At 64.4% G+C, this 57,671-nt stretch carries 52 protein-coding genes (1 of these 52 running past the window's edge); 27 read left to right on the top strand and 25 right to left on the bottom strand.

All coding sequences use genetic code 11. The features are described 5' to 3' along the window. Positions 1–4 precede the first annotated feature (4 nt). From M2267_RS25275 to M2267_RS25220, 12 genes are all read right to left on the bottom strand, one after another. Positions 5–2,188 carry a cellulose synthase gene (locus tag M2267_RS25275; protein ID WP_429118302.1) on the bottom strand — a complete coding sequence of 728 codons (2,184 nt, stop codon included), beginning with the start codon at positions 2,186–2,188 and terminating at the stop codon, positions 5–7. Continuing rightward, positions 2,185–3,234 carry a glycosyl hydrolase family 8 gene (locus M2267_RS25270; protein WP_429118300.1) on the bottom strand — a complete coding sequence of 350 codons (1,050 nt, stop codon included), beginning with the start codon at positions 3,232–3,234 and terminating at the stop codon, positions 2,185–2,187. Before M2267_RS25270 ends, M2267_RS25275 begins: the two co-directional genes overlap by 4 nt. Then, complete coding sequence (locus M2267_RS25265) at positions 3,231–5,558, bottom strand: cellulose biosynthesis cyclic di-GMP-binding regulatory protein BcsB (RefSeq protein WP_429118297.1); 2,328 nt, start codon at positions 5,556–5,558, stop codon at positions 3,231–3,233. The genes M2267_RS25270 and M2267_RS25265 overlap by 4 nt, the downstream gene beginning before the upstream one ends. Next, the gene (gene bcsA, locus M2267_RS25260; protein ID WP_429118295.1) at positions 5,558–7,735 is read right to left on the bottom strand and encodes a UDP-forming cellulose synthase catalytic subunit; all 2,178 of its coding nucleotides are present in this window, start codon (positions 7,733–7,735) and stop codon (positions 5,558–5,560) included. The genes M2267_RS25265 and bcsA overlap by 1 nt, the downstream gene beginning before the upstream one ends. Positions 7,736–7,844: 109 nt before the next feature. Continuing rightward, a complete protein-coding gene (bcsN, locus tag M2267_RS25255; protein WP_429118293.1) occupies positions 7,845–8,783 on the bottom strand; it encodes a cellulose biosynthesis protein BcsN in 939 nt (312 codons plus the stop codon). Between the two features lie 222 nt (positions 8,784–9,005). After that, a complete protein-coding gene (locus M2267_RS25250) occupies positions 9,006–9,701 on the bottom strand; it encodes a class II aldolase/adducin family protein (protein ID WP_429118291.1) in 696 nt (231 codons plus the stop codon). Next, positions 9,698–11,167: an FGGY family carbohydrate kinase gene (locus tag M2267_RS25245; protein ID WP_429118288.1), complete on the bottom strand. Its 1,470-nt coding sequence runs from the start codon at positions 11,165–11,167 to the stop codon at positions 9,698–9,700. The genes M2267_RS25250 and M2267_RS25245 overlap by 4 nt, the downstream gene beginning before the upstream one ends. A 47-nt stretch (positions 11,168–11,214) precedes the next feature. After that, positions 11,215–12,063, bottom strand: a complete 849-nt coding sequence (locus M2267_RS25240; protein ID WP_043614988.1) for a sugar phosphate isomerase/epimerase family protein — start codon at positions 12,061–12,063, stop codon at positions 11,215–11,217. A gap of 2 nt (positions 12,064–12,065) precedes the next feature. After that, positions 12,066–13,064 (bottom strand): ABC transporter permease, encoded by a 999-nt coding sequence (locus M2267_RS25235; RefSeq protein ID WP_043614985.1) that lies wholly within the window; start codon positions 13,062–13,064, stop codon positions 12,066–12,068. After that, positions 13,061–14,062, bottom strand: coding sequence for an ABC transporter permease (locus M2267_RS25230; RefSeq protein ID WP_060529116.1), 1,002 nt, complete (start codon positions 14,060–14,062; stop codon positions 13,061–13,063). Before M2267_RS25230 ends, M2267_RS25235 begins: the two co-directional genes overlap by 4 nt. After that, positions 14,055–15,569: a sugar ABC transporter ATP-binding protein gene (locus M2267_RS25225; RefSeq protein WP_429118283.1), complete on the bottom strand. Its 1,515-nt coding sequence runs from the start codon at positions 15,567–15,569 to the stop codon at positions 14,055–14,057. Before M2267_RS25225 ends, M2267_RS25230 begins: the two co-directional genes overlap by 8 nt. A gap of 146 nt (positions 15,570–15,715) precedes the next feature. Further along, a complete protein-coding gene (locus M2267_RS25220; protein ID WP_429118280.1) occupies positions 15,716–16,708 on the bottom strand; it encodes an autoinducer 2 ABC transporter substrate-binding protein in 993 nt (330 codons plus the stop codon). Between the two features lie 244 nt (positions 16,709–16,952). On the opposite strand from M2267_RS25220, the gene M2267_RS25215 reads away from it, so the two are divergent. The 3 genes from M2267_RS25215 (at position 16,953) to M2267_RS25205 (ending at position 19,269) form a co-directional block, all read left to right on the top strand. Then, a complete protein-coding gene (locus M2267_RS25215) occupies positions 16,953–18,011 on the top strand; it encodes a LacI family DNA-binding transcriptional regulator (protein ID WP_043614977.1) in 1,059 nt (352 codons plus the stop codon). 88 nt (positions 18,012–18,099) lie between these two features. Next, complete coding sequence (locus tag M2267_RS25210; protein ID WP_429118277.1) at positions 18,100–18,549, top strand: Lrp/AsnC family transcriptional regulator; 450 nt, start codon at positions 18,100–18,102, stop codon at positions 18,547–18,549. 96 nt (positions 18,550–18,645) lie between these two features. Next, positions 18,646–19,269 carry a LysE family translocator gene (locus M2267_RS25205; RefSeq protein ID WP_402321583.1) on the top strand — a complete coding sequence of 208 codons (624 nt, stop codon included), beginning with the start codon at positions 18,646–18,648 and terminating at the stop codon, positions 19,267–19,269. A 56-nt stretch (positions 19,270–19,325) separates the two neighbouring features. On the opposite strand, the gene M2267_RS25200 is transcribed toward M2267_RS25205, so the two are convergent. After that, positions 19,326–19,739, bottom strand: a complete 414-nt coding sequence (locus tag M2267_RS25200; protein WP_429118273.1) for a GFA family protein — start codon at positions 19,737–19,739, stop codon at positions 19,326–19,328. Positions 19,740–19,806: 67 nt separating this feature from the next. Between M2267_RS25200 and M2267_RS25195 the strand changes: the two genes are divergently transcribed. Continuing rightward, positions 19,807–19,965 carry a hypothetical protein gene (locus M2267_RS25195; protein ID WP_156134039.1) on the top strand — a complete coding sequence of 53 codons (159 nt, stop codon included), beginning with the start codon at positions 19,807–19,809 and terminating at the stop codon, positions 19,963–19,965. A gap of 28 nt (positions 19,966–19,993) precedes the next feature. On the opposite strand, the gene M2267_RS25190 is transcribed toward M2267_RS25195, so the two are convergent. The 3 genes from M2267_RS25190 to M2267_RS25180 all read right to left on the bottom strand — a co-directional run bounded on the left by M2267_RS25190 (position 19,994) and on the right by M2267_RS25180 (position 23,055). After that, on the bottom strand, positions 19,994–20,989 hold the full coding sequence (locus M2267_RS25190; RefSeq protein WP_429118270.1) for a DUF535 family protein: 996 nt from the start codon (positions 20,987–20,989) through the stop codon (positions 19,994–19,996). A gap of 201 nt (positions 20,990–21,190) precedes the next feature. Next, entirely contained in the window at positions 21,191–22,363 is a 1,173-nt protein-coding gene (locus tag M2267_RS25185) for an ATP-binding protein (RefSeq protein ID WP_429118267.1), read from the bottom strand. Next, entirely contained in the window at positions 22,360–23,055 is a 696-nt protein-coding gene (locus M2267_RS25180) for a response regulator (RefSeq protein ID WP_043626533.1), read from the bottom strand. Before M2267_RS25180 ends, M2267_RS25185 begins: the two co-directional genes overlap by 4 nt. 362 nt (positions 23,056–23,417) lie before the next feature. Here M2267_RS25180 and fabZ point away from each other — a divergent pair, with 362 nt between their 5' ends. Together fabZ and M2267_RS25170 are read left to right on the top strand one after the other, a co-directional pair. Further along, complete coding sequence (fabZ, locus tag M2267_RS25175) at positions 23,418–23,882, top strand: 3-hydroxyacyl-ACP dehydratase FabZ (protein ID WP_429118263.1); 465 nt, start codon at positions 23,418–23,420, stop codon at positions 23,880–23,882. Between the two features lie 253 nt (positions 23,883–24,135). Further along, on the top strand, positions 24,136–24,933 hold the full coding sequence (locus M2267_RS25170) for a phosphatase PAP2 family protein (protein WP_429118260.1): 798 nt from the start codon (positions 24,136–24,138) through the stop codon (positions 24,931–24,933). 24 nt (positions 24,934–24,957) lie between these two features. Here the strand turns inward: M2267_RS25170 and M2267_RS25165 are convergent, their stop codons facing one another. Further along, complete coding sequence (locus M2267_RS25165; protein ID WP_429118257.1) at positions 24,958–27,051, bottom strand: two-component system sensor histidine kinase NtrB; 2,094 nt, start codon at positions 27,049–27,051, stop codon at positions 24,958–24,960. Next, positions 27,048–27,788: a response regulator transcription factor gene (locus tag M2267_RS25160; RefSeq protein ID WP_402321564.1), complete on the bottom strand. Its 741-nt coding sequence runs from the start codon at positions 27,786–27,788 to the stop codon at positions 27,048–27,050. The genes M2267_RS25165 and M2267_RS25160 overlap by 4 nt, the downstream gene beginning before the upstream one ends. A gap of 218 nt (positions 27,789–28,006) precedes the next feature. On the opposite strand from M2267_RS25160, the gene M2267_RS25155 reads away from it, so the two are divergent. The 5 genes from M2267_RS25155 (at position 28,007) to M2267_RS25135 (ending at position 34,471) form a co-directional block, all read left to right on the top strand. After that, entirely contained in the window at positions 28,007–29,029 is a 1,023-nt protein-coding gene (locus M2267_RS25155) for an ABC transporter substrate-binding protein (RefSeq protein WP_429118253.1), read from the top strand. A gap of 126 nt (positions 29,030–29,155) precedes the next feature. Beyond that, positions 29,156–30,181, top strand: coding sequence for an ABC transporter substrate-binding protein (locus M2267_RS25150; RefSeq protein ID WP_429118250.1), 1,026 nt, complete (start codon positions 29,156–29,158; stop codon positions 30,179–30,181). 139 nt (positions 30,182–30,320) lie between these two features. Continuing rightward, positions 30,321–32,555 carry an ABC transporter permease gene (locus tag M2267_RS25145; protein WP_429118248.1) on the top strand — a complete coding sequence of 745 codons (2,235 nt, stop codon included), beginning with the start codon at positions 30,321–30,323 and terminating at the stop codon, positions 32,553–32,555. A gap of 8 nt (positions 32,556–32,563) precedes the next feature. After that, entirely contained in the window at positions 32,564–33,625 is a 1,062-nt protein-coding gene (locus M2267_RS25140) for an ABC transporter ATP-binding protein (protein ID WP_429118334.1), read from the top strand. 33 nt (positions 33,626–33,658) lie between these two features. Then, positions 33,659–34,471 (top strand): inositol monophosphatase family protein, encoded by an 813-nt coding sequence (locus M2267_RS25135; RefSeq protein ID WP_429118245.1) that lies wholly within the window; start codon positions 33,659–33,661, stop codon positions 34,469–34,471. On the opposite strand, the gene M2267_RS25130 is transcribed toward M2267_RS25135, so the two are convergent. Beyond that, positions 34,472–35,257, bottom strand: a complete 786-nt coding sequence (locus tag M2267_RS25130) for a slipin family protein (protein WP_429118243.1) — start codon at positions 35,255–35,257, stop codon at positions 34,472–34,474. A gap of 54 nt (positions 35,258–35,311) precedes the next feature. Further along, positions 35,312–36,664: an NfeD family protein gene (locus tag M2267_RS25125; RefSeq protein WP_429118240.1), complete on the bottom strand. Its 1,353-nt coding sequence runs from the start codon at positions 36,662–36,664 to the stop codon at positions 35,312–35,314. A 270-nt stretch (positions 36,665–36,934) separates the two neighbouring features. On the opposite strand from M2267_RS25125, the gene M2267_RS25120 reads away from it, so the two are divergent. The 9 genes from M2267_RS25120 (at position 36,935) to M2267_RS25080 (ending at position 45,442) form a co-directional block, all read left to right on the top strand. Then, on the top strand, positions 36,935–37,624 hold the full coding sequence (locus M2267_RS25120; RefSeq protein WP_429118237.1) for a DUF2161 domain-containing phosphodiesterase: 690 nt from the start codon (positions 36,935–36,937) through the stop codon (positions 37,622–37,624). 19 nt (positions 37,625–37,643) lie between these two features. Continuing rightward, positions 37,644–38,012: a YbaN family protein gene (locus M2267_RS25115; protein ID WP_429118234.1), complete on the top strand. Its 369-nt coding sequence runs from the start codon at positions 37,644–37,646 to the stop codon at positions 38,010–38,012. Between the two features lie 447 nt (positions 38,013–38,459). Beyond that, a complete protein-coding gene (locus M2267_RS25110; RefSeq protein ID WP_429118231.1) occupies positions 38,460–38,939 on the top strand; it encodes a GNAT family N-acetyltransferase in 480 nt (159 codons plus the stop codon). Between the two features lie 22 nt (positions 38,940–38,961). Beyond that, positions 38,962–39,984, top strand: coding sequence for a glycoside hydrolase family 3 N-terminal domain-containing protein (locus tag M2267_RS25105; RefSeq protein WP_429118228.1), 1,023 nt, complete (start codon positions 38,962–38,964; stop codon positions 39,982–39,984). Between the two features lie 40 nt (positions 39,985–40,024). Beyond that, entirely contained in the window at positions 40,025–41,674 is a 1,650-nt protein-coding gene (locus M2267_RS25100; RefSeq protein ID WP_429118225.1) for an ABC transporter substrate-binding protein, read from the top strand. 193 nt (positions 41,675–41,867) lie between these two features. Further along, positions 41,868–42,845 (top strand): ABC transporter permease, encoded by a 978-nt coding sequence (locus tag M2267_RS25095; protein WP_060529168.1) that lies wholly within the window; start codon positions 41,868–41,870, stop codon positions 42,843–42,845. 1 nt (position 42,846) lies between these two features. After that, positions 42,847–43,737, top strand: a complete 891-nt coding sequence (locus tag M2267_RS25090) for an ABC transporter permease (protein WP_429118220.1) — start codon at positions 42,847–42,849, stop codon at positions 43,735–43,737. Beyond that, on the top strand, positions 43,734–44,537 hold the full coding sequence (locus M2267_RS25085) for an ABC transporter ATP-binding protein (protein WP_429118217.1): 804 nt from the start codon (positions 43,734–43,736) through the stop codon (positions 44,535–44,537). The genes M2267_RS25090 and M2267_RS25085 overlap by 4 nt, the downstream gene beginning before the upstream one ends. Next, on the top strand, positions 44,534–45,442 hold the full coding sequence (locus M2267_RS25080; RefSeq protein ID WP_429118214.1) for an ABC transporter ATP-binding protein: 909 nt from the start codon (positions 44,534–44,536) through the stop codon (positions 45,440–45,442). The genes M2267_RS25085 and M2267_RS25080 overlap by 4 nt, the downstream gene beginning before the upstream one ends. Before the next feature lie 123 nt (positions 45,443–45,565). On the opposite strand, the gene M2267_RS25075 is transcribed toward M2267_RS25080, so the two are convergent. Together M2267_RS25075 and M2267_RS25070 are read right to left on the bottom strand one after the other, a co-directional pair. Next, positions 45,566–46,606 carry a glutamine synthetase beta-grasp domain-containing protein gene (locus tag M2267_RS25075; protein WP_043622900.1) on the bottom strand — a complete coding sequence of 347 codons (1,041 nt, stop codon included), beginning with the start codon at positions 46,604–46,606 and terminating at the stop codon, positions 45,566–45,568. 332 nt (positions 46,607–46,938) lie between these two features. Beyond that, on the bottom strand, positions 46,939–48,360 hold the full coding sequence (locus tag M2267_RS25070; protein WP_429118210.1) for a PLP-dependent aminotransferase family protein: 1,422 nt from the start codon (positions 48,358–48,360) through the stop codon (positions 46,939–46,941). A gap of 101 nt (positions 48,361–48,461) precedes the next feature. Between M2267_RS25070 and M2267_RS25065 the strand changes: the two genes are divergently transcribed. Beyond that, positions 48,462–49,325, top strand: a complete 864-nt coding sequence (locus M2267_RS25065) for a DMT family transporter (RefSeq protein WP_429118207.1) — start codon at positions 48,462–48,464, stop codon at positions 49,323–49,325. Positions 49,326–49,372: 47 nt separating this feature from the next. On the opposite strand, the gene M2267_RS25060 is transcribed toward M2267_RS25065, so the two are convergent. Further along, positions 49,373–50,266, bottom strand: coding sequence for a LysR family transcriptional regulator (locus M2267_RS25060; RefSeq protein WP_429118204.1), 894 nt, complete (start codon positions 50,264–50,266; stop codon positions 49,373–49,375). Positions 50,267–50,379: 113 nt separating this feature from the next. Here M2267_RS25060 and M2267_RS25055 point away from each other — a divergent pair, with 113 nt between their 5' ends. The 3 genes from M2267_RS25055 to M2267_RS25045 all read left to right on the top strand — a co-directional run bounded on the left by M2267_RS25055 (position 50,380) and on the right by M2267_RS25045 (position 52,356). Next, on the top strand, positions 50,380–51,249 hold the full coding sequence (locus tag M2267_RS25055; protein WP_429118201.1) for an NmrA family NAD(P)-binding protein: 870 nt from the start codon (positions 50,380–50,382) through the stop codon (positions 51,247–51,249). A gap of 44 nt (positions 51,250–51,293) precedes the next feature. After that, entirely contained in the window at positions 51,294–51,539 is a 246-nt protein-coding gene (locus tag M2267_RS25050) for a DUF2798 domain-containing protein (RefSeq protein WP_043622886.1), read from the top strand. Between the two features lie 127 nt (positions 51,540–51,666). Next, on the top strand, positions 51,667–52,356 hold the full coding sequence (locus tag M2267_RS25045; protein WP_210335958.1) for a helix-turn-helix domain-containing protein: 690 nt from the start codon (positions 51,667–51,669) through the stop codon (positions 52,354–52,356). A 53-nt stretch (positions 52,357–52,409) separates the two neighbouring features. Here the strand turns inward: M2267_RS25045 and M2267_RS25040 are convergent, their stop codons facing one another. Beyond that, a complete protein-coding gene (locus M2267_RS25040; protein ID WP_429118198.1) occupies positions 52,410–53,381 on the bottom strand; it encodes a quinone oxidoreductase family protein in 972 nt (323 codons plus the stop codon). Between the two features lie 165 nt (positions 53,382–53,546). Here M2267_RS25040 and M2267_RS25035 point away from each other — a divergent pair, with 165 nt between their 5' ends. Continuing rightward, on the top strand, positions 53,547–54,416 hold the full coding sequence (locus M2267_RS25035; protein ID WP_429118195.1) for a LysR substrate-binding domain-containing protein: 870 nt from the start codon (positions 53,547–53,549) through the stop codon (positions 54,414–54,416). 24 nt (positions 54,417–54,440) lie between these two features. On the opposite strand, the gene M2267_RS25030 is transcribed toward M2267_RS25035, so the two are convergent. Beyond that, entirely contained in the window at positions 54,441–55,481 is a 1,041-nt protein-coding gene (locus tag M2267_RS25030) for a dipeptidase (RefSeq protein WP_429118192.1), read from the bottom strand. Positions 55,482–55,726: 245 nt separating this feature from the next. Here M2267_RS25030 and M2267_RS25025 point away from each other — a divergent pair, with 245 nt between their 5' ends. Together M2267_RS25025 and M2267_RS25020 are read left to right on the top strand one after the other, a co-directional pair. Continuing rightward, a complete protein-coding gene (locus M2267_RS25025; RefSeq protein WP_429118190.1) occupies positions 55,727–57,247 on the top strand; it encodes a serine hydrolase domain-containing protein in 1,521 nt (506 codons plus the stop codon). 84 nt (positions 57,248–57,331) lie between these two features. Then, on the top strand, positions 57,332–57,671 hold the start of the coding sequence (locus M2267_RS25020) for a LysR family transcriptional regulator (RefSeq protein WP_429118187.1). The gene runs 560 nt beyond the window's last position; the window shows 340 of its 900 coding nt (coding positions 1–340); the start codon lies at positions 57,332–57,334; its stop codon lies off the right edge, out of view.

The raw sequence follows: 57,671 nt of genomic DNA, 5'->3' as shown, positions 1-57,671 counted from the left end.
ACGATCAGTTCTTGTTCGGCCAGATTTCCTGGCTGGCGTCGACGGCCGCAAGCCCCTGCATCGCGTCGCGATTGCCGGTGGCGGCAAGCGCTTCGAAGATGCGCCGCGCTTCCGCGTGGTACTTGAGGTTCATGTAGGCGTAGCCGCGCAGCACCATCAGGTCCTGGCGGCGCTGCGAAATCTGCCCGAGCTGATCGAGAAACAGGATCGCCTCGCGGTAGCGATTGGCATTGAAGGCGGCAATGGCACGGTCGGCGAGGATCGCCGTCTGCAGCTCGTCGACACGACCGCGGCTCTGCGTCGACTTCGTCGCCGACACCGCCGCCTTGTTGGTGAGACCGGCGCGCAGGTAGGCCAGGCTCTGGCCATAGGCAGCATCTTCGCGGATCTGCGACGCAGGTGCCTGCAAGGCGACCTCGAAGGCTTCTGCGGCTTCCAGCGGACGGTTGAGGTCCATCAGGCACCAGCCGCGCGCGAGCGCCGCCTGCGGCGCCATGCCGGCGGGATTGATGGTGGTGCGGCAGCCAGCGCCGCTGCGCACCGATTTCTGGACAACACCGCCCATGCGCGGCCTCTGAGCGACGGGCTGCTCGACCACCTCGGTGACGACGGTGGTGCGCGCAGCCGACTGCTGTTGCGTCCGCTGCTGCACCTCGGCGGTCGGAAGCGGCGCGCGGCTGACTTCGTCGAGTTTCTCCTTGACTTCGCCAAGCCGGGCGATGCGTTCGGAGCGGCCCGACCACAAACGCTGGATTTCGACGACGCCATCCTTGTCGTTCAACTGGTCGCGGCTGAGCGCGAGGCCATAGGCCGACGGCTCGTCATCCGGCTTCCAACGCAGCGCTGTTGCAAACCACTGTGCGGCGGTTGCCGGCTGGTTGAGGGCGCGCGCATACCAGCCGAACTGCTGGGCCGTCGCCGGCTCGCGGGCCTTGGTCGTTTCCTGCGCGATCCGCGCCAGCACGGCGGCATCGAGGGCGACCGGCGGATCGATGGCCAGCAGATTGGCCGTCGCCGCGAAATAGGTCGCAAGCGCGTCGGGCGAGCTGTCGCGCCACGGATAGAGCACGGCCTCAGCCTCAAGCGGAGCCTTGCGCGCGATCAGCGTCAGCGCCAGGCCCTGCGCGGCCGAAGCGCTGTCTTCCTTGTCGTGGGCGCGCCGGAACCATTGCTCGGCGGCGCTCATATTGTCGCGGCGCAGCTGATACCAGCCGAGCAGCAATGCGTCGCTTGCCGTGCCGCCGGTCTCGGCCAGCTTTTCGACGCGCTGGACATACTTGGGATCAACCGCGAGCGTCTTGTCTCCGTCGCCTTCGGCAACGAAGCGCCGAGCGAGATCGTCGCGGATGCTTTCGAACTCCGGCACGCCCTCGGGCGTGGTGCGCTCCAGCGCGAGCAGATCCTGCAGCGTCGCGTAGGGCAGTACCGCGGCAGCCTTCTGCACCGTCGCGAGCCGTTCCGGCGCGTCGTCGCAGCTCTTCAGCACATAGAGATAGGCATCGCGGGCCCGCTCCGGCCGCTTGGTCTCGGCAAAGGCCTGCGCCACATGCCAGAGCACATCGACTTCCGAGCAGGTCAGAAGGCTCGGCGTGCTCGCAGCAATCGAAATCACGGTTTCATACTGCTTGAGCTCGGAGGCGTTCACCAGCCGTGCGCGGGCCTCGGCCACATTGAGGCGCTCAAGCAGGTCCGACGGCGGCTGCCAAGCGGCCTCCTTCGCCTGACGCTCGGCGATCGCCTTGCGCACTTCGGCGTAGCGCCCTTCAGAATAGAGCCGCCACATGGTTTCGAGCGCGACGTCGTTGTTGCGCGGCACGGCCAGCGGATCGGCGGGCGGAACCCAGTCGGGATAAAGCGAGCGCAGACGCGAGATTTCCGCCTGCAGCCGCGCCGTATCGCCCTTGGCGGCAAAGTAGCGAAGCGCCGATTCGTCGACGACCGGCTGCGGCTTGCTTGCGCTTTGTGCTTCCTCCGACGGCCTGTCTGCCTGGGCCACCTCGGTAAATTGCGGCGGCGCACCGCGAGCACCCTGGCCGGCACCGCCGCCGACGGCGGGCGCCTCCTGGCTCTCGCCGGCCAAGCTGCCGAGTTTCTTGTTGTCCTGGCGCAAGAAGCCGCCATCGGTCAGTCCGGCAACCCCGATCGCCGTAGTCATCACAGCGGCAATGGCAACGATTGAGGACTTCATAGACACTCCGGACGCTTCTCCCTCACGTAAGACAACCCCAACAGGTGCAGCGTGGAAGGGTAATATTGCGTCGGGCTGAACACCTTGACGCTGTCGGGTATCGGGACCCTGTCCAAGACACAGGCCAGAATATGGTTAACAAATCGATAACCGGGGTCCGTGAGGCTGGTTTGAACCGCCCCCGTGGAGACGTCGCTGAGGACCAATGCGTCGTTGTCGCCGGCCATTCCCGCCCGCAGCCGCACCATCAGATCGCGGCCACCCATGTCGGCCCGGGCGAGGTAGAGAGGGATGCGCAAGGCATTGTAGCCGAACTCGGCCGGAAAGCCCTGGGCCGGCTTCGGCATCGTACGCAGGCTGACCCAGTCGGCCGGCATCTTTCTCGGGCCTGATTGCAAAGCATTGATCAAGGCCAGGCCGTCATCCGAGAGCGCCTTCCAGCGCGGCGACGGCGCCACCCGATCAAGGGCCGGAAAAGCCTCGAAGATCCAATAGGACGGATTGACGACCGGGCCATCGGGACGATCGGTCGTGCCGAAGCCCGTAACGCCGGGCAACAGCAAGGTTCGCCCGCCATGGTCGAGCAGGGTGTTGTCGAGGATGGCCTTGGCGATCCGCGACGCCGCCTGCAGATAGTCTTCCCGCTTCCAGCGTTCACCGGCAAGCACCAGCGCATAGGCGATCAGGATATCGCCGTCGGTGGCATTGTTGATGTCGATAATGTGCGGTGTTTCGCTGGCACTCCACTTCCAGGCCGCCAGTCCATCGTCCCGCAGCAACAGCTCGCGGCGCGTGAACGACCAGATCAGCGCGAAGTCGGCCGGGTTTTCGGCGAGCACGGCGAGCAGCAGGCCATAGCCCTGCCCCTCGCTATGGCTGACATTGCCATTGGCGTCGTCGATGATCCGACCGCCGGAATCGAGGAACCGCGCCTTGTACTGGTCCCATTCGCCAGCCTTCACCGAGCCCCCCTGTGCGTCGGCGCCGGCTGCCATCGGCAGCAGCAGCGCAAGCAATCCGGCGAGGAGCGCGGCCCGCCACCTCATTGGCGCCGCCCCAGGCGGGTCAGCATCGAGGATGTCGCCAGCCCCAGAAGCACCGACAGCACGATCAAGAGCAGAGCATAGACCATGATGTTGCTGGACAGCCAGTTGGCAAAGATCAGGCGGTAGTTGGTGAGCGACGGCGGCTGCGTCTGGACGAAATCGAAGCCGGCGACCGGCGTCGCCTCGATCTTGTCCGTCGCCGGCTCATAGGCCGAGACCCGTCCGGCAAGCTGCTGCCAGCGCGTGACGTCGGCGATCGCCGCCGTGCCCTCGCGCAGGCGCTTGCCGGTTGGCGCCGTCAGCAGCGTCCAGGTCGCGTCGTCGCTCGGGTTGGCCCCTTGCGCGATCACCAGGCCAGCGCTTTCCGGCGGAACATAGGCGGCTTGCGCTTCGGGCAGGATGCGCAGCGAACTCAGCGAAATGTCGAACTCCTGCTTCACCCAGGTCTGGAACCCCGTGACCTGGTTGCGCCAGGCGCCGCCGCTCAGGCGCGTGCGCCACTCGTCGATGGCCTTCTGCGTGTCGTCAGGACGGCCGGTGTCCTCCGCATTGCCCCAGGACATCTGCCGGGCAGGATCGATACCGACCTGCGTCAGCACCGTCTTCGGTAGCTGCGGCATGGCGCCGATGAAGATCGCATTGCGGCTGCCGGCCGCAAGCGGCGAGGTGATCACCTCCATCAACAGCGGCCTGCCGCCGGCAACGGCCAGGCGGGCAAGGAAGGTCGCGGCGGCCGACAGCGTGTCTTCGTCGGCACGATCGAGGAAAAGCGGAACGGCGGCGCTATCGCTGCGATAGGGGGCGGCAGCACCCGAAATCGCGGCGATATTCGGCCGGCGGCCGATGCGCGCGAAATCCGGCATCCTCAATTCGGACGTATCGAAGAGCGCGAAGCGCGGATCGTTGGAAGCAGGCGTTCCCGGCGCGCAGGCCTTGTCCGGCTCGGCGGAGAGCACCGCCTCGATCTCGATCAGGTTCGGACCGGGTTTGAAATGCCGCATCGTTACCTTGATCGGCAGGTGGCGCAGAATGTCGCCGTTGGCCGAATTCAGCGGGATCGTCGATGCGATGTTGCCGTTGATGTAGATGTCGATGTGGCTGCCCGGAAGCACGGCTTCCGTGTAGGCGGCGTCGAGCAAAAGCGTCGCATCGCCATAGGCATCGGCATAGAAGTCCGACGGTACGGCGACGGAAAAACGCGTGCGAAAGCGCCGGCCCGTAAATTCGCTGGTCTCGACCCCGAGTTCGGAGAAGCGCAGGCGCGCATGCGTCACGACCAGCGGCGTCTCCGGCAGCTGCCAGCGCCCGGTGGCGATGACGTCGCGCGGCACGTTGCTCGGGCGGTCCATGGGCTGCGTGATCCCCTCGATCGCCTCCTGCACCGCGGACCAGTCCGGACCGCTGATCACCAGCACCGACGACTTCGTCTTGCCGTCGCGCACGAACATGGCGACCGGACCGCTCGACGCGCCTTCCGGCGGGCGTTCGAGGAAAGGCGTCACTTCCTCGGCCGTGCCGACGAGTGCCGTCATCTGCCCGGGTTTTGCGAGTTCAGGCATGGTCTCGCTGAGAGCGAATTCCTGGGCGGGCATCTGTCCGCGCAGCGCCAAACCTTGCGCAAGCCGCATCAGCGCCGCAGTACGGCTCGGCTGCTGGAGGCCGGGAACGACCAGGTTGAACTGGGTCCGGCCGCGCGCGTCGAGGCCGACGGCGCGCACGTCGTCGAGGCTGGAAAGCGTCGCGCTATCGCCGGAGGCAAAGCGGATGAAGGCCGATTCCGGCGCGATCTCGGTCCACAGCTCATAGGTCGATTCGACCGTGCAGTCCGTGCGGTGGCGCTGGCGAACCTTGACGCGAATGTCGTTTGAGCCGGCACGCAGCAGCCCGGGCTTCAGGTCGTAGCTCAGCGGCGTGGCTGCCTCCGCCGAGCCGATCGCCTTTTCGCCGGCCAGCTCGCCGTTGACGAAAATCGACAGTGTCGACGCTTCCGGCGCAACGACGATTGCGTTCTGATAGGCGAAATTGAGCGAGGCAGCCGATTGCGCCTGTGCCGGCGTCAGATAGACGGACCAGGTGCGCTCATCGACCTCGCCGGTCAGCGACAACGCGCTGAACGGAATGATGAAGCGCTTGAAGTCGTCCGGCGGCTTGAGCGTGACCATGGGCTCTGCCGGCCCGGCGTTGCTTCCGGTGTCTGCCGGCGGCTGCAGGATCGGGGCATCCGCCGGGCGCTCGCCGGACATGTCGAAAGGCGAAGGCTGCGCAGACACGCCGGTTGCAAGGCCCGCAAGCAAGAGGGCCGGGAGAACGAGGCGCCTGAGCATCAAGCCCCCTCCTTCTGCGCCTCGGAGCCGCGCAGGCTGCGAAGGAAATAGATCATGCCGCGGCTCGTCTGATAGAGCGCCAGCCAGAGGAACCAGAGCGTTCCGCGCACAAGGCCCGGATTACCGCGCCGCGCGCTTTGGAACTCGCTCCATTGCCGCGAATTGGCAAAGATCAGGTCTGCGACCAGACCGTGATGGCGAGCGACCTGCGGCAGGTAGCGGCAGCCTATGACGGTAATATCGCCGGCAATCTCCTTGTTCCTGATCGCGACCGGCAGTGTTTCGACCCCGCCGCTGCCGCTGTAGGGCTCGAAGCGGATGCCGCCCTCGGTGTCGGTCGGCATCGTCGATGCATCGATGCCATAGACCTGGACCCGCGCGCCGTTGGCCGAAACGTCCTCGATCGTTGCCGGATACCATTTGTCGGCGACCCCGAACTCGCAGCGGCGGCTGACCTTGACGCGCCGGGAGGCTGCCCGTTCGCCGCGTTCCGAGACGACACCGAGCACGCAGCCGGCCATGATCAGGTTCAGGAGGTTCCAGCCGCCGACGACGAGCGTCACGTCTGCCTTGTAGGGCTCGGTGTAGACCCGGTAGACCGTCATCAGCAGGGCAACGAAAAGCACCGCGAAGATGACGAAGAACGGCCGGGCGATCTCGGAGAGCCGGCTTTCGAGGATCGATTCATCCTTCGCCGTCACCTTGAAGGTCGGCCGGCTCGGCCGCAGCAGCACCGAGATGACCGCCGGCAGCAGATGCACCGTCTGGGCGAACTCGTAGAGTTCGGAGATCCAGGGCCAGCGGAACGAGCCGTAGAGATAGTTCTGCATCATCAGGTTTACGACCATGTAGGCCAGCGTATAGGCGAGGAACTCGCCGCCAGACGCCGTGAAGATCTCAAGGTCGAAGAACAGATAGAAGAGCGGTGCGAAAAGGAAAATCGTCCGCGGGATCGGGAACAGCCAGAACAGCGTCGACGACATGTAGCAAAGCCGCTGCGGGATCGACAGGCCGCCCTTAAACAGCGGGAAGCGGAAGATGAGGATCTGCATCATCCCCTGCGCCCAGCGGCTGCGCTGGCCGATGAAGCTGGCAAAGGTCGCCGGCTGCAGGCCGGCGATCAGCGGGCGGTCGACATAGATGCTGTTCCAGCCGCGTCCGTGCAGCGCCAGCGCCGTTTCGCAATCCTCGGTGATGCTCATGCCGCTGAAGCCTTCGGTGTCCTCCAGCGCCTTGCGGCGCAGAACGGCGGCCGAGCCGCAGAAGAAGGCGGCATTCCACTTGTCGAGACCGCGCTGGATGATGCCGTAGAACATCTCGTTCTCGCTCGGCATCTTCTCGAAGGTGCGCAGGTTGCGCTCGAGCGGGTCCGGGTTGAGGAAGAAGTGCGGCGTCTGCACCAGGAACAGCTTCGGGTCCTGTTCGAAATAGCCCACGGTCTCCAGCAGGAAGTCGCGCGCCGGCGCGTGGTCGGCGTCGAAGACCGCGATCAGCTCGCCGTCGGAGTGCAGCATGCCGTTGTTGAGGTTGCCGGCCTTGGCGTGCTCGTTGCGCTCGCGCGTGAGATAGCGCACGCCGAGATCGTCGCAGAGCGCCTGCAGTTCGGCATTGCGGGCGGATGCGCGCTGCGCTTCGACGAGGTTTGCCGAATTGCGCTTCTGCAGCGTGCCGCCGTCGTCGAGCAGCCACACCGTCAGCTTGTCGGCCGGATAATCCATCGCCTTTGCGGCCGCCAAGGTATTGGCGAGCAGGCCCGCGTCCTCGTTGTAGGACGGCACGAAGACGTCGACCTTCGGAAACTTGCCGGGAGAAATCGAGCTCGCTTTACGCGGCGGCAACGGCATCGCCACCACGAACAGGCTGAGCGACAGCATCATCACGCTGTACATTTCAGCGAGATAGAGCAGGAAGCCCGGAATGAAGTTTTCAAGCTGGTTGAGTGGCGGCAGCGTGCTCGTCGTGCGCCAGTAAACGTAGCGCAGCACGATCGCTGTGCCAAAGGCGAGCGCGATCAGCCGCCAGCGGCCGCCGGCATTGGCAAGCTTGAGCACGGCCATGAAGGTAACGATGAGAACGCTAACGATGAGCTGCGTCTGGAGGTTCACCGGCAGCGTGATGACCGCCATCACGCAAAGCGAAAAAAACGCCCAAGCCGCAACCGATCCGATCCTGCTCATACATTTGCCTTCCAGCGTTCGGCATCATGCCACTGGTATTGCCCGACCCATATTCGACCGAGTCTCCCCTACCGACACCAGCCCATAACAAAGGATGGTTAGCGGTCGATTAAGGGCAGGCTCCTCCGGCCTGCTGCCCTGCGCATGCCGGAGCCGGCACGATCACGTTCGGCAGTGGTTGCGCCCTGGTGCCTACCTGCGCCTGCGGCACCGAGACGGTCCCGTCCGGTTGCGGAACCGGGATCGACGTTACCGCGGTGGGCGCGACAACAGGCTGCTCGACGCGGGCCGGGACGCTGGTGACCTCGCGTCGCGCCACCGGCTGCGCCTGGCGCCTGATGACCACTGCCGGCGCGCTGTCGGGCGCTGCCTCTTCCTTGCGATAAATCGGGCTGCCGGTTCGGCCGAGACCCGCCTCCAGCGGCGGCGGGGCGCCATAGGGGTTCCAGGCGGGGTCGCCGAAGGTGCCGGTGATCGTGTAGCCGTAGACCGGGGCCAGAAGCTCGGTCTCGCTGGCGCCTGCCGCGCAATAGCGCAGCCGCACCTGGATCGTGCCGTAACCCTTGAGCGGCGAACGGTGGTTCTCCGCCTGGCGGATCTGCTGCCAGGCAAAGATGCAGGCGTCGTTCCCTCGGCCCTGACCGAAGGCATAGCCGAACGGGCCGTAATTGTTCTGCAGGAAATATGGGTTGAGCGACAACGAAACGCCGGGCAGCGCCCGGCGCGCCTCAGCCATCATCTTGTTGTCGCGCACACCGGCATAGTTCGAGCGCGACTGCTGGTCGAACTTGGCGTTCATCGGGCCGAAGAACTTGGCCCGCAGCAGGTTCTGACCCGGGGTCGCCGCCGAGGTGTAAAGATAGATATCCTGCTCGATCGCGTTGGTGCTGCGCCGTTCGACGACGTTCAGCACTGCAGGTCCGCCGGGCGGCGGCAGGATCAGCGCGTTTTCCGAGGGAACCATGATGCTACCGGTCGGCGTGCCGACGTCCTGGCGCGTGTTGCAGCCCGACAGCACGGTCGCGGCCACCAGCGACACTGCAGCCACACGCCAACCTCGTGCAGGGCGCAGCCGTCTCTCCGACGTGCCGAATCTCCGACTCAGATATCGTTGCATCATGGCTGAGCATTAGTTGATTCACCCCATTTCGCAAACCCGCGAAGTATGGGGGCAGAGATGCCACCGGGCACAAGCGCGCAGTTTCATCCCCTGAAAATCGATTGTTTCAAGTGGCACCGGCGCTCTTCAGCGACACGTCCCCGGACGACCTCAAACCGCCTCGCGCGGGCGGGCGAGATCGTTGACGCCCTCGTCATCCGGGGCCTGCCCGTAGCTCATGCGGCGCATCTGGGCGATGACGCGCTCCATCTCGTCGTCGGGCAGAACCGGCGGCTCGCCGAGCGTCAGCGCCTGCACATACATGCGCGACAGGGTTTCGATCTCGATCGCGAGCCAAAGAGCGCCTTCGAGCGTCTTACCAAGCGAGATCTGGCCGTGCTGGCCAAGCAGGCAGGCGGTGCGGTCCTTCAACGCCACCAGCGCATTGTCGGACAGCGCTTGGGTGCCGAAGGTCGCATATTCCGCGCAGCGGATCGTGGTGCCGCCGGCAATGCCAGTCATGTAGTGGAAGCTTGGAATGGTCTTGTGGTGGCAGGCAAGCGTGGTCGCATAGACCGAATGGCAATGCAGCACGACGTTGATATCGGTGCGCTCCCGCAGAATATCGCGGTGGAAACGCCATTCGGACGACGGGCGAAGACCTGCGTAGGTACCGTCGAAATCCATTTCGACCAGGTCTTCGGGCTGCATCGTCTCATAGGGCAGCGACGACGGCGTGACCAGGAAACCGGTCTCGGTGCGAACGGAAATGTTGCCCGCCGTGCCCTGGTTGATGCCGTTCGAGTTCATGCGGCGGCAGATGTCCACCATCTCGCGGCGGAGCGACAGAGTGTCGGCCTTGGTCATCGATATGTCCTTTCGAAGTCGCGACTGAAACCATTGTTGTGCCCGGCCCGGGCGCGGGCTCGCCATTGCGACGCATAGACGGCGACAGCAGGCGAGAGGTGAGACACGTCGCCGGGATCGGCGAGCGAAAGCGGCGCCGGGCGCTGGCGCCGGCCCTCATTTGCAAGCAGCGCGGCGCCGGAGGCTACGCCATAGGCATCGAGATTGTAGCGCACCCGCCGGTTCGGCATGAGTGCGGCGACGAGACGGGCATAGAGCGGATCGCGAAGGAAGCTTCCGTCGAGTACGACCAGCGGCCCCGGCCCCAGCGCTTCCACACACTCCGCCGTCAGAAGCGCGCAATAGAGTAGCGCCAGCGCCTTGCGTTCGATCGGCGTTTCCGGCGGCGGCCCGCTGATACGACCGCGACCGGCACTTCCGGGAAAGAGGCCATCATCGTCGCCGAAGGACGGCAGCGCCATGGTGCGCTTGGCGATCAGACCGAGAACGACGTCGTCAGGCACCGCAGCGCCCGGCGGTTCGCGGCCCGCCACATGGGAGAACTCTCGGCCGCCCATGGTGAGCACGCCGCCGAGCGGGCGCCCGAAGACGTCGCTGTTCAGCGTCATGCCGCGGTGCTCGTCGAGCCGGTCAAGAGCCGTGCGACCGGAAAAGCCGACGATCCAGGTTCCGGTCGAAACGACGATGAAATCGTTGAGCCCGCCGGCGTGATAACGATAGTGGTTGAGGCTGCTGTCGTGACCGCCCGTAAGCACCGCCAAGCCTTCCGGCAACCCGTGGCGCCGGACAAGCTCGGGACGAGCAGAACCGAGGACCTGCCAGGCATCGGCAAAATCCGGCATCAGGCTCCGCCAGCCGCGTGTCCCGACAATGGGCGCGAAGCGGCGTTCGGCGACATTCCAGAGATGCGATTGCGCGCCGAGCAGGCTCGCCTCGGACGCAGCAACGCCCGACAGCCGCCACGCCCAATATTGCGGCAGGCCGAGATACCAGCGCGCGGTGGCGACGGCATCGGGCGCATGCTCCTGCATCCAGTAGAGTTGGCGCGCCTGATGGGTGGCGCTGTGCATCGTCGCGCTGCCGCGGTCGAAAAACGAGCCGGAGAGCGGCGCGTAGCCGAGCTGGATTTTCTCCGGCACCGGCTGCTCGTAATCAATCATCGGCAGAGCGGCGCCAGCGGCCATATCCGGGTCGTCGCCAACGAGTACGCCGCCGGACCCGTGACCGGCGGCGACGAAGGTTTGCAGCGGATGGCGGCGACCAAGATCTGCGAGACTGGCGAAGATCCATTCGCCGAGGCTTTCGAGATCGTGATGCCGCCAGGGTGGGCCTGGCAGCACCGGGTTGGCGACGCTCAGCGTTTCCAGGACGAAACCGTCTGATGTGACCGCGTTCAGCTTCACATTGGTCTTGCCGACGTCAAGGACGGCAACCGTCCCCGTGTCCGCATCCGCTGAAACTGCCATGCTGCAACCCTCCGTCCTGATCGAGACGGCGCCGAAAGCGCGCCCGCCTAGATCAATCCGTATTGCCTCGCCTTGTTCCTGAGGAACGGCAGACCGTTGCCCATGACCTCCTCCTCGTCCCTGGCGACCGGCCGCCAGACGGCGAGGCCGTAGGCGACTTCCGGCGGCATGTTGATGAAGCTTTCCATCGCGAGACCGCCCTTGAAGCCGATCGCGGCCAGCGTCGCGAAAATCTCGTCCCAGGCGCAGTTGCCGTAGCCGGGCGTGCCGCGATCGCTTTCGGACAGGTGAATGTATTTGATGAAGTCGCGGGCATCGAGAATGCCGGTGCCGATGCCCTTTTCCTCGATGTTCATGTGGTAGGTGTCGAGGTGGACGAAGACGTTGTCGGCGCCGACCCGCTTGATCATATCGACCGCCTGCCAGCCGGTGTTGATCAGGTGGTTCTCGTAGCGGTTGACCGCCTCGACGCCGAGCTCGATGCCACGCGTCTTCGCGTGCTTGGCGGCGGCCTGCAACACACGGGCAATGTTGTCGTATTCGGCTTCGGTCGGCGGCACGCCAGTGCGCTCGCCGATGCCGCCATAGATGACGCCGGACAGTGCCTCACCGCCGAGATCGGCCGTCTTGTCGATCGCCACCTTCAGATGCTCGATCGCGGCATCCGGGCGAACGGACGCCCAGGCGCGCTCCGGCAGGCCGAGCGAGCAGACGGCACGCAGCTTGTGTTTCTCAAGCAGCGCCTTGGTGTGGGCGGTATCGACCGCCGGCGGATTGAGCATCGGGATCTCGATGAAGTCGACGCCGTATTTCACCGCCGCCGCAACGGCGCGCTCGGCACCCGGGCGATCCCAATTCATGGTCCACATGCTCGTATGGACGCCAAAACCCTGCATGGTCATGTTTCCTTTCTGACAAATGAAATCTTGAATTTGGTGGCGATGAAGCGCAGCACCATGACGCCGGCGAGCAGCAATCCCCAGACGGCGGTCGCCAGATGCTGGTTGGCCCCGACGAGGTTGAGGCCGGAGGAGAGAAGCTGCAGCACCACCAGGGCGACGAAGACCGGAATGACCCGCCCGAAGCCGCCGAACGGATTGACGCCGCCGAGGAAGCAGGCGAGCACCGTGATCAACAGGTAGCTTTCGCCGTGGCCGATGCGCACGGAGTTAAAGCGCGCCAGCATGATGATCCCGGCAATTGCACACATGGCGCCGGAGAGCGCATAGACGAGCACGATCACCTTACGAGTGTTGATGCCGGAATATCGCGTCGCCTCGAGATTGGAGCCGATCATGTAGGTGTTGAAACCGAGCTTGGTGCGGGTGAGCAGCACGTGCCAGGCGAGCACGCAGACGATGAAGACGACGAGCGGGATCGGCACGCCGAGAAACGACCCGTGGCCGAGCGGGCCGAGGAAGGACGGGAAGCCCGAGACGTCGCCGCCACGCGTCAGGAACTCGCCGAGGCCACGCAGGAAGATCATCATCGACAGCGAGACGAGGATCGGATGCGCGCGGGTAAAGGCGATCACCAGCCCCATGACCACGCCACTTGCCGCACCAACGAGAATGGCGAGCACCGAACCGAGCAGGAAGGCGCCCGGGCCTGCCTCCACACCGCCGTTTGCCTGCAGCACCCAGGCAAGCGTCAGCCCAGCGATGTTGGCCGTGAAGGTGATCGCAAGATTGAGCCCGCCGGTCAGGATCGGCAGCAGCATGGCGAGCGTCAGCAGGCCAAGCTCCGGAAGCTGGAAGGCGACGGAGCCGAAGGTGGCTGCGCTGAGGAACTGCGGCGAGGCGGTGCCGAAGACCAGCATCACGGCGAGAAAAGCCAGCCCCGGCCCGGCCATCTCCGGGCCGATGAAGGTCTTCACGCGGTCGACAATCGCGCTCATCGTCCGGCTCCTTTCTGGCTGACGAAAGGCAGAAGCCTTTCGATGCGGGTGTTGGAGAGCGTGATCGCCACGAGGATGATGGCACCGATGATCATCTTGAAGGCGAAGGGCGAGACGCCCATCAGGTTGAGGCCGTTCTGGGTGATCGAGATCAGAAGCACGCCGAGCACGCAGCCGAGCACCGAGCCCTTGCCGCCGCCAAGCCGCGCGCCGCCAAGGACGACCGCCGCAAGCACGTCGAGTTCGCGACCATAGAGCGCGTTCGGCACCACCTCCTGCGCATAGTGCGCCTGGATGAGCCCGCCGATCCCGGCCATCAGACCGAGCCAACCGAAGGCGATGAACTGCATGGCGCCGATATTGATGCCGAAGCGGCGCGCACCCTCGGGATTGTCGCCGAAGGCATAGAGCTGGCGGCCGGTGGTGGTGCGGGTGATCAGCACCCAGGTGGCGATGACGCAGAGCACCATCACCAGCACCGGAAGCGTGATTTCGATCCAGGTCCCATCCGGCATTTCGTGTTCGAACAGGATGACGCGGTCCGTCAACCAGTCCGGCAGGTCGTAAATCGACACGCCCTTGGTGAAGAACATCAACAGGCCGAAGTAGATGTTGAAGGTGGAGATCGTCGCGACGATCGAGATCACCCGGAAGCGATGGATCAGGAAGGCGTTGATGGCGCCGAGCAGGATGCCGAGCGAGCCCGCGATCAGGAGCCCCGAGATCCAGCCTCCGCCGCCAATCCATCCAAGAGCAATGGCCGTACCGTATTGCACGACCGAGGCGGCGACGGCGAAGGAGATATCGATGCCACCGGCGATCAGCACGACGAGCAGGCCGACGGCGAAGATGATGTTGACCGAGCTGATGTTCAGCAGGTCAAAAGCGTTGCCGAGCGAGAAGAAGTTGGCGGTCGAGACCGACAGCACGGCGCTGATCGCGATGATGACGGCAAGCAGCGACACTTCCGTCGCGTGGGTGCGGACGAAGCTACGCATAGACCGCTCCTTCGATCTCGGCGAGCGAAGCGCTGCGCGGATCATAGCTGCCGACGATGCGGCCCTGCGCCATGTGCAGCACGCGATCGGCGTTGAAATAGACCTCCGGCACCTCGTCGGAGATGAGGATGATCGCAAGGCCGGTCTCGGCAAGCCGCGCGACGATGTCGAAGATGCCGGCACGCGCGCCAACATCGACGCCGACAGTCGGGGCGTCGAGGATCAGGAGCTTCGGATCGGTTGCCAGCCACTTGGCGATCGCCACGCGCTGCTGGTTGCCGCCGGAAAGCGTCGAGATCGCGTCCTGCTGCAGCCCGATCTTGACGCCGAGATCGGCGATCCAGCGACCGACAAGGCTGCGCTTGCGATCCTCGGAAAGCAGACCGCCCGAAAGGATCTTGTCGAGCGAGCTGATGACGAGGTTGTCGGCAATCGACTGCGGCTGGATGAGGCCGAGCGACAGCCGGTCCTCCGAGAGATAGGCGACGCCCGCCGCGATCGCATCGCGGTTGGAGGAAAAGCGGACCGACTTGCCTTCAAGCGCAATGGTGCCGGATGCCGGCTTCAGCATGCCGAAAAGCGTCAGCGCCAGTTCGGTGCGCCCAGCGCCGAGCAGGCCGGTAATTCCAAGCGTTTCACCACGCCTGACCGTGAGCGAGATATCCTCGAACTGGCCCGGGCGAGAGAGCCCCTTGACCTCGAGCACGACGGGCTGCCCGTCGCGGGATTTCGCTCGCACCTGCTGGTCGAAGGTCTTGCCGGTCATCAGTTCGGTGATGCGCGATTGGGTCATGCCGGTGGCCGGATAGACGCCGACCAGGGCACCATCGCGCAAGACCGTAATGCGGCTTGAAATTTCCAAGACCTCGGCAAGCCGGTGGCTGACGAAGACGACGGCAACACCGGAGGCGGAGAGCCCGCGAACGATATCGAGCAGATGGTCGGTTTCCGACTGCGTCAGCGACGCGGTCGGCTCGTCCATGAAGACGAGCCTCGCCTCGCCGACCAGCGCCCGGGCGATCGCCACGATCTGGCGCTGGGCAATCGCATATTCCTTGAGAGGCAGGTCGACATCGAGCGTCACGCCAAGACGGGCGAGCGCGTCGGTCGCGATCTGGCGCATGCGGCCATAGTCAACGAGCTTCGGCCAGCGGCCGAGCACCGTCTGGAAGGCAATGTTTTCGGCGACGCTCATCTCGGGAAACAGCGCCAGATCCTGCCAGATCACCTGGATGCCGCGGTCCTGCGCGGTCACCGGCGACATGTGGGAATAGGTTTCGCCATCGAACTCGATCGAGGCGCCATCGGCGGGGCGGTAGACGCCGGTGATGATCTTGATCAGTGTGCTCTTGCCGCAGCCGTTTTCGCCGGCAAGGCAATGAACCTCGCCCGGGCGGACGTCGAAGCTCACATTCTTGAGCGCGCGAACCCCACCGAACGTCATGTTGATATCGCTGAGGGACAGAAGCGGCGTCTCGCCTCCTCCCGCGGTCGCAAGCTGGTGCATGGACTGCCCCTAAATCACGTTAAGTCCGAGCAGGATGCGGGCAGAACCGCAAACACCTTTCCTCATCCGGCTCCGGTACGGTTGAGGGACTTGCCAGGCCGGCCGAAGCCGGCCCAGCAGCCGGGAGAACCCTTAAACTCGGGTTTTCAGAGGCCCATGGCCGCGAGATCCGCGACCGTGTCCTTGTTAATCGGTACGAGCTGGTCAACGATGATGTTGCGGTTTTCGAAGTCCGGCTTGACCTTGCCGAGACCTTCGATCTCGTCACCGTCCTTGACCTCTTCGCCCTTCATCAGCTTGTCGGCAAGCGTGACGAAGACTTCGCCGGCCTGCTTCGGATTCCACATGAAGCCGCCGGAGATCGCGTCGGACTTCACCAGCTTCTGGCCCTGGCCGGGAGAGAAGGGACCGAGCACGAAGATCTCGCCGACCTTGCGGCGCTCTTCAACGGCGCGGCCAGCGCCGATCGGGCCCTGGCTGCCGAAGGCAAGGAAGCCTTTCAGGTTCGGATGGGCAGAGATCAGGTCGAGCGCGGTCGACCGGCTCTTGTCGACGTCTTCGGCTACGCCGTAGCGATCGCCGACCAGCGTCATATCCGGATGGTTCTTCTTGATGTAGGCGATCGCCGCATCGGCCCAGGCATTGTGCAGCGGCACGGTCAGCGAGCCGACGAAGACGGCATATTCGCCCTTGCCGCCCATCTTTTCGGCGAGCAGCTTGCCATGCGCCTCACCGAAACCGGTCGAGGATGCGAGCTCGAAGTCCCAGTCGGCCCCCTTCTGGCTCGGCGATTCATGGGTAATGACGATGATGCCTTTTTCCTTGGCCTTGGTCAGCACCGGCTCCAGCACCTTGGCGTCGTTCGGCACCACACCGATAACCTTCACGCCTTGGGCGATAAGATCCTCGATGGCGCGCACCTGCAGCGCCGGGTCGGCGCTGGTCGGGCCGACCATGAAGGCGTCGATACCGAGCTTCTGGCCGCGCTCCTTGATGCCGGCCTCCATGGCGTTGAACCACGGAATGCCGCCGATCTTGACGACGACGCCGACCTTGCCGGCATCCTGCGCAAAGGCGGCCGCCGAACTCGCAAGCGCCAGCGATGTCGCCAGGGCGGCGACGAGAATTTTCCTGATCATGTTCTCTCCTCCACTCGTTCCCATCAAGGGAACGCGCCCGGTCGCCTCGGCGCCGGCCTCCAGTTTCAAATCATCACTGGCGAAGTGTTCCTCGCCTCCCTGAAACGCCGCCTCCTCAGACGACACCATCAAATTTGCACAATCGATATTTCTTGTTTGCACAATCGATGGTGCAAGAACTATTGTGCAGACTTAATCTTTCGTCAAGGGGAAATCGGCACTAAAACCACGAGGGGAGAAAACGATGGCCAGCAGCAGCAAGAAGAAAGCGACGATCTACGACCTGTCGGTGTTGTCGGGGAGCTCGCCTTCAACCGTAAGTGCGGTTCTGAACGGCACTTGGCAGAAGCGCCGGATCAAGGAAAGCACCGCGGAACTGATCCGCAGCTTGGCCGAGACCCACCAGTACACGGCCAACCGCCAGGCGCGCGGGTTGCGCAGCTCGCGCTCCGGCCTGATCGGCCTGCTGCTTCCGATCCATGACAACCGCTACTTTTCGTCGATGGCGCAAACCTTCGAGGCGCATGTCCGAAGCAAGGGCCAATGCCCGATTGTCGTCAGCGCCAGCCGCGATCCGGAGGAAGAGCGCAAGACCGCCGAAACGCTCATCTCCTATTCGATCGACGAGCTGTTCATCTGCGGCGCGACCGACCCCGACGGCGTGCACGAGGTCTGCGAGGCGGCCGGCCTCAAGCACATCAATATCGACCTGCCCGGCACCAAGGTGCCCTCCGTCATCAGCGACAACTACGAGGGCGGGCGCATGCTGACGGAAGCGATCATCCGCCACTTCCAGGCCGCCGGTCCGCTTGCACCGCATGAACTCTACCTCTTTGGCGGCCGCAACGACCACGCCAGCCGCGAGCGTATCCGCGGTTTCCGCGCCGTCAAAAGCGAACTGCTCGGCGCCGATCCGGACGAATGCATCCAGCCGACGGGCTATGCGCCGAACAATGCCCGCCTCGCCTTCGAGGCCTTCTACGAGAAGCACGGCAAGCTGCCGCGCGGCCTCTTCGTCAACTCGTCGATCAACTTCGAAGGCCTGCTGCGCTTCATGGCCGGTCACCCGCACGAGAATTTCGCCGACCTGGTCGTCGGCTGTTACGATTACGACCCCTTCGCGTCCTTCCTGCCCTTCCCGGTCATCATGATCCGCCAGGACGTCGAGGGCATGATCACCAAGGCCTTCGACGTCATCGAGGAAGCCCGGCCGCAGCCGCGCATTCACCTGATCCAGCCCGAGCTGGTGCAGCCGCGCACGGCGCTGACAGGCCCGCTCGACGCGTTGAAAGACATCGAATAGCCCAGAACACCACCGATTCCGCGGCTACCACGATATAAAACAGAAAAATCCTCTGTACATTACATTAGAATCATCGTATTCATTGGCCATGGATGACGTTGACAGAAAAATCGTCGAAATTCTCGCTGACGATGCGCGGCGATCGCTGACCGATATCGGTGCTGCGGTGGAGTTGTCGCCGTCGGCCGTCAACGAACGCATTCGCCGGCTCGTCGCCAATGGCGTGATCCGAAATTTCACCGTCGAGGTCGATCATCGCGCGCTCGGCCTCGACGTACTCGCCTTCGTCTGGGTCGGCCTTGCGCCGGACGCGGACGAGGAAGCGTTCCGCAGCTTCATGGCCGGCCATCCCGCCGTGGCGGAATGCCACCATGTCACCGGCGCCTGGTCCTATTGCGTCAAGGTGCGGATGCCGTCGCTCAGTGACCTCGAGCCGTTCCTTGCCGAAATGAAGCAACGACGGTTCCTGGCGCGAAGCGAAACGGTGATCGCACTGTCGACCGTGCGGGAAAGCCTGACGATCGCGCCGCGCGCCTGACGGACGCGCAAACCGCTGCAACTTTTTTGTTTTGCCGGGCAGGCACCGTCCTTCAAGCGGATCGGTGCGACCATGCCACGGCCGGAGCCCTATGCCATGTCCACATTGTTGTTTGGAAAAAGCCTGCTCGTCGGCCTCGCGGTCGCAGCTCCACTTGGCCCCATTGGGGCGCTCTGCATCAACCGCACGCTGGAGCGCGGTTTCTGGGCGGGCGTGGCCGGCGGCCTCGGAACGGCCGCCGCCGATGCCACCTATGCGGCCCTTGCGGCAATCGGCTTTGCCGCCTTTGCCGCCGTGCTTTCGATCATCGCCATGCCGCTCGGTCTTGCTGGCGGATTGTTCATGATCTGGCTCGGCTGGAGTGGATTGCGGCCGAAGCCGGTGACGGCGGCGGCCGATGTCGGTGGACGCGATCTCATTCGCACGACCATCGCCACCTTTTTCCTGACGATGACGAGCCCGGCGACGATCCTTTCCTTTGCCGCCATCTTCGCCGGCCTCGGCCTTGCCGAAGCGGGCGACGCGCTCAGCGCTGCCGTCGTGGTCCTGGGCGTCTTCCTGGGATCGCTCGGCTGGTGGTTTTTCCTAAGCGGCGGTGTAGCGATCGCCCGGTCGCGACTGCCCGACAGCTTCGTCGTCTGGGTATCGCGCATTTCGGGGTTGGTTCTGATCGCCTTCGGCATCATTGCCATCGGCGCCGCCGCGAAGGGGCTGCTCTAACGCCTGTTGACGCAGCCCTTTACCGGCTGCGTCAATTCACTTTCGACCCCTAAGCGTCAGGTCGCGGGCTTTACCGCCTCCACGTGCCACCACTTGGGTCGGGCAGTGCGATAGCTGTGGCTCTTCGGGATCAGATCGACGGCACTCGTCTTGTCGAACGCGCCGAGCAGAAGGGCAACCACCGGCGCATCGTCGATCGCGCCGAGACTGCTGCCGCAAGTCGGGCAGAAGGCGCGGCTCGAATAGTCAGAGGAACGATAAACCGATGGCGCGCCGCCCGGTCCGGTCCAGGTCACGGCTTCGCTCGGAAATTCGACCCACGCCAGGGTCAAGGCGCCCGAATGGCGCTGGCACATCTTGCACGAACACGTATGCGGCTTGCCGGCTGTCCCTTGCGCCTCGAACCGGATTGCTCCGCAAAGGCATCCGCCCGTGTGCGGCTTGAGCCTCTTGGCAACGGACCGCGTCATACTTACCTCCAGTTGTGGCTTCGAATCGGCGCCAGTATAAACATCCGCGACCAAATTGGAGGCATCCGTGCGTGCAGTTCGGGCGATATCTGCCCTTGTGGTTTTCGGCGGCATCGCAGGCGAGGCAATGGCCGAGGATGGTGTGCGCCCGTCTGCAACCGGGCCAATGCCGAAGGACCGGATCGTCTCCGGCGCCTTCGAGATGGACTTCACGAAGATCCCGTAATCGCGGCAGCTTACATGCCGGCACCGGCTCAGTAAAACCACGCGCCGATATCACGAAACGCGCGTTTGCTCTGATCGCGCCTGTTGCCGTCGCGGGCCACCTGATCGTCGCCGATCGGCAGACTGAAGCCGAAAGGCTCGGCCGGCACACCGCCGCGATCGCACCAATAGGCATCGAGGTCGGCGCGCATCATCCGGCGCCGCTTGAGCCGGCGGCGGTTGATGACGTGCCTGTCGTTCGAAACCGCGAAGACGTGCCCGGCCTGGCCTTCCGTCACCAGGCCGTTGAGGACGAGCAGGGCCGCATCCTTGGGCCGAAGCCCGCCGAGATCGCGTGTTGCCGTGATCAGCGCTCGCTTAGCCTCTTCGCCCTTCGGCCCCTGCATTCCGCCGATGGCGAGACTATAGCTGTCTCCCTCGCACCGCACGAAGACGAAGCCGACGGTGCAGAGCGCGTAGCCGTCGCTCTGCCGGCGCAGCCGGATTGCGAAAGCTCCCTCGTGGCGGGCGCCGCTATGATCGGCCAGTTGCAGCTGGATGCGATAATTTTCGCTGCGACCGGAAACCGTGCCCATCTCCAGGGTACTGCCGCGCCAGAGCGCCATCAGCGATCGACGCGACAGAACCTCGCTTGCGACATCGAAGTGATTGAGCAGCAGGTCGAGCCTCGCAGCCGACGACGCGCCGTGCAGGAAGAATGTCGGGATCGATTTGCGCACAAGGTCGTCATGCGGCAAGCCCAGTCGGTAGCGCTCGGAGAAATCTCCAAGAAAGCCGATCCAGCGCGATGTCAGGAGCGGATGGCGCGCAAACCGCATGGAAAAGACGACTGCGCGCTTCAGGCTCACTCTCAGGCCGAGCTTGAGCACATGGCCGGTGAGCGACGTTTTCTCCCCTGAATTTTCACCGACGACGGGCGCAGAAACCGACCGGCCCGAAGGCGCCAGCGGCTCGCCGATGAATGCCTTGCCGTCGACCGGCAACCGCAGATCCGCGCTGTATTCCTGCCTGAATTCCAGGGACATGGTGCTATCCTTGAGAGCAAACGCTGCTGGCCGAAGGACTCGGCCGAGTTCAGGTTTGCCCGGGCACTGTCAAGGATTTGCGGAGAACCGGTGGGCAATTGCACACCGGTTCCATACACGCGCAAGGATGGTGACGCGTCGAAGTTCCGGCCGGACAAGAAACGAAAAATTGCACAGTACGGCAGCAGCAGCGCCCGTCGCTCAGAGGGCGGGTTCCCGCGGCAGGACGAGCGTTATCACGGCGCCGCCGCCGGCGCGCGCGGCAAACTCCAGCCGTCCGCCATGCGCCTTGGCGATCGCCTGGACGACGGAAAGCCCCAGACCCGTTCCGCCCGTCGCGCGCGATCGCGAGGCGTCGCCGCGCCAGAACAGGTCGATCGAATGGGTCGAAACGTCGTCCGGAAGACCGGGACCACGGTCCAGCATCCGGACAAAAGCCTCGTCGACACCCCGTCGCCCGGTCTCGCAGCGCAGGACACGGCCGTCTGCGGCGTAGCGCGTGGCGTTTTCGATCAGCGCCAGCAGCGCCTGGCGCAGGCGCTGCGAATCGCCCGAAACCCGCACCGGCTCGAGCGCGACCTCCACCGACATGCCAACCGAGCCAAGCAGGGTGTTCGACGCGCCAAGCACCTGGGTCGCCTCAACTGCGAGATCCACCGGGTGGCGCTGCGTGACCAGCTTCTGTCCGGCGGCAAGCGACAGGGTGCGCAGGTCCTCCACCAGCGCGGAGAGCCCCTCCACCTGCAGCAGCAATTGCCGCACCCTCTCTTGCTCAAGGGGGAAAACGCCGTCGGCCATTCCCTGAAGGTTGCCCTGCAGGATCGTCAGCGGCGTGCGCAGTTCATGCGCCACGGCCATTGTATTGAAGCGGAGCCTGTCTTCCATGCTTTCAAGCTCGGCCGCCAGTTCATCAAATGTTTTCACGAGAGTAGCCACCTCCTTGGCCCCCTTGCGGATCGAGCCGACACGCACCGCAAAGTCCCCGGCCCGGAGGTCCTGTGTAGCCCGTGCCAACGCTTCAAGCGGGCGGCTGATCTTGCGTGCCAGCCAGTAGCCGACCAAGCCGCAGAACGCGACGGCGATGCCCCCGAAACCGAGAATGAGCTTGTCGACTTCCCAGTTCCCCCACTCCTCAAGCTCCTCCGTGCTGGCCAGCAGGACCTGTAGCGAGTCCGGCGACGGCACCTTGCCGCTATTGAGATCCTTGTAAGCCTCGACCGCCTTTGCCGGCATCCTCTCCATCAGTTTTGCCTCCAGCTGCGACTCCATGGAGTTCACACCGCCGTAGACGATGACGACGCTGAACACGAGCAGGACGACGATCACCAGGGCGGTCAGGATTCCCAGCGGAAGGCGCGACAGGCTGACTTTCATCTTGGCTCCACGAAGCGATAACCGACGCCGCGCACGGCGCTGAAGAAGCCGCAGGCCCCGAGATCTTCCAGTTTGCGCCTGAGATTGGCGATATGGGTGTCGACCGTGCGGGCGAGCGCGTCGCTGTCCGGCAGGCAGGCGTCGAGAATATCGGCGCGATCGAAGGCATGCGTCGGGCGGCGGATCATATGAGCAAGAATGCGGAACTCGCTGAGCGTCAACGGCACGGAGTGGCGATTGCCGGCTTTCTCGACGAAGGCGACATGGGCGTCGAGATCGACCTCGACACTCTCGAAGCGGAGCACGGTGGCGCCGGCGCCGTTGCGGGTACGGCGGAGCACCGCGTTGACGCGCGCCACCACCTCCTGCGGGTTGAACGGCTTGATGACGTAGTCATCCGCGCCGAGCCTCAGCCCCGTCAGCCGGTCGAGATCTTCCGCCAGCGCCGTGACCATGATGACGGGCGTGTTCCCCTCGCGGCGAAGGCGGGCGAGAACCTCGAACCCGTCGAGCTTCGGCATGCGAACGTCCAGCAGCACCAGGTCCGGCGACAGCACGGCATGGTGGGTCAGCGCCGTCTCGCCGTCGGCGGCACGCACCGTCCGGAAACCGTCGCGCACGAGATAGGCGTCCAGGATCTGCGCAATCTCCGGCTCGTCTTCCGCCAGAAGAATGAGACCCTTATCGACCATGAAAGAACTCCTTGCGCGCGATGTTGTGATCAGCAGCTTATGTGACGAATGAAGCCGCGTTGCAATTCATCCGAGCGGCCCGATGGTCGCTTGAGCGCCCCTCCGGATAGAGCTCCCGACAAATCTTCACCAAACCTTGGCAAATGGCTTTGAGGGTCCGGTGACAAACGTCGCAGGTGACGCGCACTGGCGGCGTTTGAAAAACGAACAGAGGCGGATTTCGGCCAGCTTGAGCTTCGAGCAGGCCAGGGCGAAGGCATATTTCGGCGCATCTGCGCCGAGCGCTCTGCCACAGCTCACCTGGGGCGACATCCACCAAGGTTCACAAGGCCAACAATCCCATATCCAGTCGAAAGTCCGCCATGAACGCCCAACCCGACGGTCTGCAATCCGCAGACATTGTGAAAATTCTGTGCACGATCCCGCATCGGTATCCGTTTCTACTGGTGGATCGCATCGCCTCGATGCGTGGAGAGGAGCGCTGCGTCGGCGTAAAGAATGTCTCGATCAACGAACCACAGTTTCAGGGGCACTTTCCCGACAATCCGGTATTTCCCGGCGCGCTGATCATAGAGGGCATGGCGCAGACGGCCGGCGTCGCCTGCGCGGCGTCGAAAATCGCTCAAGGTCTGACCCCGAAGATCATCTACATGCTGGCGGTGGACAAGGCGCGGTTTCGCAAACCGGTCCAACCTGGCGATACCCTCGAATACCACATGACGAAAATCGCCTATCGCCGCAACATCTGGCGCTATCGCGGCGAGGCGTTGGTCGCAGGCGAACTGGTCGCTGAGGCTGAGATCGCCGCCTATCTCGAAGCGGCGTAATCCCGAGCGCAGCGACAGAGCGGCCGGCAGTTTCGGGTTGGCGAGGGCGAAGTGCCCTCGCGCGCCACCAACCGCACGGAGAAGTGGCAGCGCCTCAACCGGAATATCCAATCGACCGCGACGCCGTGGCTATTCGGCCGGCAGCAACTCGCGCCCGCTCTTGCGCATCAAGCGCTCCCCGTTCCTCGACGCAGCCTTGACAGAGCAGAGCAAGTGTCCGGCCCACACATTCCGACAACTTGCGAGCGACCGCATGTCCAGCCTTTACTCATCCACGGCGACTTCCTCAAACAGCAGCCGATGGCCGCGCCCCAATCCTCGTCTCTGGCCGGGGCAGGCGCGCGCCCGCCTCGAACAGCAGCCGATTGCGGCCGCCGGCGCGCTGACCATTTGCGCGGCTTTCATCTTCATGGCCTTTCCCGGTATCGATCTTGCCGTCTCGCGCTGGGCCGCCTTTGCCACCGGCGACTTTCCGCTCTCGCGGGAGCCGGAGCTGCGTGCCCTTCGTGACCTCAACCGTATCCTGCCGGTTTTCATTCTGCCCTGCGTGCTGGCGCTTCTGGTTGCGCAGGCCGTCGCACCCCGCCCCTGGCTGCCCCGCCCGCACAAGGCGCTGTTCTTCCTGACCTTCTTTGCGGTCGGGCCGGGGCTCCTCATCCAGGCGCTGAAGCGGCTGATCGGGCGGGCGCGCCCTTATGAGATCACCGATTTCGGCGGCAGCCTGCCGTTTACGCCGGCCTGGCAAGTGTCTGGTGCCTGCTCGCGCAGTTGCTCCTTTGCGTCGGGCGAATCCGCCACCGCGATCGCGCTCGTGGCGCTTGCGCTGCTGCTGCCGGTTCAATGGCGGCGAACGGCGATCATCGCCCTTGTCCCCCTCGTCCTCGCCTTCTCGCTGAACCGGATCGTGTTCGGCGCGCATTATCTGTCCGATGTCGTGCTGGCCTGGTGCCTGATGCTGTGGCTGATGGCGTGGCTGTGGGCCGTGTTTACCGAAAACGGCGAACGGATCGATGCCGCCGTGCGGCGCCTTTCGCGCCGAAGCGCGCCATAGAGCGCCCGCGAAACCGGCAGAGCTTCAACGCGGAAAGACGAGTTCCACCGTCGTTCCGCGCCCCGGCTGCGAGAGAATGCGGGCGTCGCCGCCGCTTTGCCGGACAAAGCCGTAGACGACGGCAAGGCCAAGGCCGGCGCCGCCCTCCTGGTCGCGGGTGGTGAAGTAGGGCTCGAACGCCTTGTCCACCGCCTCCGGCGACATGCCGATCCCCGCATCGGTCACGGAGACGACGACATCGGCCTCGGCGCTGCCGGCGCGGATCAGGATCGTGCCACCGAGCGGCATCGCCGCGGCGGCGTTGAGGCAGAGATTGAGGATCGCCTGCTCGAAGAGTGCTGCATCGAGATGCACGTTGGGCAGGCTGTCGGCGATCTCGAAGGCGAGCCGGCATTTTTCGCCGACGGCAATTTCCAGCACGTCGGCCATGCCGCGCAGCACCGCGCCGATTTCGAGCGCCCCCGGCTGAAGCGGATGCTGGCTGCCGACGGACAACATGCTCGAGGCCAGCGAGCGCCCGCGATCGGCCGCCTTGCGAATGCGGGCGATATGACGTTTCTGCCGGTCACTAAAGCCCGTTTCGCGCTCCAGCAACCCCAGGCTGCCGGTGATGATGCCGATCATGTTGCCGACCTCGTGGCTGACCTGGTGGGTCATGCGCATGATCCCGTCCAGCCGCTGCGCCTTGGCGGCTTCGGCCTCCTGGCGGTCGATCTCCGTCACGTCCCGCGCCAGCAACACGATACCCCGGTCCGGCTGCCGCGACAGCGAGACTTCGGTCACCCGGCCCACACCGGATCGATGGCGCAGCACCAGCCGGTCATCGAGCGAGCCCGCCTCCCGATCAGCGGGCAAAAGGGTCGGGTCGATCTCCGGCATCGGGCTGACGAACCGGCGCAGCGGCAACTTCCGCGCCGAGCCCGGCCAGCCGACGAGCTCCATGACGCGCCGGTTCATCGTGATCGGTTTGCCATTCGGGTCGAAGAGCGCAATGCCCTCGTTCATGTTGCGGAAGGTCGAGCGAATGGTGCGCGCCGCCGCCTCGGCAGTGCGGCGCAGCCGCGACACGCGCTCGACGCTTTCGCGAAACGCGCTGAAGGCTTCGAGCAGCCGCAGGAACTCGGTCTCCGTGCCGTTGTAGCTCGGCGTGTCGACATCACGGCGCCCCTGCGCAAGCGCATTCATGCCCTTGGAGAGCGAAACGATCCCGCGCGACACCCGCATGACGGAGCGGATCGAGAAGATCGCCATGACGAGCACCAGCAGGGCGGAGACCGCGACGATGACGAGCAGTCGGCTCAGCGCATCGGAGGTCGAGGCGAGATCCTCGTTGAGCCCCCGGGCAACGGCCTCGCTTTGTGTTTCCGTGGCGTGCGAAAGATCGCGCGAGACCGTGTGCAGCCGCGCCACCGCGGCGCGGATGGCGAACATTTCCAGAAGATAGTGCGTCTGCGCCTCGAACACCCGCTCATAGGGCGTCAGCTCGGCGGCCGAAATCCGGCTATCGGGCCCGGCGGGCGCCAGCCGGGGCGTCGTGACGGCAACGTAGCGGCGGCGCAGTTCGCCAAGCTGGAACAGGCTGTCGGAGTTGGACGCCGATTGCACGATCGCATTGAGGCTCTGGCGGACTTCCGAGTTGGCAATGCCGTTGCCGGTGGCGATCTCTCCAAGGGCTGCCGCCGCATCGGCCTTGTACTGCTGGGCCGAATCCGCGTCGGCGGCAAGTGTCACCGTCTGCGTGCGGATCGCATCCAGCAGCTCGACGATGTGGGCGCTGGCAAAGCCGTCGACCGCTGTCTTGCCGATCTCCGGCGCCATCGTTTGAAGCAGGACGTCGACCTGCGCGACGACCGAACGGCTTTCGCTCGACACCCGATAGGGCGATGTTGCGTTCATCAGGAACGGCGCGCTGGACACGAGGTCGGAAACCTGACGCGAAACCAGCGAGGCCTTGGCGAGGCTTGAAAAGGCCTGCAGCCCGTAGGCCGCCATCTCGTCACGCGCCCGTTGCAGGCCGAACACGGCGACCGTTGCCAGGCTGAAGACGAGGACGCAGATGAAGACGATCGCAAACGGCAGGCGGAAGGCGATCGACGAAAGGAACGGGCGGCTGATCACGGCCGGGCCTCGCCGTCGTCGGTATCCAGCACATAGCCCTTGCCGCGCCGCGTCTTGATGTGGCGCGGCAGGTCCGGATTGCGCTCGATCTTGCGGCGCAGACGGAGCACGAGCACATCGACGTTGCGGTCGATGTAGCGATCGCTTTCGGCGCCCAGCCGATCGAGGATGTGGGCGCGGGTGACCGGCGTGTTCGGCGTTTCCGCGAGGATTTCGAGCAGCGCGAACTCGGCGCTGGTCAGTGACCGGGTCGCGTCGGAAAGGCAGACCGCGCGCCGGCTCTTGAGATCGATCGACCAGTCGCCGAGCTTTAGCGCCGCGGGCTCGTGCTCGCGCTCGGTCTCCCGCTCCGGCTTCAGCGACGGGTAGGTCCGTCGAAGCACGGCCTTGATCCGGGCCGTCAGTTCGATCGGCTCGAACGGTTTGACGACATAATCGTCGGCGGCCGTCTCCAGTCCCAGCACCCGGTCGGCCGCGCTGCCGGCCGCCGTGACCATGACGATGCCGATATTGGTGCGCGCCCGCAGTCGCTGGGCAAAGGTCCGGCCCGACGTTCCAGGCAGGTTATGGTCGACGAGCACCAGGTGCACCGTTTCCCGCTCGAGGACGATGGCGGCAGCCTCCGCCGAAGGCGCCGTCAGCGGCATCCAGCCTTCGGCCTCCACCAGATCGGAAACGAGCTCCGCCATGTCCGGATCGTCCTCGACGATCAGAATCCGTATTCTCTCACTCAGCATGCACGTCCTCCCGTCGCCATCATAGGCGGGGCTGTCCCAATGATCAAAGCGGCTCGCGTTATGCGCATTGTCACATTTGTAATCTTTGTAATCTTGAAACGGCAAAGCCGCATCCGTGTTGTAAGAACGGTAACCATTCTGCGGGTTGCGACCCGCGGGGAATACCGACATCCTGATTGCGGAGATTGGGGCGGCAACGCTCCAAATGGGAGGACATCGTGAAAGGCATTACCGCTATCGGCGCGGGCGTGGCCCTATGGCTGTGCGCCGCCACGTCAGGCATGACGGCACCGGCACTGACAGTGCTTTGCGGTGTCGACGAAGCGTGGTGCGCGACGATGAAGGCCGCGTTCGAGGCGAAGTCGGGCATCGAGGTCGCCATGACCCGAAAGAGCAACGGCGACATCCTCACCCAGATCCGCGACGAAAAGGACGCCCCGACCATCGACGTGTGGTGGGGCGGGACCGGCGACACCCATCTGCAGGCGGGATCGGAAAACCTGCTTGAGCCCTACCGCCCGGCGCATGAACGCGAGATGCTGCCCTGGGCACAGAATTTCTTCGCCATCTCCGGCGGACGTTCGGCGGGCATTTATGCCGGAGCGCTCGGCTTTGCCTACAATGCCGACCTGTTGCATGCCCTGAAACTGCCGGCCCCGACCTGCTGGAAGGATCTCGCCGACAAGGCCTATCGCGGCCGTATCCGCAGCGGCAACCCGAACTCGTCCGGCACCGCCTTCACCACGCTTGCAACGCTGGTGCAGCTCTTCGGCGAGGACGAGGCCTTCCGGTTCATGGCCGCGCTCAACCGCAACATCGACCAGTACACCACGGCCGGCTCGGCCCCGGTCAAGGCGGCGGCACGCGGAGAAACCCTGATCGGCATCTCCTTCATGCATGACGCGGTCACGCAGAAGCAGGCCGGCTCGCCGCTCGTCATCGTCGCGCCCTGCGAAGGCACAGGCTACGAGATCGGCGCCGTCAGCATCGTCAAGGGCGCGCGGCACCTAGAAAGCGCCAAGAGCTTCGTCGACTTCGCACTCACCCCGGAAGGCCAGGGCACGGGTGCGGCCGCCGGCCAGAACCAGGTCCCGTCCAACGCCCGCGCCGAGCTGCCGCCGGCCGCACCCGACATTTCGCTGATCAAGATGGTCGATTTCGACTTCGCCACCTTCGGCTCGCCGGACGAACGAAGTCGACTGCTCAAACGGTTCGACGCGGAGATCGCCGCGACGAACTGAGCGCTCCGCAGGAGCCTAGCAATCCGCAGCACCGAAATCGTGAACGTGCCGCCCGGCGGGCAGGCCGATGGCCGCGCCGTGCCCGTTCACGCCCAAGTTTCAAACAGGCAACAGGAGGATGCCCCAATGAAAACAACGACGCTTTCCCTCATGCTCTTTGCAGGCACCGCACTTACCGCCCTGCCCGCCCAGGCTGCCGGCAGCCTCAACCTCATCTGCTCCGCAGACGTGGTGATCTGCGAGCAGATGACCGGCGATTTCCAGAAGGAAACCGGTATCAAGGTCAACATGGTTCGCCTGTCTTCGGGCGAAACCTACGCCAAGATCCGCGCCGAGGCGCGCAACCCGAAGACCGACATCTGGTGGGCCGGCACCGGCGACCCGCATCTGCAGGCAGCCTCCGACGGCCTGACGCTCGAGTACAAGTCACCGATGCTGGACCAGCTCCAGGATTGGGCGAAGAAGCAGGCTGAAGGCTCGGGCTTCCGCACCGTCGGCGTTTATGCCGGCGCGCTCGGCTGGGGCTACAACACCGAGATCTTCCAGAAGAAGGGCCTGAAAGAGCCGAAGTGCTGGGCCGACCTGCTCGACCCATCGCTGAAGGGCGAGATCCAGATGGCCAACCCGAACTCGTCGGGCACCGCCTACACGGCGCTTGCCTCGCTGGTGCAGATCATGGGCGAGGACCAGGCCTTCGATTACCTCAAGAAACTCAACGGCAACATCGCGCAGTACACCAAGTCGGGCTCGGCACCGGTGAAGGCAGCCGCACGCGGCGAAGCCGGCCTCGGCATCGTCTTCATGCACGACGCCGTGGCACAGACTGCCGAAGGCTTCCCGATCAAGTCGATCGCACCCTGCGAGGGCACCGGCTACGAGATCGGTTCTATGTCGATCATCCGCGGCGCCAAGAATCTGGACAATGCCAAGGCCTGGTACGACTGGGCGTTGAAGCCCGAGGTCCAGTCGCGCATGAAGGACGCCAAGTCCTTCCAGCTGCCGTCGAACAAGTCGGCCGAGGTACCGAAAGAAGCACCTAAGTTCGAGGACATCAAGCTGATCGACTACGACTTCGCCACCTTCGGCGATGCCGAGAAGCGCAAGGCGCTGCTCGAGCGCTGGGATCGCGAAGTCGGCGCGAGCGCCAACTGATCGCGGTTTGAACGGTTCGGCCGGGTGTTTGATCCGGCCGGCACCGCCCAACGGTCCCAACCGTCGTTCATCGCTTCCGGCAGGCGCCGCGGCGATGCGATGTACATCATCTTTCATTCCAAATTGCGCGAGGACCGTCATGGAACATCGCAACCGCAGGCTCGACCTCACGCTCGGGCTCGGACTGGCCGCATTCTTGGCTGTCCCCTGGTATCGCATCGAAGGCGGCTTCTTCGGGCTCGGCTGGCTCGCCGATTTCCCCGGGGATCCAGCCGTTGCCCCCGGCCTGATGCAGATCTTCGCCCATGGTAAGCCGTGGCTGATCGTGGCGCTGGTGCTGCTTGGCATCGGCGTGGCAGCGCGTTTCGTCCGCGATCCCGCGCGTCGGGGCCTGCTGCTTGCCGTCGCCGGCGCAGCGGGCGTTCTCTATCTCGCTCTCCAGGGGCTGGCGATCGGCTTTTCCGGCTGGACCTGGACCATCAGCGAGACGCTGTTCGGCACGCTTTCCGACGGTCAGCCGTCGATGGGCGCCGGCGCCGTGCTCATGGCCCTCACCTTCGTGCTTCTGTTCGCCTTCGGGCTTGCGGAGCGCGGCGTGCTCAAGGGCGACGCCTTCATCGTCGCGGCGATTTCCCTGCTCGTGACCCTCGTCATCGTCTTCGTCTTCTACCCGGTCGGCAGCATGTTCGCCGCCTCGGTTCAGGATTTCGACGGCTCGTTCAAACCGGATGGTTTCATCCGCAATATCCAGGACGCCTCGATCTGGAGCCTGAGCTGCGTCGTCGGCGAAGGTCGTTGCGGCGTCGCCTGGCGCACCCTGTGGCTGGCGCTGATGACGGCGTCCGGCTCGACGCTGCTTGGCCTTGCCTTCGCGCTCGTTGCCACCCGCACCCGCTTCCCCTTCAAAAAGGGCATGCGGCTCTTGACGGTGTTGCCGATCATCACCCCGCCCTTCGTCATCGGCCTGGCGCTGACGCTGCTCTTCGGCCGCGCCGGTGTCGTTACCGAATTTCTCTCCGATGCCTTCGGTATCGAACCCGGGCGCTGGCTCTACGGCCTCACCGGCATCTGGATCGCCCAGGTCCTTTCCTTCACCCCGATCTCGTTCCTCGTGCTGATCGGCGTCGTCGAAGGGGTCAGCCCTTCGATGGAAGAGGCGTCGCAGACGCTGCGCGCCGATCGTTGGCGCACCTTCTGGACCGTCTCGCTGCCCTTGATGAAGCCTGGCCTCGCCAACGCCTTCCTCATCGGCTTCATCGAAAGCATGGCCGACTTCGGCAATCCGCTGGTGCTCGGTGGCAGCCACGGGGTGCTTTCGACCGAAATCTTCTTCGCCGTCGTCGGCGCGCAAAACGATCCGTCCCGTGCGGCCGTGCTCGCCATCATCCTTCTCTGCTTCACGCTCACGGCCTTCGTCGCGCAACGCTACTGGCTTGCCGGCAAGAACTATTCGACCGTGACCGGGAAGGGCGACTCCGGCGCCCACAGCGCGCTGCCGCGCTCCATTTCGATCGGCGTTCACGCCATCGTCATTCCCTGGATGATCTTCACCGTCGTCGTCTACGGCATGATCCTCTTCGGCGGCTTCGTGAAGACCTGGGGCCTCGACAACTCGCTGACGCTCGACCACTACGCCAAGGCCTTCTCGATCTCCTTTGCCGACGGCGCGATTGCCTGGACCGGTGTCGCCTGGAACTCCTTCTGGACGACCATGGAGATCTCGCTGATCGCAGCACCGCTGACGGCTATCGTTGGATTGCTGACGGCTTATCTGATCGTGCGCCAGCGTTTCGCCGGGCGTGATGTCTTCGAGTTCGCGCTGATGTTGAGCTTTGCCATCCCCGGCACCGTCATCGGCATCAGCTACATCATCGCCTTCAATCTGCCGCCGCTGGAAATGACCGGCACGGCGCTGATCCTCGTCGCCTGCTTCGTCTTCCGCAACATGCCGGTCGGCGTGCGCGGCGGCATTGCGGCGATGAGCCAGCTCGACAAGAGCCTCGACGAGGCGTCGCTGACGCTTCGGGCAACCAGCTTCCGCACGCTGCGTAAGGTCATCCTGCCGCTGCTCAGGCCGGCGATCGTCGCAGCACTCGTCTATTCCTTCGTCCGAGCGATCACCTCGATCAGCGCCGTCGTCTTCCTCGTCAGCGCCGAATACAACATGGCAACCGCCTACATCGTCGGCCTTGTCGAAAACGGCGAGTTCGGCGTGGCGATCGCCTACTCCTCGGCCCTCATTCTGGTGATGATCACCGTCATCACCGGCCTGCAACTCCTCGTCGGCGAACGCAAGCTGAGGCGCGAAAACCGCGTCCTCGGCGCCGCTCCGGCCCGTTCGTCCAACACCATCTCCCAGGAGAAAACCGCATGAGCACCTCCATGAACACCCCGCGCACCGGCTCGGTCGTCTTCCAGAACGTGCGCAAGCAGTTCGGCAGCTTCACCGCCATCCACGACCTGTCGCTCACCATCGAGCCGGGCACGCTGGTGACCCTGCTCGGCCCCTCCGGCTGTGGCAAGACGACGACGCTACGCATGCTGGCGGGCCTCGAACACCCGTCCGCCGGCCGGATCCTGATCGGCGGCAAGGACGTGACCATGCTGCCGGCAAACGAACGCGACGTGTCGATGGTCTTCCAGTCCTATGCGCTGTTCCCGCACATGTCCGCGCTCGACAATGTCGCTTACGGCCTCGAATCCTCGGGGATCAAGAAGAAGGAAGCCCGCGAGCGTGCCGAAGAGGGCCTACAGCTCGTCGGCCTTGGCGGTCTCGGCCAGCGGCTTCCGGCCGAACTTTCCGGCGGCCAGCAGCAGCGCGTCGCCGTTGCCCGCGCGCTCGTGCTCGAACCGCAGGTGCTGCTGCTCGACGAACCGCTGTCCAACCTCGACGCGCGCCTGCGCCGCAAGGTGCGCACGGAAATCCGCGAGTTGCAGCAGCGCCTCGGCTTCACCGCCGTCTACGTCACCCACGACCAGGATGAGGCGCTTGCGGTTTCCGATCGCATCATCGTCATGAAGGATGGTGCGATCGCGCAGCAAGGTGCGCCGCGCGACCTCTATGAGGCGCCCGCCTCCACCTTCATCGCCGACTTCATGGGCGAGGCCAACGTGCTGCCCTGCGAAGTGACCGCGGCAGACGCCGGCCAGGCGACGATCCGCATCGGCGGACTTGAGCACCGCCTGCCCTCCAAGGGCGCCCGGCCGGGTCCGTCGAAACTCGCGGTCAGGCCCAACGCGGTGACGCTGACGCCGGCCAAGGGTGCCGCCCTTTCAGGCACGATCAGCAGCGCCGCCTATCTCGGCGGCCACGTCGAATACGAGGTCGAAACGCCGGCAGGCCTCCTCTTTGTTGTCGATCAGGCGGTGGAGGAAATGCTATCTCCGGCAACGGAGGTCGCCATCGGTTTTCGCAACCGGGGCCTCGCTTTGATTGACGCATGACTTTTCACAACTGGATACGAGAAGGACACTTGCATGACTGCTGAAATTGCCGGCCTCGATGCCCGGTTCGCGCTTGCCAAATCCATGGCCGAGGAGGCCGGCCGGCTCGCCTACGATTACTTTCTGAAGCGGGAAACGCTCGTCATCGAAACCAAGCGTGACGCCCACGACGTCGTGTCGATCGCCGACCGCAACGTCGAGACGTTGATCCGCGACAAGATCGCGGCCGCGTTTCCTGACGATGGCGTGCTCGGAGAGGAGCATGGTCTTCTCGACGGCACGTCCGGCTTCACCTGGGTGCTCGACCCGATCGACGGCACCACGCCCTTCGTCAACGGCATGCCGAACTGGTGCGTCTCGATTGCGGTGGTCCATGCGGAGAAGCCTGTGATCGGCGTCATCCACGCACCCTGCCATCAGGAAACCTATGCCGCGGCAACCGGCCGAGGCGCAACGCTGAACGGCAAGCCGCTTCGTCTCGACGGTACCCGCACGATCCGCAACGCCGTCACCGGGCTTGGCGCCAACGACCAGGTGAAACCGGCCGAGATGGGCGCTATCGTCGAGCGCCTGCTTTCGGACGGCGGCAACTTCATGCGCAACGGCTCCGGCGCGCTGATGATCGCCTATGTCGCCGCCGGTCGCCTCGTCGGCTACTACGAGCCTTACATGCATGCCTGGGATTGCCTCGGCGGCTATTGCCTGGTGACCGAAGCCGGCGGCTGGACGCTGCCTTTCCCGGCGCGCGGCGAGGCGCTGACGCATTGGGCGCCGGTGCTGGCGGCAGCCCCCGGCGCCGTCGACGACCTGCTGAAGGTCGCTCAGCTCGACCGGGCGGCAGCCTGATCACCGCTCAGTCGAGCCGGTGGGCTTGTCGGGCTTGAAGCCCAGCAGGCCGCCGAGTTCCATCGGGAACGGGAAGATCACGGTCGAGTTCTTCTCGCCGGCAATGACGTTCAAGGTGCTCAGATAGCGCAACTGCATGGCCTGAGGCTGCCGGGCGAGGATCTCGGCGGCCTCAAGCAGTTTGGCCGCCGCCTGCTGCTCGCCCTCGGCGTTGATCACCTTGGCGCGCCGCTCGCGCTCGGCTTCGGCCTGACGGGCGATCGCCCGGACCATGCTCTCGTTGATGTCGACATGCTTGATCTCGACCGTCGCCACCTTGATGCCCCAGGCATCCGTCTGGCTGTCGAGGATCTTCTGGATATCGTCGTTCAGACGGTCGCGCTCGGCCAGCATTTCGTCGAGGTCGTGTTTGCCGAGCACCGAGCGCAGGGTCGTCTGCGCCAGCTGGCTGGTCGCCATCATGAAATCCTCGACCTGGATCGTCGATTTCTCCGCATCGATCACCCGGAAGTAGATCACGGCGCTGACGCGGACGGACACGTTGTCGTGGGAGATGACATCCTGGCTCGGCACATCCAGCACCCGGGTCCTGAGATCGACCCGCACCATCTGCTGCACATAGGGCACAAGCAGGATCAGCCCCGGCCCCTTGACGCCGGTGAACCGGCCGAGCGTGAAAACGACGCCGCGCTCGTATTCGCGCAGGATCCGGATCGAATAGGCGATAACGAGAATGGCGAGCACCAGCAACGCGGCAAAAGGAGCAAGGCTCCCGAACATGTCCATGACCATTCCTCCATTCCGGGCGCCTTCACCGCGCCCTCACCGGATCCGCGGGCGCTATGTCTTTGGCCCGTCCCGGATCACTTCGAGCGTCAGTCCGTTTCGCGCGATGACCTTCACATTCTCGCCCTTCGACAGCGTCTCCGCGCTGACGGCTTGCCAGCGCTCGCCATGGGCGATGACGTAGCCGGCCGCTCCGGTCCAGTTTTCGACCGTGCCGGCAAGGCCGATCATCTGTTCGCCGCCGGTCACCACCGCATGGCGGCGCGAGCTGAAGGCGAGCCGAGCGACCAGAAGGCTGAAAGCGAGGCTTGCAACCGCAAGCGCCGCCAGCACGGACCAGGAGACCCCAAAACCCGGCGTGTCCGTGTCGAAGAGGATGGCCGCGCCCAAGACCAATGCAAAACTGCCGCCGGCGCCGAGCACGCCGAAGGACGGCGAATGCGCCTCGGCGACCATCAATCCGATCCCGAGCATGATCAGCCCGATGCCGGCATAGCTGACGGGCAGCACCGAAAGCGCATAGAGCCCGAGCAGCAGGCAGATGCCGCCGATGGTTCCCGGCGCCACCGACCCCGGCGCGAGGAACTCGAAGATCAGGCCGTAGATACCGATCATCATCAGGATGACCGCGATGTTGGGATCAGTGACCACCGAAAGCAGCCGGGTGCGCCAGTCGGGCACGAAGTCCTCGCTCGCAAGACCTGCCGTGTCGAGCACGATCTCCCGCTGCCCGACGCGCACCGTCCGACCGTTCGCCTGCTTCAGCAGATCGGCAACGTCGGTCGCAGTGAAATCGGCAACCTTCTCCCGGACGGCCGCCTCGGCCGAGAGGCTTGCAGCCTCGCGCACCGCCTTTTCGGCCCAGTCGGCATTGCGACCACGCAACTCCGCCAGCCCGCGGATATAGGCCACGGCATCATTGACCATTTTCGCCTCGGCAGGGCTCTGCGCCGCCGGCTGTTTGTCGCCGTCCTTGCCGGTGTCGCTGTCCTTACCCTGACCGAACATGTCGCCGCCGATCGCGATCGGCGTCGCCGCACCAAGGTTCGTACCCGGCGCCATCGCCGCGACGTGGCTGGCATAGAGGATATCGGTGCCGGCACTCGCCGCCCGCGCGCCGCTCGGCGCAACGTAGGTTGCGACCGGTATGGGCGAGCCAAGGATCGCGCGGATGATCTCGCGCATCGAGGTGTCGAGCCCGCCGGGCGTATCGATCTGCAGAACCACCAGCGGCAGCCGGCGCTCTTCCGCCTTCGTCAGGCCGCGCCTGACATATTCGGCGGTCGCCGGACCGATGGCGCCGTTGACATGCAGCACCAAGGCGACCCGATCGTTTTCGGCCCGCGACGAAGCTGGAAACGCGAAGGACAAGATCAACAAAAACAACAGCGTGAGGGTTCGCAACATCCGTCGTCAGAACCTCGCATGCTCGACACCTGCGAACAGGGTCACTCGCCGCATGATAGCACAACACAAGGATAGGACGAAGCGAAGGCTGCTACTGCTCACCCGAGCCCGCAATCAGTGTGGGACGCCCGCGGCCTCTCGGCTGCGACGGGATGACAACGGCGGCGATCGGCGTTATCTGCTAGATGTTCATTCCAGCGGCAACGCTTCGCCGCCTATTCGAGGCCGCCTTTGGCGCCTTCCGGTTTCAGCAGAACAGGATTTTTGGGTTTGGAGACGACCCTTTACCAGCCGATCAAGAGCTTCCTTGAAACCCGCGGCTACAACGTCAAGGGCGAGATCGGCGGATGTGATATCGTCGCGCTCAGCGACGACGAACCGCCGCTGGTGGTCGTATGCGAACTGAAGCTGAGCTTCAATCTTGAACTGATCCTCCAGGCGGTCGATCGCGCCACCGCCGGCGACGAGGTGTGGGTCGCCGCCCGTGTCTCGGCCAAGGGCAAGGGGCGGGAGAGTGACCGCCGTTTCCGCGATCTCTGCCGCAGGCTCGGTTTCGGCATGCTTTCGGTCGCTGACAACGGCATGGTCGACGTCATTCTCACCGCCTCTGCGGTGATGCCGCGCAAGAACAACAGGAAGCGGGCGCGCCTGATCAGCGAACACCGCCGCCGCAAGGGCGATCCGACCGCGGGCGGCGCGACGCGCACGCCGATCATGACCGCCTACCGGCAGCAGGCGCTCGCCTGCGCCGCCGCCCTTCAAGCCGGCCAGCAACGCCCGCGCGATCTGCGCCCGGTCGCGCCGGATGCGGCCAAAATCCTGCTCAGCAACGTCTATGGCTGGTTCGAGAAGATCGACCGCGGCGTCTACGCGCTGTCGGAACAGGGCGCCGAGGCGCTTCGTCGCTGGCCCCCGCTCGAGACCGCAACGGTCGCGAGCGCCGAGGCATCCGAAGCATGACCCAGCTTGGAGCCATCCGGTGAACCCCGCGCTTCGCCTTCTCTACCTTTGCCTCGCGTGGCTGATGGTCGGCCTCGGCGTCATCGGCGCCTTCCTTCCGATCCTGCCGACGACGCCGTTCCTGCTGCTGGCGGCCGGGCTCTTTGCCCGTGCCTCGCCCCGGCTCGAGCAATGGTTGCTCAACCACCGGGTCTTCGGTGCCTCGCTGCGGCTGTGGCGCGAAAAGGGGGCGATCTCCCGGCGGGCCAAGACCGGGGCCGTCAGCCTGATGGCCGCCAGCTTCGGCCTCTTCCTCTTCTTCGGCAATCCGAGCCTGTTGCTCGCCGCTATCGTCGCAGCCGCTATGGCGCTTCCCGCGGTGTTCATCCTGACGCGCCCAGCGGAGTAGCCGGTCGGCCCGGCCAACAAACCAGGCCGGTGCAAACGGGAAACGATACTTTTCCTCTCAAGAAATACTTGATTGCGCGCGAAAAGGTCGAACTATTCTCCGGGCGCACACGCTATAAGCGTATACATCCATACTTAGTGTTTTTGTAAATCAAAATATACTTCGAACAACTCAAGAACAAAGTTGTACAAATGTGCAATTTCCGCAGCCCCGCATCGGCTCGCTCTCTCGCTCGACCGTTGTTTCGGATCCACGCGATGCACGATCGCGTGATTTTAGACAACGCGAACGGCCGTGGAAACGTTTCATCCGCTCACATAGGGACCTGCTGAACGCAGATAGACCCCCAAAACTGACGATTGGCGATTGACAAGCCGGTCAGGTTGGCTCCATCTATTGCATTACAAAGGCAGCAATTCCTTAATAAAGGAATATGTGGAGGAGCATATGCCTGACATGCTGGTGAGCTTGTATTCGCCGATCCTCGGTGAACTCAAGCGCAGAACCGAAACCGACAAGTTGACGATCCGTCCCGCCTTGCCGCCGGAAATGGGCCTGGTCGTGGGCTGGGTTCGGGAGAACTTCAGCGAAAACTGGGCGAGCGAGGTGACTGTCGCCTTCACGCGCAGGCCCGTCGCCTGTCTTATCGCGGTTGACGACGGCAAGCTCGTCGGCTTCGCCTGCTACGACACGACCGCGCCCGGCTTCTTCGGCCCGACCGGCGTCGATCCCGTCGCCCGGGGAAAGGGCATCGGCGTCGCGCTGCTTTCCGACTGCCTCGACACCATGAAGACGCTTGGCCACGCCTATGCCTTCATCGGTGACGCCGGTCCCGTCGATTTCTACGCAAAGACCGTCGGCGCCGTGCCGATCCCCGCCCCCGACAAGGGGATCTACCAGGGCATGCTGCGTCGCCCCTCCAAATAATTCCAATCTCGGAGCCTGAATAATGTCCTCGACACCCCTCGCCCTTTTTGTCGGTCTTCCGAACCCTACGCTTTCGGACGACGAGTTCGCGCTGTTTCGCGAAACCAACCCGCTCGGCCTCTTCGTCGGCCGCCGCAACCAGCGCGAACCCGGCCAGGTGAAAGTGCTGATCGAGCGCTTCCGCGAAGCCGTTGGCCGTGAAGACGCTCCCGTGTTCACCGACCAGGAAGGCGGACGCGTTCAGCATCTCGACGCCGGCCCCTGGCCGCTGTTCCGTTCCTTCGGCGAATTCGCCGAACTGGCCCGCCGTGACTTTGCCCTCGGCAAAAAGGCGCTGCGCCTGTCGAGCCAGGCCATGGGCACGATGATGACCGAGCTCGGCCTGACGAGCGGCTGCTCGCCGGTGCTCGACCTCGTCTTCTCGACGACGAGCTCCGTCATCGGCGCCCGTTCCTTCGGCGCCGACCCGGATTTCATCGCAGCCCTCGGCCGCGAAGTCGTCGATGGCCTGCTCGAGACCGGCAACATGCCTGTTATGAAGCACATTCCCGGCCACGGCCGCGCGACGCTCGATTCGCACAAGGAGCGTCCTGTTGTCGACGCCTCGCGCGAATTGCTGACGTCCACCGATTTCAAGCCCTTCGTTGCGCTTCGCGACACGCCCTGGGCCATGGTCGCCCACGTCGTCTATTCCGCCTTCGACAAGGAGCTGCCGGCGTCAATCTCGCCGATCATGCACGACGTCATCCGCAACAACATGGGCTATGACGGCGTGCTCGTCTCCGACTGCATCTTCATGGAATCGCTGCGCGGCACACTGCCGGAGCGCGTCCGCCAGGTGCTCGATGCCGGCTCCGACATTGCGCTGCACAGCCACGGCACACTCGCGGAAAGCGAAGCGGCAGCCAAGGCAGCAAGGCCGCTAACGGAGGCCGCACTGAAACGCATCGCGGCAGGCAAGGCGCGCCTCGGCACGCTGAAGGTCGACGTTCGCCAGGCCCATGCCGAAGTCGAGGACATCTTCAACAGCGCCCTCGTTGCCTGACCGAAACAAGAAATCCTAGCGATCTAAAAGGGGAACTACCGTGAAAAAATCGCTTCTCGGCGCAGCCACTGCGCTCGCCCTCATCGCCGGCCCGGCAGCGGCACAGACCGTGCTGACGGCCAATATCGAGCCGGCGACCACCTGGGTTCGCAACTTCAACCCATTCAACCAGACCTCGGCGCGCCAGAGCACGCTCGACTTCATCTACGAGCCGCTGGTCGTCTTCAACCGCTTCGACGGCAACAAGCCGGTCTTTCGCCTTGCAGAAAGCTTCAAGCTCGCCGACGACCTGAAGTCGATCGAGTTCAAGCTTCGTCCGACCCTGAAATGGTCGGACGGCAAGCCGCTGACGGCGACCGACGTCAAGTTCACCTACGACTACCTGAAGAAGTTCCCGGCGCTCGACTTCGTCAGCATCTGGACCTTCATCACCGGTGTCGAGGCCGTGGACGCCCAGACCGTCCGCTTCACGCTCGCCAACCCGAGCTCGCTTGCAGCCGAACAGCTGGCGCAGCTGCCGATCGTGCCCGAGCACGTCTGGAAGGACATCGCCGAGCCGGTGACCTTCGCCAACGAAACACCTGTCGGCAGCGGTCCGCTGACCGAAATTCCGCGTTTCACCGGCCAGACCTACGACCAGTGCCGCAACCCGCACTACTGGGATGCAGCGACGCTCAAAGTCGACTGCGTGCGCTTCCCGCAGCTTGCCGACAACAACCAGATCCTGACGGCGACCGCGTCGGGCACGCTCGACTGGGGCGTCTCCTTCATCCCGGATATCGAGAACGTCTACGTCGCCAAGGATCCGGAACACTTCCACTTCTGGTATTCGCCGAGCAGCATGGTCGCCTTCCTGTTCAACCAGGAAACAGCCAATGAAAACAACCGCAAGGCCTTCAATGACGTCAAGTTCCGCCGTGCCGCCTCGATGGCGCTCGACCGCGGCACCATGGTCGACGTCGCCGGCTACGGCTACCCGACGCTGAACGAAGATCCGGCCGGCATGGGCGAGCTCTACAAGAGCTGGGCCGATCCGTCGGTTGCCGCCGATTTCGGCAAGTACGGCAAGTACGATGCGGATGCCGCCAAGGCGCTGCTCGACGAGGCCGGTTATGCCGACAAGGACGGTGACGGCTTCCGCGATAACCCGGATGGCAGCAAGATCTCGTTCTCGATCATCGTACCGAGTTCGTGGACCGACTGGATCGACACCGTGACGATCGCCGTTGAAGGCCTGCAGGCCGTCGGCCTCGACGCCAAGATCGAGACGCCCGAGGAAGCCGTCTGGACTGGCAACCTGATCAACGGCACCTTCGACGCCGCGATCAACAGCCTGCCGGCATCGGCCTCGCCCTACTATCCCTACAAGCGCGCCTTCAGCGCGTCGGACAAGGGCAAGACCCGCTTCACCTCGCAACGCTGGTTCAATCCGGAAGTCGAGGCTCTGCTGACCGAGTTCACACAGACTGCCGATCCTGCCAAGCAGAAGGAAGCGATGAACAAGGCGCAGCGCATCGTCGCCGAGAACATGCCTGTCATGCCGGTGTTCAACAACCCGAACTGGTACCAGTACAACACCAAGCGCTTCAAGGGCTGGGCGACGGCGGAAAACCCCTTCGTCAACCCGTCGATCACGCGCAACAACCCGGCGCGTCTTCTGCACCTGCTGGCGCTTGAACCGGTGAAGTGATCCCTGATCGAAGGCGCGGCGCCCTTTCGGACGATGATCCGGGAGGGCGTCGCATCTCGATCGGCAACGGTGGCGGGCGCTTTTCGTCCGCCACGCAATCGTCCTTGGGGTCCGTCTCCACGGGCGGTTCGACAAGAAGACAGCCCTGCCACCTGACGCGCTCTTGCGGCAGCCCCAGTCGATGGAGTTCCCGATGGCCTTTCTGCTTCGCCGCCTCTGCTTCTATCTGGCGGCCTTCGTCGCGGCGGCGACGATTAACTTTTTCCTGCCGCGGCTGATGCCCGGCGATCCGGTGCAGATCATGTTTTCGAGTGCCGGCGCTGAACTGCCGCCCGAAAGCCTGCAGGCCCTGAAACTCACCTTCGGCTTCGTCGACGGCCCGCTTTGGCAGCAGTACCTCACCTATCTCGGCAGCATCTTCAGCGGCGATCTCGGCCGTTCCATCAAGTATTTCCCGCTGCCGGTGACCACCGTGCTCGGCAACGCGCTGGTGTGGACCGTCGGCCTGATGGGAACCGCGACCATCGTCAGCTTCGCGCTCGGCACCTTCCTCGGCATTCTCGCGGCATGGCGGCGCGGCAGCCTGTTCGACGTCATCGTTTCCGTCGGCGCGATTTTCGCGACCTCGGTTCCGGCCGTCGTCACCTCGCTGATCGTCGTCTTCACCTTCGGCTTCACGCTCGGCTGGTTCCCGACCGGCTATGCCGCCGATCCGGCGCTCGATCCGGCCTTCACGTTCGAATATATCGGCAGCATCCTCTACCACGGCATCCTGCCGATGCTGACGCTCTGCGCCGTTCTGACCGGCGGCTTCGCCGTGACCATGCGCAACAACATGATCAACCTGCTCGGCGAGGACTACATCGTCATGGCCCGCGCCAAGGGGCTCTCCGACACCCGCGTGATGATCTGGTATGCGGCGCGCAACGCCCTGTTGCCGACCGTGTCGAGCCTTGCGATCGCCATCGGTACGGTGCTCGGCGGCTCGCTGGTGACCGAGGTGGTGTTCAACTACCCCGGCCTCGGCAACATCCTCTACCAGGCGATCCTCGCCCGCGATTACCCCGTCATCCAGGGACAGCTCTTGATCATGACCGCCACCATGCTCATTGCAAACTTCATCGTCGACGTCAGCTACGTGCTGCTCGACCCGCGACTGAAGAGGGCGTGAAATGAAGACCTCCTCCTTCCCGCTCATCCACAACCGCAAGGCCATGGTCGGCGCGTTGATCGTCGCCTTCATTCTGCTGGTCGCGATCGCCGCCCCCTTGCTGACCTCCTATGATCCGAGCGCCCGCGTCGGGCGGCCGCACCAGTCGCCGTCGCTCGAACACTGGCTCGGCACCACGCGCATCGGCCAGGACGTCTTCGCACGCCTCGTCTACGGTGCCCGCACGTCGCTGGCCGTCGGCTTCGGCGCCGGGCTTCTGATCACCGTTGTCGGCACGGCGCTCGGTATCATCGCCGGCTATCGCGGCGGCAAGATCGACGAGGTCATCAGCTTCTTCACCAACATGGTGCTCGTCGTCCCGAACCTGCCGCTGCTGCTCGTGCTCGCCGCCTTCATCGGCCAGGCAAGCCCGTGGGTCATCGCACTCATTCTCGGCTGCACCTCCTGGGCCTGGGGCGCCCGCGTCACCCGCGCCGAGACGCTTTCGGTCAAGCAGAAGGATTATGTGAAATCCGCCGAGATGATGGGCGAGCCCCGCTGGCGTATCATGACCTTCGAGATCTTCCCCAACCTCATCTCGATCGTCGGCATCAACTTTATCGGCAGCGTGATCTTCGCGATCATCACCCAGGCAACCCTGGAGTTCCTCGGCCTCGGCGACCCCAAGGTCGTTTCCTGGGGCACGATGCTCTATGCCGCGCAGAAGGCCTCTGCGCTTTCGGTCGGTGCCTGGTGGGACATCCTGACACCCTGCTTCGCGCTCGCCTTCCTCGGTATCGGCCTGTCGCTGCTGAACTTCGCCGTCGACGAAATCGCCAATCCGCGGCTGCGCACCGGCAACCGGCTCGGCCGCTGGTCCGCACTCATCCGCTCCGGGGAGGGCCGCCTGTGACCGCACCTCTACTTTCCGTCAAGAACCTGACCATCGACTACATTGGCGAGACCAACGACTTCCGCGCCGTCGACAATGTCAGCTTCGACGTCGCCCCCGGCGAGGTCTTCGGCCTTGCTGGAGAGAGCGGCTGTGGCAAGAGCACGATCGCCTTTGCCATCAGCCGGCTGCACAAGCCGCCGGCGCTGATCCGCAAGGAAAGCACAATCCTGCTCGACGGCCGCAACGTGCTCGACCTCGACCAGAGGGATCTTGCCGACTTCCGCTGGCGCGAAGTGGCGATGGTGTTCCAGAGCGCGATGAACTCGCTCAACCCGGTGCTGCGCATCGAGCAGCAGTTCTACGACGTGCTGAGAACACACAAGCGCATCACTCGCGCCCAGGCGCGGGACCGCACCGCCGAGATGCTCAAGCTCGTCGATATCTCGCCGGACCGGATGCGCGACTATCCGCACCAGTTTTCCGGCGGCATGCGCCAGCGCATCGTCATTGCCATCTGCCTTGCGCTCGATCCGCGGCTGATCGTCATGGACGAGCCGACGACGGCGCTCGACGTGGTCGTGCAGCGCGAAATCCTGCAGCGGATCAACGAACTCCGGCGCAAGCTCGGATTTGCCGTGCTCTTCATCACCCACGATCTCGGGCTGATGGTGCAGTTCTGTGACCGCATCGGCATCATGCTCGGCGGCAAGCTGGTCGAACAGGGCACCGCCGACGCCATCTACCGGACACCGGAGCACGACTATACCAAGAAGCTCTGGGCCTCCTTCCCCTCGTTGCATGGAGGCGTTCTTCGATGACCGGCCTATCCGCACCCATTCTGACTTTGGATAAAGTCAGCAAGACCTTCGGAAACGGCCCCGGCGCGGTGCGCGCCGCGCGGGCCATCTCGTTCTCGCTGCATGCCGGACGGGCGCTTGCCGTCGTCGGCGAATCCGGCAGCGGCAAGACCACCTGCGCCCGCATCGCCATGCGCGAATATGAGCCGAGCGAAGGGCGGCTGCTCTATAAGGGCAAGCCCGTCAACGCGGCCGGAGCCAAGGAAATCGCCGACTATCGCCGCTCGGTGCAGATGATCTTCCAGGATCCTTTCGCCTCGCTCAATCCGGCGCACACGATCGCCTATCACCTGAAGCGGCCGCTGATGCTGCACCGTCCCGACATCCGGGGGGCTGCGGTCGACGAAGAGATCAAGGCCCTGCTTCGCCAGGTGAAGCTCGATCCTGAGATCGTCGCGCCGAAGTACCCGCACGAGCTTTCCGGCGGCCAGCGCCAGCGCGTCAACATCGCCCGGGCGCTTGCGGCCAAGCCCGAGGTCATCGTTGCCGACGAGCCGACCTCGATGCTCGACGTTTCCGTGCGGCTCGGCGTGCTCAATCTCTTGAGCGAGATGAAGCGCGACATGAACCTCGGCCTGCTCTACATCACCCACGATATCGCCACCGCCCGCTACGTCGCAGAGGATATCGCGGTGATGTATGCCGGCCAGATCGTCGAATGGGGCAATACCGGCAAGGTCATCGACAACCCGGCCCACCCCTATACGAAGCTGCTGCTGTCCGCGGTGCCGGATCCGGATATCCGCTTCGACGACCCGAACGCGCAGGTCAGTTCCGCTGAAGCAGACGAAACCCGCCGGCGCTCGGCGGCAGATCAGGCGACGATCCGCGAGGTCGAACCGGATCATTTCGTGCGTGCGGCCTGAGCCGCCCACCGATCGGCAAACAAAAAAACGCCCCGCTGACCGCGGGGCGTTTTTGTTTGGTCGCGAAAAGCGCAACCCCGTCGATTTTTGGCCCGGCGCCCTCGTGTGCGCCGGGCCAAAAAATCAGGCGGCTTCGCGCTTTTCGACGTCGGTCGGAACGGTGGAGATCGTCTTCAGGATCTGCGAAGCGATCTGGTAGGGGTCGCCCTTGGAGTTCGGGCGGCGATCTTCGAGATAGCCCTTATAGTCGTTGTTGACGAAGCTGTGCGGAACGCGGATCGACGCACCACGGTCAGCAACACCATAGCTGAACTGGTGGATCGAAGCGGTTTCGTGCTTGCCGGTCAGGCGCATGTGGTTGTCCGGGCCATAGACGGCGATGTGGTCGGCACGGGCTTCGGCGAAAGCCGCCATCAGGTCCTCGAAGTATTCCTTGCCGCCGACTTCGCGCATGTAGGCGGTCGAGAAGTTGGCGTGCATGCCCGAGCCGTTCCAGTCGGTGTCGCCGAGCGGCTTGCAGTGGTATTCGACGTCGATGCCGTACTTTTCCGTCAGGCGCTGCAGCAGGTAGCGGGCGAGCCAGATTTCATCGGCAGCCTTGCGCGAGCCCTTGCCGAACACCTGGAATTCCCACTGGCCCTTCGCGACTTCCGCATTGATGCCTTCATGGTTGATGCCGGCAGCAAGGCAGATGTCGAGATGTTCTTCGACGATCTTACGGGCCACGTCGCCGACGTTGCTGAAGCCGACGCCGCAGTAATAGGGGCCTTGCGGCGCAGGGAAGCCGGCGTCCGGGAAGCCGAGCGGGCGGCCGCCCTGGTAGAAGAAGTACTCCTGCTCGAAGCCGAACCAGGCGCCGTCGTCTTCGAGGACCGTCGCGCGGGTGTTGGACGGATGCGGCGTCTTGGCATCCGGCATCATGACTTCGCAGAGAACGAGAACGCCGTTCTTGCGCTCCGGATCCGGATAGACGGCGGCTGGCTTCAGCACGCAGTCCGAGCTGCTGCCTTCGGCCTGCATCGTGGAGGAACCGTCGAAGCCCCAGAGGGGAAGCTGCTCAAGCGTCGGGAAAGCGTCGAATTCCTTGATCAGGGTCTTGCCGCGCAGGTTCGGGGTGGGCTTGTAACCGTCGAGCCAGATGTATTCGAGCTTAAACTTTGTCATTTCGTTCTCTCACATGACGCCAGGAATGGCTGGGTTCCGAAGGCGGTTGGGCAATCCAGATTGGCTACCCGACGACCGATGCCAATTAAGAAGCATTAATCGTGCCAACTCGGATTCAAGGCCGAAAGTCGAGATAAAACGATCATTGGCGACAGATGCGGCGCCAGCGGACCGGTGCGGCAGCGCAAGGAAGCAGCTAATCGCACAAAAAATAGGCAAATACTGCCTGACTCCGCAGCAAACCAGGGCAACAACGCGGCGACAGATGATCGAGTGCCGGCAAACGCCAGCGATTGCCTGCAAAACGTGCAGCGGCGCGATAAACAGCTCGCTCAGCCGGCCGGCGGCTTCCCGCATTGGCGCATGATCGTGGGCAGAACCTTGAAAAGCCGCGCGTCACCACATTGGGAAACATTGAAGCGCAGGAAGCCGTTGGCGGTGCCGGCGCGGGAAAAGACGTTGCCGGGCGCCAGAACGATTTCCTGCTGCAGCGCCTTCTGCGCCACCTCGGCCGCATCGATACTCTCGGGCAGGCGGCACCAGAGGAACATGCCCGCCTGCGGCTCGATCCATGGCGTGATGCCGATCTCGGCGAGCCGCGCCACCGTATCGCTCATTGCCCGCGACAGGCGCTGGCGTAGTGCCTCCATGTGCTTGCGGTAGCTGCCGTCCTTGAGCATCGCAAAGACCAGCTCCGCCGAAAGGCTCGGCCCGCCGAACGTGATGGCGATCTTCAGGTCGACCAGTCCCTCGATCCACTCCCGCGGCGCGGCGATGAAGCCGCAGCGGATGGAGGCCGAGAGGGTCTTGGAGAAGCTGCCGATCTGCACGACACGCTCAAGCCCGTCGAAGGCGGCCAGCCGCGGCGCCGGCGCATGCTCGAAATCGGCGAAGATATCGTCCTCGACGATTGTCAGCCCGGCCTGTTCGGCCAGCTTCAGCAGCCGATGGGCAACGACCGGGGAGAGCGTCGCGCCCGTCGGATTATGAAGCGCTGAGTTGGTGATGTAGAGCCGCGGCCGGTGGGTTGCGAGAACCTCAGCGAATTTCTCGAGATCAGGCCCCGAAGGCGTATAGGGCACGCTCACCACCTCTGCCCGATGGGCGCGCAGCAGCGCATGGAAATTGAAATAGCAGGGGTCGTCGACCACGACCGTATCGCCTGGCTCGATCAAAAAGCGGCAGAGAATATCGATCGCCTGCGTGCCCGACTCCGTCAGGATGATCTGGTCGGGCGATGCCTCGACGCCGTGTTCGCCGAGGCGTCGGGCGAGAAGTTGGCGCAGGGGCCGATGACCGAGCGGCGTTCCGTAGTCCGTCAGCCCGCTCGCCTCCAGCTTGGTTGCGGATTTGAGCGCACGGCGGATTGCAGTTTCCGGCATCCAGCTCGGCGGCAGCCAGCCGCAGCCGGGTTTCAGCACGTTATCGCCCGTTTCCAGCGCCTGGCGCGACACCCACAGCGGATCGACGGCCCGATCGAGCCGCGGACCGATCTCAGCCAGAGAAAGGGGCGCCAGCGGCGCCGAGACGAAAAAACCGGCGCCGGGTTTTGAGCGAATGACGCCTTCGGCCACCAGCCGCTCATAAGCTTCGACGACGGTGGACTTCGAAACGCGCATGGTGTTGGCGAAGGCACGGATCGATGGAAGCTTCGTCCCCGGCGTCAGGATACGCCCGGCGATCCGCTGCCGGATCGTCGCCATCACGCCTTCGAGCAGCGTTTCGCTGCCGATTTCCAAATCCTGGACCGTCATCCGTACTGCTCGCACATCCAATACAGTTTTGCAAAACTGTACCGCATTGTCTCTGGCCGGGCCAGCCCATTCGCCCGATACAGGCAAAAAAGGAGAATGCTATGGACAAGACGGCAGACGGTTGGGTGAGTGGTTTTCTCGGAGTGCTGATCTTCAGTGGATCATTGCCCGCGACCCGCGTTGCGGTGATGGATTTCGACCCGGTGTTCCTGACGGTGGCGCGCGCGGCGATCGCCGGCCTGCTCGGCCTCGTCCTGCTTCTCATCTTCCGCCAGCCGCGCCCGGCGAAGGCCGACCTCGTTTCGCTGGCGATCGTCGCCTTCGGCGTCGTACTGGGCTTTCCGCTGCTGACCGCGCTGGCCCTTCAGCATGTCACCTCGGCGCATCTGATCGTCTTTGTCGGCCTGCTACCGCTGGCAACCGCGATCTTCGGCGTCATGCGCGCCGGCGAGCGGCCACGCCCGGCCTTCTGGCTCTTCTCCTCGCTCGGCAGCGCTGCTGTCGTCGGCTTTGCGCTGGTGCAGGGCTTTGCCGCCTCGCCGATCGGCGACCTCCTGATGCTCGGCGCCATCATCGTCTGCGGCCTCGGCTATGCCGAAGGCGCCAGCCTGTCGCGCAAGCTCGGCGGCTGGCAGGTGATCTGCTGGGCTTTGGTCCTGTCCTTACCGATCATGCTGGCGCTGACACTGTTCACGCTGCCAGCCTCTTTCGCGACCGTCACGACCGGCGCCTGGGCGGGCCTTGCCTATGTCTCGCTGTTCAGCATGCTCGTCGGTTTCGTCTTCTGGTATCGCGGCCTCGCGCTCGGCGGCGTCGCCGGCGTCGGGCAGTTGCAGCTTCTGCAGCCCTTTTTCGGCCTGGCGCTAGCGGCAACGCTTCTCGGCGAGCCGGTCAGCTGGAGCATGCTAGCCGCAACCGGCGCGATCGTGCTCTGCGTCGCCGGCGCCAAGAAGTTCGCGAAGTAGGCGACTTCACGGATCAGGCGGGTGCAGGCAAGCAGGTCTGCGCCCGCCTAGAGCCGGTCGAGTTTCAACCGTTCTCCGAGCAGATCGAGAAAGCGGCGGATCTTTGCAGATGGGGTCCGCCCCTCCAGCCAGAGCGCATGGATCGGCACCGGAGCAGGCTCGAAGTCTTCCAACACTGTTTCGACCTTGCCCGCATCGATCAGGTCCTTGATCTGCCAGAGCGGCGAAAAACCGAGGCCGAGCCCCTGTTCCACCGCCGCATAGATCGCGTTCATCGAGTTGGTGCGAACCGCGCCACTCACCTTGAACGCCCGAGCCCGCCCGTCGATGGTGAACATCCAGACGCCGGGTCGCTCGTCGCCCGTGCGCGTGACGCAACGATGGGCCGAGAGCTCCTGCGGATGAACCGGCCGGCCGAAGCGCGCAAAATAGGCGGTCGAACCGAAGACGACGCGGCGAAGCGCGCCCAGGCGCTTGCCGGTCAGCCCGGAATCCTGAAGATCGCCGATCCGCACGACCAGATCGAGCCCGCTTGCGGCGAGGTCGACGAAAGCATCGGAGAGGTCGAGATCGACCTCGACCTCAGGATATTTCGCCATGTACTCGGCGATCACGGGCATCAGGAACCGTGGAGCAAACAGACTGGGCGCCCCGAGGCGCAGCACGCCTGACGGCTCGGAGCGACGCTGTGCCACCTCCTCCCGCGCTTCGTGAATCTGCTCCACTGCGGGCTTGACGCGCAGATAGAAGCTCTCACCCGCCTCGCTCGGCATCGAGCGGCGGGTCGTTCTATGCACCAGCTCGACCCCGACATCGGCTTCGAGCATGGCGAGCGACCGGCTGACCGTCTGCAGCGGCCGCTCCAGGCGTTTCGCCGCGGCCGTCAGGCTCCCCTGCTCGACGATGGCCAGAAAGGCTTCCAGGTCTTCGATCCGGCTCATGCGATAATCCCGTTTTGCTGGAGAATAAATCACATTTCTCGCTGATTGTCCCCATTGTTGCGCGCCACTAGCTTGAGATCGTCACATCACGACGGCTCGAAAGGCAGACACCCATGAACCAGCGCTCCAACACGATCCTTGTCGTCGGCGCCACCGGCCGCTTTGCCGGCCTCGTCGTTCCGGAACTGGCGCGGCGCGGCGCCAGGGTTCGCGCCCTCATCCGCGACGAAGCGCAGGGCGCGCTTGCGAAATCGCTCGGCGCAGCGGAGATCGCGATCGGCGATCTGCGCGAGCGTGCAAGCCTCGAGCAGGCGCTTCAGGGTGCTGCCGGCGTCTTTCACATCGGTCCGGCCTTTGCACCGGATGAGGCGGCGATGGGCGTGTCGATGGTCGAAGCCGCCGTGCGCGCCGGCGTCAGGAAGTTCGTTTTCTCTTCGGTCATCCAGCCGACCCATGTGCGGCTGAAGAACCACGCGGCAAAGATCCCGGTGGAGGATGCGCTCTATTCCTCACCGCTCGAATACACCATCCTGCATCCGGCAAACTTCATGCAGAACCTGCGGTCCGCCTGGGCAAGTGTGCTTGCTACCGGCAGCTTCGCAGAGCCGTTTCCGACGACCACGCGCATCGCCCGCGTCGACTACCGTGATGTCGCCGACGTCGCGGCGATCGCGCTCACGGAAGACCGCCTCGCCTATGCGACGCTGGAACTTAGCGCCGAGGGCCGGCACAACCGCGAGGAAATTGCCGAAATGATGAGCGCCGCGCTCAGTCGGCCGATCGTTGCGGCAACCATCGGCTTTCACGAATGGGCAAAGCCAATCGCCGCAAAATACACCGACCACCAGCTGGAACTGCTGTCCAAGGTCCACGCCCACTATGCCGAAGTCGGCCTCGGTGGAAACAGCCTGACGCTCCGCGCCGCACTTCAGCGCGAACCGCGCAATCTCGAAAGTTTCATTCACGAACTGGCGCAGGCCTAAAGGCTGGCGACCCTATCCCTTCCAATTCCCCCGGAGTTCACCTCATGCCAAAGAAGCTTCCGCACCGATACCAGACCATCGTCATGCCGCTCGTTCTCTCCGTCCTGATGTCCGGCATCGTTTCCTTCGTCTCGACGGCGATCGGCAACGGCATCCACCCCGATATTCTCGCACTGTGGATCAAGGCCTGGGCCTTTTCCTGGCTGGTCGCCTTCCCGAGCCTGTTGGTGGTCCTTCCGTTCGTGCGCCGCATCGTGGCGGCCACCGTCGAACAGCCGCGCAGCAACTGACCGATCTCGCGCTATTCACCCCGAACCGGCGTTTCGGGCGCACTCGAAATTTTTAGGATATCTAAAAACGATTGACAGGAAATCGGGCTGCACCCTAGCTTGAGGAGAGACGAGAAGGGGACAGACAGTGACGACGGCGGACCATGCCAGCGGCGCATCGACCGGCGCGGCAGAAACGCCGTCGCTTGGCGATCGCCTGCGTCAGCGGCGAAAGAGCTTGAAGATGACGCTTCAGGAGGTCGCCGACGAGGCCGGTTTTTCCGTCGGCTTCATCTCGCAGATCGAGCGCGGCATCACCGTTCCCTCGCTGACCTCGCTGATCGCCGTCTGCCGGACCTTGAAGGTCGAGGCCGGCAGCTTTCTCAACCCGCCGAAGGTGGCAACGCCGTTCACCCGACGCGAACACCGGCCGGTCTATGGGCTCGGCGGAGAAAGCGGCAAGGCCGTCTCCTACGAGCGGCTCTCCGCGTCCTTTCCCGGCAACGTGCTCAGAAGCACCATCATCCACGAGCCGCCCGGCCATCGCAGCGAACCGATGTCGCATGAGGGTGAGGAAATCTTCTTCATTCTGAAGGGAGCACTGACGCTGGAAGTGGACGGCGAGGCTATGGTTCTGGAGCCTGGCGATTCCGCCCATTTCCCGTCGCTGCGCACCCATACGATGTGGAACCACACCAGCGAGCCGACCACGATCCTGCACACCTGTACCATGGACGTCTTCGGCGACGGCGCCCCCTCCGGAAGCCCTGCCGACAGCCTTGCCGTGACCCGGGCCGAAAACCGGCTCGACGCCAGCGGGATCGCCGAGGACAAGTGACAGGCGCCGCAACCGGCGCCGTCACGCGTTTGTCGAGTGGCTCGCCCCGCGCTCTATGGCAGAAGCACCATGGCACCCGTCGTCTGACGTCCTTCGAGCCGGCGATGCGCCTCGGCTGCCTCGGAAAGCGGCAGGCGCGCATGCACGGGGATCGTGACCGCGCCGCTTGCTACGACGGCGAAGAGATCCTTGCTCATCGCCAGCACGTCGTCGCGCCGAACCAGATGCGCGGGCAATAGCGGCCAGGTGGCGTAAAGCGACCCCTTCTGCGCCAGCGTCGTGATGTCGAAGGGCGGGATCGGGCCGGAAGCGGCACCGAAACTGACGAAGTGACCGAACGGCCGAAGGCTGTCGAGCGAACCTTCGAACGTCGCCTTGCCGATGCTGTCATAGACGACATCGACCCCCTCGCCTTTGGTGATTTCGCGCACGCGGGCGGCGAAATTCTCCTTGCCGTAGTCGATCACGTGGTCAGCACCGTTGGCCAGTGCCAGTTCGGCCTTCTCCGGCGAACCGACGGTGCCAATGATCTTTGCGCCAAGATGTTTTGCCCATTGCGTCAGGATAACGCCGACACCGCCGGCGGCCGCATGGACGAGGATGGTATGACCGGCCTCGACCCGGAAGGTGCGACGCAACAGATATTGCGCCGTCAGGCCCTTCAGCATCATCGCCGCACCCGTCTCGAAATCGATGCCGTCAGGCAGATGCACGAGGACACGGGCAGGCACATTGTGCTCCTCCGCATAGGCACCAAGCGCTTCGGCGTAGGCGACGCGGTCCCCCGGCTTGAAGCCCTCGACGCCAGGCCCGACCGAGATCACCTCGCCCGCTCCCTCTTTGCCTGGGATGAAAGGAAGCTGCGGCGGCGGATAGGCGCCGCTGCGCAGATAGATATCGACGAAGTTGACGCCGATCGCCCGGTTACGCACCCGCACTTCGCCGGGGCCGGGTTCGCCGCGTTCGACGTTTTCATAGGCGAGCACATCAGGCCCGCCGTGCTGATACACGCGGATAGCTTTCATGGATCTGGTCCTCTGGTTGGTCGGCTGGCCGTGGCAGCCTCCAAGCGACGGTCGATGCCAATCTGCTTGCTGCTGCTCCGCCTTCCTCGCTGATCACATCTGACAGATAGCCATGCGTGAGTCCCCCGTGTAGACTGATATCAATGACAACAGAGTTCAAAGATCGTGATATCTGATCAGATCAGCATCGACCTCCTGCGCAGCTTCGTCGCGGTCTGCCGACAGGGCAGCCTGAACCGCGTCGCCACCCAGACCGGCCGCACGCAATCGGCGCTCAGCATGCAGATGCGCCGGCTCGAAGATCTTCTCGGCCGGCAACTTTTCACCCGCACCGGTCGTGGCGTCGTGCCGACACCCGAAGGCGAATTGTTCCTCGGATACGCCACGCGCATGCTGGCGCTCGGCGACGAAGCGGCGGCGCGGCTGCGACAGGCGGACCTCAGCGGCGGCGTGCGGGTCGGGCTTGCCGAGGAAGTGGCAACGACGGCGCTGCCCGAAGCGCTCGGGCGATTGCGGCGCGGCTACCAGGAGATCCGGCTCGACGTGGTGGTCGAGCAATGCGTGGCGCTTGGAAAGACCTGGCCCGAAGGCGACCTCGACATCATGGTCGTGCCGACCTCGGTGGTCACCGCCGACGCCCTCACCACCTGGAACGTCGACCTGCAATGGGTCTGTGCGACGGACTACGCTTTCGACGAAACGCGGCCGATCGACCTCGTCGCCTTCGCCGCGCCCTGCCTCTGGCGCCGACGCATGATCGAGACGCTGGCCGACCATGGCCGGGAACACCGGATCACTTTTACCAGCCAGAGCATCACGGCGCTGCAGGCCGCGATCGAGAACGGGCTCGGCATTGGTTTGCTTCCGCCGGAAGCGATCCGCGCGGGCACGATGCGGGCGCTACCCGCTTCGTCTGCCGTGCCGAAGCCGTTTGCCGTGCAATATGGGCTATTCGCCCGGGATCGACGCACGGCCGCTGTCGATTGCGCGATCAGCGTGCTGCTCGAAGCCCTGCCGATCGCTTCCAGGACCTAGCGCCTGCGTGGCTCCGGCCGGCGCTCACGCGCCCCAGGTCGTCTCCAGCACGCGGATCCAATTGCCGTGGCAGATCTTGGCGAGCGCCGCGTCGTCATAGCCGCGGGTGCGCAGCAGGTCGACGAGCAGCGGCAGATCGGCCGCGCTGCGCATGGCCGCCGGGATGGCCGTACCGTCGAAGTCAGAGCCGAGCGCCACATGCTCGATACCGATACGCTCGACGATGTAGTCGATGTGGGCGACAAGGAGCGAGAGCGGCGTATCCGTGTTCCTGGTCCCGTCCGCGCGCAGGAAAAGGACGCCGAAGTTGATACCGGCCAAACCGCCGCTGTCCCTGATCGCGTCGAGCTGACGGTCCGTCAGATTGCGGCTGTGCGGGCAGAGCGCATGCACGTTGGAATGGGAGGCGACGAGCGGCGCCTGCGACAGCGCGGCGATGTCCCAGAAGCCCTGCTCGTTCATATGCGAAAGATCGAGCATGATCTTCAACTCGTTGCAGGCGCGCACCAGATCCTTGCCGGCCTCGCTGAGGCCCGGACCGATATCGGGCGAGGAGGGAAAGCGGAAGGGAACGCCATAGGCAAAAATGTTCGGCCGGCTCCAGACGGGGCCAAGCGTGCGCAGACCCGCGGCGTGAAGGACATAGAGCGCATCGAGGTCAGCGCCAACGGCTTCGATGCCCTCGATGTGCAGCACCGAGGCAAAGGCACCCTTGTCCATTGCGGAGCGGATATCAGCAGCACTGCGGCAGATCTTCAGCCGGCCCTTTGACTGGCGCTCGATCCGCATCAGCAGGCTCGCCATGCCGAGCGTGGCTTCGAGCGCGCTTTGTTGATCGGGCGTTGCGAACTCGCCGCTGCCGTCCTTGGCGAGGCCCGGCGATGCCACGTAGACGGCGCAGAGGCCGCCGGCGAGGCCACCCGCCTCGGCCTTGTCGAGATCGATATGCCCGGTATCGACACCGTCGAGGAAACGGCGCTCGGCAGCGCCGCCCGGCGAACGCCAGAGCCGCGACAGCACGTCGTTATGTCCGTCAAAGACCGGGATTTTCGCTTGCGTCGCCAATTCTGGACCGCCTTCTCAACCTGTTGTCCTCAAGCGCGACTCATGGATAGTCGCCGACGGACCATAGACATTGGGTGCGGGAACCGCACCCTTTTTCCCCGCCGCCCTAACCCGATGCAGGCAGACCGGGCAAATGCAAACCGTGCATAGCCCCTGCCGGAATCGGAATTGGCGGCACAAGGTACTGTCGTGCTTAGTCGAGAATACGCGCGGGAAACCGCTGCGGTCAGGATTGGAGAATGGACATGACGAAGCCGGCAACGCTCGATTGGCAGGCCGCCGAAGCGGCTGCGAAAGGCCTGACCGCACAACGGGCGGCGGACGAGCCGGGCGGCGCGGTCATCGGCTTCGACGCATCCGGCATATGCTTCTCGCATACGGCTGGCGTCGAGAGCCTCGCGACATCCGCACCCTTCACGGTCGACAGCGTCGTGCGCTATGCGTCGCTCACCAAGCACGTGTTCTCAGCGATGGTGCTGGCCCATGCCGATCTCATCGGTCTCGACGATCCGCTCGGCCAACACCTTCCGGAACTGCGCTCGCCGCTCGCGGACGTAACGGTCGGGCAGGCGCTCGACATGACGGGCGGCCTGCCGGATACCCGCGAATGCCTGTCGCTGCTCGGCCTTTCCGTCTACACGGAGACGAAGGCGGGACCGCTCCTCGAATACCTCTCACGCCTGGAGCGGCTGAACTTTGATGCCGGCACCGAGGTCTCCTATTCGAACACCGGCTATCGCCTCATCGAAGCGGCTTTGGAGCGCCGGGGTTTCCGCTTCGACGATTTCGTCCAATCGGAAATCGCCGGCCCGCTTGGCATTGCGCTGAAAGCGCCGGATGTCTGGAACGACCCGGTGAAAGGCCTCGTTCCCGGCTACTGGCATTCGGGCGAAAGCTGGCAGCTCTCTGCCGCCGGCCTGCACATTTCCGCTTCGGGCAGTCTCACCGGTAGCGCCCGGGCGCTTGCCACCTGGCTGCAGGCCCTGCTTGATGACAAAGGTCGCTTCGCCGGTCTTCTGCAAAAACTGCAGGCACCCAGATACCTCGCCGACGGACGCTCGACGGGCTATGGTCTCGGCCTGCGCAATTCGTCGCTCCGCGGCCGCGAATTCGTCGGCCATGGCGGCTCGCATCCCGGCTACAAGACCTATTTCCTGCTCGATCCCGAGACGCGTGTCGGCTTCGTCGTCGTCTCCAACCGCGAGGACACCAACGGCTACAAGATCGCGCTCGAAAGCATGGCGGCGCTCACAGGGCTCGCACTGCCGGATCCCGCGGCTGACCTCGGTGACGGTTTCTATGTGACGGAAACCGGCCCCTGGTGGATCGAGGTCAAGGGCAGCACCTGCACCTATCTCGATGCGGACGAGACGCTCTATGACGACGGCGACGGCTGGGTCTCGTCGCGCTCCGCCTCATCGCCCCTGCGGCTGCGCCGCGACGGCGCCGCCCTTCTCGGCGAGGTCGGGCATGTCGAGCGACGCTTCCTTCCGGCCGCAACGGCCGAGCCGGTGCCGGCATCGCTTTCCGGGGTCTGGTGCTCGGACGAAGGCGCGGAGTTCACGATCGAGAACGGCGCGGTCCTGATGGGCGTCGGCCCCGTCCGTCAGATCATGAAGCTCACTCCGCTCGGCAACGGTCGCTTCCTGTTCACGTTGAGCGATGGGCCCTGGGTCAAGCGCATCTGCTTGCATCTCCTCGGGCCCGATCACCTCGAACTGGTGACGAGCCGTGCCCGGATGATCGAATATCGCCGCCGCGCCTGATTTTTCTTGATGGCGCGCGGGCGCTGCCTCAAAAGAAGCCCGGTCGCCGGCGAATGACGGGCCGGACTTCAGGAGTGCATGCCCGTGGAAATCAAATGGCTTGAGGACTTTCTGGCGCTCGCCAGCACGCTGAACTTCTCAAAGGCGGCGGACGAGCGCCATGTCACCCAATCCGCCTTCAGCCGGCGCATCCGGCAGCTGGAAGCCTGGCTCGGCACGACGCTCGTCGACCGCGCGACCTATCCTTCGCGCCTTACGGAAGCGGGATCGAAATTCGTGCCGGTGGCTCAGGACACGCTGAAGCAACTCTATCAGGCACGGCGCAATCTGCAGCAGGAGGAAGGCTCCGACGCCCGCACCATCAAGCTGACGGCGCTGCACACGCTCTCCTTCACCTTCTTTCCCGCGTGGATGACACGGGTCA

The sequence above is a fragment of the Ensifer sp. KUDG1 genome (assembly GCF_050434285.1).
Lineage (GTDB): Bacteria > Pseudomonadota > Alphaproteobacteria > Rhizobiales > Rhizobiaceae > Ensifer.
Note: the sequence above shows the minus strand (reverse complement) of the source record. Positions and strands in the feature narration are given on the sequence as shown.

Coding starts and splice junctions, on each gene's coding strand:
- M2267_RS25240 (WP_043614988.1), bottom strand. CDS start 12,063: ATGCAGGGTTTTGGCGTCCATACGAGCATGTGGACCATGAATTGGGAT.
- M2267_RS25225 (WP_429118283.1), bottom strand. CDS start 15,569: ATGCACCAGCTTGCGACCGCGGGAGGAGGCGAGACGCCGCTTCTGTCC.
- M2267_RS25275 (WP_429118302.1), bottom strand. CDS start 2,188: ATGAAGTCCTCAATCGTTGCCATTGCCGCTGTGATGACTACGGCGATC.
- M2267_RS25250 (WP_429118291.1), bottom strand. CDS start 9,701: ATGACCAAGGCCGACACTCTGTCGCTCCGCCGCGAGATGGTGGACATC.
- M2267_RS25130 (WP_429118243.1), bottom strand. CDS start 35,257: ATGGACATGTTCGGGAGCCTTGCTCCTTTTGCCGCGTTGCTGGTGCTC.
- M2267_RS25140 (WP_429118334.1), top strand. CDS start 32,564: ATGAACACCCCGCGCACCGGCTCGGTCGTCTTCCAGAACGTGCGCAAG.
- M2267_RS25215 (WP_043614977.1), top strand. CDS start 16,953: ATGGCCAGCAGCAGCAAGAAGAAAGCGACGATCTACGACCTGTCGGTG.
- M2267_RS25190 (WP_429118270.1), bottom strand. CDS start 20,989: ATGTCCCTGGAATTCAGGCAGGAATACAGCGCGGATCTGCGGTTGCCG.
- M2267_RS25135 (WP_429118245.1), top strand. CDS start 33,659: ATGACTGCTGAAATTGCCGGCCTCGATGCCCGGTTCGCGCTTGCCAAA.
- M2267_RS25060 (WP_429118204.1), bottom strand. CDS start 50,266: ATGAGCCGGATCGAAGACCTGGAAGCCTTTCTGGCCATCGTCGAGCAG.
- M2267_RS25145 (WP_429118248.1), top strand. CDS start 30,321: ATGGAACATCGCAACCGCAGGCTCGACCTCACGCTCGGGCTCGGACTG.
- M2267_RS25180 (WP_043626533.1), bottom strand. CDS start 23,055: ATGGTCGATAAGGGTCTCATTCTTCTGGCGGAAGACGAGCCGGAGATT.
- M2267_RS25205 (WP_402321583.1), top strand. CDS start 18,646: ATGTCCACATTGTTGTTTGGAAAAAGCCTGCTCGTCGGCCTCGCGGTC.
- M2267_RS25070 (WP_429118210.1), bottom strand. CDS start 48,360: ATGACGGTCCAGGATTTGGAAATCGGCAGCGAAACGCTGCTCGAAGGC.
- M2267_RS25185 (WP_429118267.1), bottom strand. CDS start 22,363: ATGAAAGTCAGCCTGTCGCGCCTTCCGCTGGGAATCCTGACCGCCCTG.
- M2267_RS25235 (WP_043614985.1), bottom strand. CDS start 13,064: ATGAGCGCGATTGTCGACCGCGTGAAGACCTTCATCGGCCCGGAGATG.
- M2267_RS25220 (WP_429118280.1), bottom strand. CDS start 16,708: ATGATCAGGAAAATTCTCGTCGCCGCCCTGGCGACATCGCTGGCGCTT.
- M2267_RS25125 (WP_429118240.1), bottom strand. CDS start 36,664: ATGTTGCGAACCCTCACGCTGTTGTTTTTGTTGATCTTGTCCTTCGCG.
- M2267_RS25055 (WP_429118201.1), top strand. CDS start 50,380: ATGAACCAGCGCTCCAACACGATCCTTGTCGTCGGCGCCACCGGCCGC.
- M2267_RS25025 (WP_429118190.1), top strand. CDS start 55,727: ATGACGAAGCCGGCAACGCTCGATTGGCAGGCCGCCGAAGCGGCTGCG.
- M2267_RS25265 (WP_429118297.1), bottom strand. CDS start 5,558: ATGCTCAGGCGCCTCGTTCTCCCGGCCCTCTTGCTTGCGGGCCTTGCA.
- M2267_RS25090 (WP_429118220.1), top strand. CDS start 42,847: ATGAAGACCTCCTCCTTCCCGCTCATCCACAACCGCAAGGCCATGGTC.
- M2267_RS25040 (WP_429118198.1), bottom strand. CDS start 53,381: ATGAAAGCTATCCGCGTGTATCAGCACGGCGGGCCTGATGTGCTCGCC.
- M2267_RS25095 (WP_060529168.1), top strand. CDS start 41,868: ATGGCCTTTCTGCTTCGCCGCCTCTGCTTCTATCTGGCGGCCTTCGTC.
- M2267_RS25245 (WP_429118288.1), bottom strand. CDS start 11,167: ATGGCAGTTTCAGCGGATGCGGACACGGGGACGGTTGCCGTCCTTGAC.
- M2267_RS25050 (WP_043622886.1), top strand. CDS start 51,294: ATGCCAAAGAAGCTTCCGCACCGATACCAGACCATCGTCATGCCGCTC.
- M2267_RS25110 (WP_429118231.1), top strand. CDS start 38,460: ATGCCTGACATGCTGGTGAGCTTGTATTCGCCGATCCTCGGTGAACTC.
- fabZ (WP_429118263.1), top strand. CDS start 23,418: ATGAACGCCCAACCCGACGGTCTGCAATCCGCAGACATTGTGAAAATT.
- M2267_RS25065 (WP_429118207.1), top strand. CDS start 48,462: ATGGACAAGACGGCAGACGGTTGGGTGAGTGGTTTTCTCGGAGTGCTG.
- M2267_RS25150 (WP_429118250.1), top strand. CDS start 29,156: ATGAAAACAACGACGCTTTCCCTCATGCTCTTTGCAGGCACCGCACTT.
- bcsA (WP_429118295.1), bottom strand. CDS start 7,735: ATGAGCAGGATCGGATCGGTTGCGGCTTGGGCGTTTTTTTCGCTTTGC.
- M2267_RS25210 (WP_429118277.1), top strand. CDS start 18,100: ATGGATGACGTTGACAGAAAAATCGTCGAAATTCTCGCTGACGATGCG.
- M2267_RS25170 (WP_429118260.1), top strand. CDS start 24,136: ATGTCCAGCCTTTACTCATCCACGGCGACTTCCTCAAACAGCAGCCGA.
- M2267_RS25080 (WP_429118214.1), top strand. CDS start 44,534: ATGACCGGCCTATCCGCACCCATTCTGACTTTGGATAAAGTCAGCAAG.
- M2267_RS25160 (WP_402321564.1), bottom strand. CDS start 27,788: ATGCTGAGTGAGAGAATACGGATTCTGATCGTCGAGGACGATCCGGAC.
- M2267_RS25230 (WP_060529116.1), bottom strand. CDS start 14,062: ATGCGTAGCTTCGTCCGCACCCACGCGACGGAAGTGTCGCTGCTTGCC.
- M2267_RS25075 (WP_043622900.1), bottom strand. CDS start 46,606: ATGACAAAGTTTAAGCTCGAATACATCTGGCTCGACGGTTACAAGCCC.
- M2267_RS25200 (WP_429118273.1), bottom strand. CDS start 19,739: ATGACGCGGTCCGTTGCCAAGAGGCTCAAGCCGCACACGGGCGGATGC.
- M2267_RS25105 (WP_429118228.1), top strand. CDS start 38,962: ATGTCCTCGACACCCCTCGCCCTTTTTGTCGGTCTTCCGAACCCTACG.
- M2267_RS25270 (WP_429118300.1), bottom strand. CDS start 3,234: ATGAGGTGGCGGGCCGCGCTCCTCGCCGGATTGCTTGCGCTGCTGCTG.